Annotated in this window: 53 protein-coding genes (2 of these 53 running past the window's edge); 13 read left to right on the forward strand and 40 right to left on the reverse strand. The window is 61.9% G+C overall.

The genetic code is table 11. The features are described from left to right. The 7 genes from OKW20_RS14880 to OKW20_RS14910 form a co-directional block, all read right to left on the reverse strand. Positions 1-559 carry the beginning of a valine--tRNA ligase gene (locus OKW20_RS14880; protein WP_192446049.1) on the reverse strand. Its footprint begins 2,282 nt before the window's first position, so 559 of the gene's 2,841 nt are visible here — the first part of the coding sequence; it begins with the start codon at positions 557-559; the stop codon falls past the left edge of the window. A gap of 121 nt (positions 560-680) precedes the next feature. Further along, the gene (locus OKW20_RS14885) at positions 681-1,490 is read right to left on the reverse strand and encodes a DUF2497 domain-containing protein (RefSeq protein ID WP_429173224.1); all 810 of its coding nucleotides are present in this window, start codon (positions 1,488-1,490) and stop codon (positions 681-683) included. A gap of 207 nt (positions 1,491-1,697) precedes the next feature. Continuing rightward, positions 1,698-3,071: a TolC family outer membrane protein gene (locus OKW20_RS14890; RefSeq protein WP_043611553.1), complete on the reverse strand. Its 1,374-nt coding sequence runs from the start codon at positions 3,069-3,071 to the stop codon at positions 1,698-1,700. A 288-nt stretch (positions 3,072-3,359) separates the two neighbouring features. Next, positions 3,360-4,025 (reverse strand): protein-L-isoaspartate O-methyltransferase family protein, encoded by a 666-nt coding sequence (locus OKW20_RS14895; protein WP_043611551.1) that lies wholly within the window; start codon positions 4,023-4,025, stop codon positions 3,360-3,362. 205 nt (positions 4,026-4,230) lie between these two features. Then, positions 4,231-4,656: a TonB system transport protein ExbD gene (gene exbD, locus OKW20_RS14900; protein ID WP_034796684.1), complete on the reverse strand. Its 426-nt coding sequence runs from the start codon at positions 4,654-4,656 to the stop codon at positions 4,231-4,233. A 3-nt stretch (positions 4,657-4,659) separates the two neighbouring features. Further along, positions 4,660-5,742 (reverse strand): tonB-system energizer ExbB, encoded by a 1,083-nt coding sequence (gene exbB / locus OKW20_RS14905; protein ID WP_429173227.1) that lies wholly within the window; start codon positions 5,740-5,742, stop codon positions 4,660-4,662. A gap of 183 nt (positions 5,743-5,925) precedes the next feature. After that, positions 5,926-8,400 (reverse strand): ComEC/Rec2 family competence protein, encoded by a 2,475-nt coding sequence (locus OKW20_RS14910; RefSeq protein WP_429173230.1) that lies wholly within the window; start codon positions 8,398-8,400, stop codon positions 5,926-5,928. 313 nt (positions 8,401-8,713) lie between these two features. Between OKW20_RS14910 and gltA the strand changes: the two genes are divergently transcribed. Next, the gene (gene gltA, locus OKW20_RS14915) at positions 8,714-10,003 is read left to right on the forward strand and encodes a citrate synthase (protein WP_034796688.1); all 1,290 of its coding nucleotides are present in this window, start codon (positions 8,714-8,716) and stop codon (positions 10,001-10,003) included. A gap of 196 nt (positions 10,004-10,199) precedes the next feature. Here gltA and lpxB read toward each other — a convergent pair whose 3' ends face one another. Genes lpxB through bamA form a run of 6 tightly spaced genes read right to left on the reverse strand, consistent with a single transcriptional unit; the run spans position 10,200 to position 16,981 of the window. Further along, positions 10,200-11,375 carry a lipid-A-disaccharide synthase gene (lpxB, locus tag OKW20_RS14920; protein WP_429173233.1) on the reverse strand — a complete coding sequence of 392 codons (1,176 nt, stop codon included), beginning with the start codon at positions 11,373-11,375 and terminating at the stop codon, positions 10,200-10,202. Continuing rightward, positions 11,372-12,259 (reverse strand): LpxI family protein, encoded by an 888-nt coding sequence (locus OKW20_RS14925; protein ID WP_205239020.1) that lies wholly within the window; start codon positions 12,257-12,259, stop codon positions 11,372-11,374. Before OKW20_RS14925 ends, lpxB begins: the two co-directional genes overlap by 4 nt. Before the next feature lie 5 nt (positions 12,260-12,264). After that, positions 12,265-13,080 carry an acyl-ACP--UDP-N-acetylglucosamine O-acyltransferase gene (gene lpxA / locus OKW20_RS14930; protein WP_043622187.1) on the reverse strand — a complete coding sequence of 272 codons (816 nt, stop codon included), beginning with the start codon at positions 13,078-13,080 and terminating at the stop codon, positions 12,265-12,267. Continuing rightward, positions 13,077-13,541, reverse strand: coding sequence for a 3-hydroxyacyl-ACP dehydratase FabZ (gene fabZ, locus OKW20_RS14935; RefSeq protein WP_034796695.1), 465 nt, complete (start codon positions 13,539-13,541; stop codon positions 13,077-13,079). Before fabZ ends, lpxA begins: the two co-directional genes overlap by 4 nt. Continuing rightward, on the reverse strand, positions 13,534-14,601 hold the full coding sequence (gene lpxD / locus OKW20_RS14940; RefSeq protein WP_043622184.1) for a UDP-3-O-(3-hydroxymyristoyl)glucosamine N-acyltransferase: 1,068 nt from the start codon (positions 14,599-14,601) through the stop codon (positions 13,534-13,536). Before lpxD ends, fabZ begins: the two co-directional genes overlap by 8 nt. A 46-nt stretch (positions 14,602-14,647) precedes the next feature. Further along, positions 14,648-16,981 (reverse strand): outer membrane protein assembly factor BamA, encoded by a 2,334-nt coding sequence (gene bamA / locus OKW20_RS14945; protein ID WP_429173235.1) that lies wholly within the window; start codon positions 16,979-16,981, stop codon positions 14,648-14,650. Here bamA and OKW20_RS14950 point away from each other — a divergent pair. Then, on the forward strand, positions 16,923-17,147 hold the full coding sequence (locus OKW20_RS14950; protein ID WP_192447221.1) for a hypothetical protein: 225 nt from the start codon (positions 16,923-16,925) through the stop codon (positions 17,145-17,147). The two genes, bamA and OKW20_RS14950, sit on opposite strands and share 59 nt — an antisense overlap. Before the next feature lie 84 nt (positions 17,148-17,231). On the opposite strand, the gene rseP is transcribed toward OKW20_RS14950, so the two are convergent. The 8 genes from rseP to OKW20_RS14990 all read right to left on the reverse strand — a co-directional run bounded on the left by rseP (position 17,232) and on the right by OKW20_RS14990 (position 24,494). Continuing rightward, a complete protein-coding gene (gene rseP / locus OKW20_RS14955) occupies positions 17,232-18,365 on the reverse strand; it encodes an RIP metalloprotease RseP (RefSeq protein ID WP_429173237.1) in 1,134 nt (377 codons plus the stop codon). A 31-nt stretch (positions 18,366-18,396) separates the two neighbouring features. Then, positions 18,397-19,230: a phosphatidate cytidylyltransferase gene (locus OKW20_RS14960; protein WP_429173240.1), complete on the reverse strand. Its 834-nt coding sequence runs from the start codon at positions 19,228-19,230 to the stop codon at positions 18,397-18,399. Continuing rightward, positions 19,230-19,973, reverse strand: coding sequence for an isoprenyl transferase (locus OKW20_RS14965; RefSeq protein WP_043622175.1), 744 nt, complete (start codon positions 19,971-19,973; stop codon positions 19,230-19,232). Before OKW20_RS14965 ends, OKW20_RS14960 begins: the two co-directional genes overlap by 1 nt. A gap of 37 nt (positions 19,974-20,010) precedes the next feature. Beyond that, the gene (frr, locus tag OKW20_RS14970; RefSeq protein ID WP_034796704.1) at positions 20,011-20,571 is read right to left on the reverse strand and encodes a ribosome recycling factor; all 561 of its coding nucleotides are present in this window, start codon (positions 20,569-20,571) and stop codon (positions 20,011-20,013) included. Positions 20,572-20,624: 53 nt separating this feature from the next. Then, on the reverse strand, positions 20,625-21,347 hold the full coding sequence (gene pyrH, locus OKW20_RS14975) for a UMP kinase (protein WP_043622205.1): 723 nt from the start codon (positions 21,345-21,347) through the stop codon (positions 20,625-20,627). A 192-nt stretch (positions 21,348-21,539) separates the two neighbouring features. Beyond that, positions 21,540-22,463: a translation elongation factor Ts gene (gene tsf, locus OKW20_RS14980; protein WP_043622170.1), complete on the reverse strand. Its 924-nt coding sequence runs from the start codon at positions 22,461-22,463 to the stop codon at positions 21,540-21,542. A gap of 253 nt (positions 22,464-22,716) precedes the next feature. Continuing rightward, on the reverse strand, positions 22,717-23,484 hold the full coding sequence (rpsB, locus tag OKW20_RS14985) for a 30S ribosomal protein S2 (protein ID WP_043622167.1): 768 nt from the start codon (positions 23,482-23,484) through the stop codon (positions 22,717-22,719). A gap of 182 nt (positions 23,485-23,666) precedes the next feature. Next, a complete protein-coding gene (locus tag OKW20_RS14990) occupies positions 23,667-24,494 on the reverse strand; it encodes a cell envelope integrity EipB family protein (RefSeq protein ID WP_192446038.1) in 828 nt (275 codons plus the stop codon). A gap of 145 nt (positions 24,495-24,639) precedes the next feature. Between OKW20_RS14990 and OKW20_RS14995 the strand changes: the two genes are divergently transcribed. Genes OKW20_RS14995 through OKW20_RS15010 form a run of 4 tightly spaced genes read left to right on the forward strand, consistent with a single transcriptional unit; the run spans position 24,640 to position 27,496 of the window. Further along, positions 24,640-25,107 carry a RidA family protein gene (locus OKW20_RS14995; RefSeq protein ID WP_429173244.1) on the forward strand — a complete coding sequence of 156 codons (468 nt, stop codon included), beginning with the start codon at positions 24,640-24,642 and terminating at the stop codon, positions 25,105-25,107. Positions 25,108-25,119: 12 nt separating this feature from the next. Further along, a complete protein-coding gene (locus OKW20_RS15000) occupies positions 25,120-25,845 on the forward strand; it encodes a glycerophosphodiester phosphodiesterase (protein WP_429173246.1) in 726 nt (241 codons plus the stop codon). A 4-nt stretch (positions 25,846-25,849) separates the two neighbouring features. After that, positions 25,850-27,037 carry a GNAT family N-acetyltransferase gene (locus OKW20_RS15005; protein WP_429173248.1) on the forward strand — a complete coding sequence of 396 codons (1,188 nt, stop codon included), beginning with the start codon at positions 25,850-25,852 and terminating at the stop codon, positions 27,035-27,037. Between the two features lie 42 nt (positions 27,038-27,079). Next, positions 27,080-27,496, forward strand: a complete 417-nt coding sequence (locus OKW20_RS15010) for an HIT family protein (RefSeq protein WP_043622157.1) — start codon at positions 27,080-27,082, stop codon at positions 27,494-27,496. An 86-nt stretch (positions 27,497-27,582) separates the two neighbouring features. On the opposite strand, the gene OKW20_RS15015 is transcribed toward OKW20_RS15010, so the two are convergent. From OKW20_RS15015 to OKW20_RS15050, 8 genes are all read right to left on the reverse strand, one after another. Beyond that, positions 27,583-27,927: an AzlD domain-containing protein gene (locus OKW20_RS15015; protein WP_429173250.1), complete on the reverse strand. Its 345-nt coding sequence runs from the start codon at positions 27,925-27,927 to the stop codon at positions 27,583-27,585. Beyond that, complete coding sequence (locus OKW20_RS15020; RefSeq protein WP_043622151.1) at positions 27,924-28,661, reverse strand: AzlC family ABC transporter permease; 738 nt, start codon at positions 28,659-28,661, stop codon at positions 27,924-27,926. Before OKW20_RS15020 ends, OKW20_RS15015 begins: the two co-directional genes overlap by 4 nt. A gap of 190 nt (positions 28,662-28,851) precedes the next feature. Beyond that, positions 28,852-31,368 (reverse strand): ATP-dependent Clp protease ATP-binding subunit ClpA, encoded by a 2,517-nt coding sequence (gene clpA, locus OKW20_RS15025; RefSeq protein ID WP_429173252.1) that lies wholly within the window; start codon positions 31,366-31,368, stop codon positions 28,852-28,854. A 9-nt stretch (positions 31,369-31,377) separates the two neighbouring features. Further along, the gene (clpS, locus tag OKW20_RS15030) at positions 31,378-31,731 is read right to left on the reverse strand and encodes an ATP-dependent Clp protease adapter ClpS (RefSeq protein WP_043622145.1); all 354 of its coding nucleotides are present in this window, start codon (positions 31,729-31,731) and stop codon (positions 31,378-31,380) included. Between the two features lie 240 nt (positions 31,732-31,971). Continuing rightward, positions 31,972-32,328: a phasin family protein gene (locus tag OKW20_RS15035; protein WP_034796735.1), complete on the reverse strand. Its 357-nt coding sequence runs from the start codon at positions 32,326-32,328 to the stop codon at positions 31,972-31,974. Between the two features lie 279 nt (positions 32,329-32,607). After that, positions 32,608-32,811, reverse strand: a complete 204-nt coding sequence (locus OKW20_RS15040) for a DUF3126 family protein (protein ID WP_034796738.1) — start codon at positions 32,809-32,811, stop codon at positions 32,608-32,610. A 99-nt stretch (positions 32,812-32,910) separates the two neighbouring features. Then, positions 32,911-33,738, reverse strand: coding sequence for a serine O-acetyltransferase (cysE, locus tag OKW20_RS15045; protein WP_192446032.1), 828 nt, complete (start codon positions 33,736-33,738; stop codon positions 32,911-32,913). Positions 33,739-33,826: 88 nt separating this feature from the next. Next, positions 33,827-34,612 carry an alpha/beta fold hydrolase gene (locus OKW20_RS15050; RefSeq protein WP_429173256.1) on the reverse strand — a complete coding sequence of 262 codons (786 nt, stop codon included), beginning with the start codon at positions 34,610-34,612 and terminating at the stop codon, positions 33,827-33,829. 174 nt (positions 34,613-34,786) lie between these two features. Between OKW20_RS15050 and OKW20_RS15055 the strand changes: the two genes are divergently transcribed. Together OKW20_RS15055 and OKW20_RS15060 are read left to right on the forward strand one after the other, a co-directional pair. After that, positions 34,787-35,032 carry a zinc-finger domain-containing protein gene (locus OKW20_RS15055; RefSeq protein WP_043622135.1) on the forward strand — a complete coding sequence of 82 codons (246 nt, stop codon included), beginning with the start codon at positions 34,787-34,789 and terminating at the stop codon, positions 35,030-35,032. A gap of 9 nt (positions 35,033-35,041) precedes the next feature. Beyond that, positions 35,042-36,208, forward strand: coding sequence for an FAD-dependent monooxygenase (locus OKW20_RS15060; RefSeq protein WP_429173259.1), 1,167 nt, complete (start codon positions 35,042-35,044; stop codon positions 36,206-36,208). 101 nt (positions 36,209-36,309) lie between these two features. On the opposite strand, the gene OKW20_RS15065 is transcribed toward OKW20_RS15060, so the two are convergent. Further along, positions 36,310-37,500: a cystathionine beta-lyase gene (locus OKW20_RS15065; protein WP_043622129.1), complete on the reverse strand. Its 1,191-nt coding sequence runs from the start codon at positions 37,498-37,500 to the stop codon at positions 36,310-36,312. Between the two features lie 340 nt (positions 37,501-37,840). On the opposite strand from OKW20_RS15065, the gene OKW20_RS15070 reads away from it, so the two are divergent. The 4 genes from OKW20_RS15070 to OKW20_RS15085 all read left to right on the forward strand — a co-directional run bounded on the left by OKW20_RS15070 (position 37,841) and on the right by OKW20_RS15085 (position 42,109). Further along, the gene (locus tag OKW20_RS15070; RefSeq protein ID WP_402316972.1) at positions 37,841-38,866 is read left to right on the forward strand and encodes an amino acid ABC transporter substrate-binding protein; all 1,026 of its coding nucleotides are present in this window, start codon (positions 37,841-37,843) and stop codon (positions 38,864-38,866) included. 93 nt (positions 38,867-38,959) lie between these two features. Continuing rightward, positions 38,960-40,153 carry an amino acid ABC transporter permease gene (locus OKW20_RS15075; RefSeq protein ID WP_402316969.1) on the forward strand — a complete coding sequence of 398 codons (1,194 nt, stop codon included), beginning with the start codon at positions 38,960-38,962 and terminating at the stop codon, positions 40,151-40,153. Positions 40,154-40,157: 4 nt separating this feature from the next. After that, on the forward strand, positions 40,158-41,315 hold the full coding sequence (locus OKW20_RS15080; RefSeq protein ID WP_043622120.1) for an amino acid ABC transporter permease: 1,158 nt from the start codon (positions 40,158-40,160) through the stop codon (positions 41,313-41,315). A gap of 17 nt (positions 41,316-41,332) precedes the next feature. After that, positions 41,333-42,109: an amino acid ABC transporter ATP-binding protein gene (locus tag OKW20_RS15085; protein ID WP_043622118.1), complete on the forward strand. Its 777-nt coding sequence runs from the start codon at positions 41,333-41,335 to the stop codon at positions 42,107-42,109. Between the two features lie 72 nt (positions 42,110-42,181). On the opposite strand, the gene OKW20_RS15090 is transcribed toward OKW20_RS15085, so the two are convergent. The 5 genes from OKW20_RS15090 to OKW20_RS15110 all read right to left on the reverse strand — a co-directional run bounded on the left by OKW20_RS15090 (position 42,182) and on the right by OKW20_RS15110 (position 50,693). Beyond that, positions 42,182-43,705: a caspase family protein gene (locus tag OKW20_RS15090; RefSeq protein WP_429173263.1), complete on the reverse strand. Its 1,524-nt coding sequence runs from the start codon at positions 43,703-43,705 to the stop codon at positions 42,182-42,184. Further along, on the reverse strand, positions 43,702-45,252 hold the full coding sequence (locus tag OKW20_RS15095; protein ID WP_429173266.1) for a caspase family protein: 1,551 nt from the start codon (positions 45,250-45,252) through the stop codon (positions 43,702-43,704). The genes OKW20_RS15090 and OKW20_RS15095 overlap by 4 nt, the downstream gene beginning before the upstream one ends. Continuing rightward, positions 45,249-46,148 carry an OmpA family protein gene (locus OKW20_RS15100; protein ID WP_429173268.1) on the reverse strand — a complete coding sequence of 300 codons (900 nt, stop codon included), beginning with the start codon at positions 46,146-46,148 and terminating at the stop codon, positions 45,249-45,251. Before OKW20_RS15100 ends, OKW20_RS15095 begins: the two co-directional genes overlap by 4 nt. Before the next feature lie 10 nt (positions 46,149-46,158). After that, positions 46,159-49,323, reverse strand: a complete 3,165-nt coding sequence (locus tag OKW20_RS15105; protein ID WP_429173270.1) for a c-type cytochrome — start codon at positions 49,321-49,323, stop codon at positions 46,159-46,161. A gap of 110 nt (positions 49,324-49,433) precedes the next feature. Next, positions 49,434-50,693 (reverse strand): ferredoxin reductase family protein, encoded by a 1,260-nt coding sequence (locus OKW20_RS15110; RefSeq protein WP_429173273.1) that lies wholly within the window; start codon positions 50,691-50,693, stop codon positions 49,434-49,436. Positions 50,694-51,063: 370 nt separating this feature from the next. Between OKW20_RS15110 and OKW20_RS15115 the strand changes: the two genes are divergently transcribed. Further along, complete coding sequence (locus OKW20_RS15115) at positions 51,064-51,681, forward strand: GntR family transcriptional regulator (RefSeq protein WP_429173275.1); 618 nt, start codon at positions 51,064-51,066, stop codon at positions 51,679-51,681. Positions 51,682-51,746: 65 nt separating this feature from the next. On the opposite strand, the gene OKW20_RS15120 is transcribed toward OKW20_RS15115, so the two are convergent. The 5 genes from OKW20_RS15120 to OKW20_RS15140 all read right to left on the reverse strand — a co-directional run. Beyond that, a complete protein-coding gene (locus tag OKW20_RS15120; RefSeq protein ID WP_429173278.1) occupies positions 51,747-53,267 on the reverse strand; it encodes an acetyl-CoA hydrolase/transferase family protein in 1,521 nt (506 codons plus the stop codon). A 258-nt stretch (positions 53,268-53,525) separates the two neighbouring features. Beyond that, the gene (locus tag OKW20_RS15125; RefSeq protein ID WP_043622101.1) at positions 53,526-54,338 is read right to left on the reverse strand and encodes a ferredoxin--NADP reductase; all 813 of its coding nucleotides are present in this window, start codon (positions 54,336-54,338) and stop codon (positions 53,526-53,528) included. A gap of 147 nt (positions 54,339-54,485) precedes the next feature. After that, positions 54,486-54,986 carry a DUF934 domain-containing protein gene (locus OKW20_RS15130; protein ID WP_043622098.1) on the reverse strand — a complete coding sequence of 167 codons (501 nt, stop codon included), beginning with the start codon at positions 54,984-54,986 and terminating at the stop codon, positions 54,486-54,488. Positions 54,987-55,003: 17 nt separating this feature from the next. Next, positions 55,004-56,674 carry a nitrite/sulfite reductase gene (locus tag OKW20_RS15135; protein WP_402316940.1) on the reverse strand — a complete coding sequence of 557 codons (1,671 nt, stop codon included), beginning with the start codon at positions 56,672-56,674 and terminating at the stop codon, positions 55,004-55,006. A gap of 14 nt (positions 56,675-56,688) precedes the next feature. Further along, positions 56,689-56,937 carry the 3' portion of a DUF2849 domain-containing protein gene (locus OKW20_RS15140; protein ID WP_043622092.1) on the reverse strand. It continues 66 nt past the right edge of the window, so 249 of the gene's 315 nt are visible here — the last part of the coding sequence; its start codon lies beyond the right edge, outside the window; its stop codon occupies positions 56,689-56,691.

Genomic DNA, 56,937 nt, shown 5'->3' on the forward strand with positions numbered 1-56,937 from the left:
CCGATATCGCGGTCAGAAGCTTCGGGTCCCAGTTGACCAGGCGCTTGTCCTTGTAGATCAGGCCTTCCTTGTAGAGCGAAACGAAGACCTCAAGAACGGCCTCGGACAGCCCTTCGTCCATGGTGAAGCGTTCGCGCGACCAGTCACAGGACGCGCCGAGCCGCTTCAACTGGTTGAAGATGAGCCCGCCCGATTCGGCTTTCCATTCCCAGACCTTCTCGATGAAGGCTTCGCGGCCCATCTGCCGGCGATGCTGCTGGCTCTCCATCAGCTTGCGCTCGACGACCATCTGGGTCGCGATGCCGGCATGGTCCATGCCTGGCTGCCACAACACGTCCTTGCCGCGCATGCGTTCAAAGCGAACGAGCACGTCCTGAAGCGTGTTGTTGAGCGCGTGGCCCATGTGCAGCGAACCCGTCACGTTCGGCGGCGGGATCACGATGCAGAAACTGTCGGCGCCGGGCTTGGCACCCGCCCCTGCACGAAACGCGTTTTCTTCGTCCCACTTCTTGGCGATACGCGGGTCGACGGATGCGGAATCGTAGGTCTTATCAAGCATTTTGGAGCCAATTTACGAGATTGATGTCAGCGTCTTGTAAACAAGAACGGCCGGTGCAAGTCAACATGAACGCAAAAAGCCGCGACGATCGCGCGGCTTCCTTGATGTTCGGCTTCGGCTTTTAGCGCCGAGGGCCGCGTGCAACCCGCTCGATCTCCTCGCGAACGAGCCGCTCGACAAGCGTCGGAAGATTGTCGTCGAGCCATTCCTGCAGCATCGGCCGCAGCATCGCCTCGGCAATTTCATCAAAGGAACGTCGCGATCCCTGATCCACTGCGTGGGCAAGGTCGCCGAAGGACTGAGCGACCTTGCGGCCGACCTCCGGGGAGACGATCGCCGCAAGTGCCGTCTCCGGCGCGGGCGCATCCAGCGCGACAGCTGCCACGGGCGGAATCGCGCTTAAAACTTCCGGTAGTTCGACTGGCAGGGGCGCGGCGACCTCCGGCTCGGCCGGCGCCTCAACTTCGGCAACCGGCTCGATCACCGGCGCTTTCGGGGCAGAAACCGCGGCCATGCGCGAGGTGACGACAGGGCTGTCCTGAATGGCGACGACCTGCGGCGCAGGCTGAACCTCCCGTGCGGGAAAACCCGTGGCATGACGCTCGGAGGCGGCCCGAACCCGCGCCGCGACATCGGCCAGCGAAAGCGGCGGCTGTGCTGCCGACGACGGCTCCGTCTGTACCGCCGGGCTGTCCACGGCCGGCGCGACGGAGGCCGACTTGGGGGGCTCGTCCCGCTCATCGCGTCGGCCAAAGGCGATCGTCTCGATCTCGCTGTCGATGGTCAGCTCGATCTCGTCGCTGGCCTCGTCCTCGAACTGCTCCTGCGGCGCGAATCCGGCCTGGCCGGGTTCGTTGCTCTCAATGATCTTGCGAATGGATGCCAGGATTTCATCCATCGACGGTTCACGCGCGACATTGAGCTGTGCCATTTCCATCCTCGTTTGACGCGGCAGACATGTGTTCCAAAACTGGACATGCGCCGATTTCCGACAAACCTTAAGTGAGTTCGTGGACGAAACAAACGCCACGAATCAGTCCCCCGGATTCTTGCACAGATTTGTTTTCAGGGAAAAAATAGAAACGCCCCGGGGATACCGGGGCGCTCCTGCAATTTCTGGAAAGACGAGAGGACGCTCTTAGCGACCGTCCACGGTCCGCAGGCCGATCCACTTGTCCTTGACCGCCTCGTAGTGCTCCTCGGAGCGATATTCCGCGACCTGAAGCCCCTGGTCCTTGACCGTCAGCCGCGCGGAGGCCGCTAGCAGCGAATAGCTGGCGACAACGGCGTCGCGTTGCGCCAGAGCGAGGAGTTCCTGCGCCTGAAGCACGTCCTGCTGCGAATCGAGTACGTCGAGGGTCGTGCGCTGGCCGACCTTGCGCTCTTCGATCACACCATCGAGCGCCAGCTTGGCAGCGGAAATCTGCGCCTTGTTGGCAGAGATGCGCGCAATCGCGGCTTCCAGCTGAGCATAGGCGGAGACGATGGTCTGCTGCACCGAAGCGCGAGCGGAATCGACGAGGATGCGCTGCTGACCCAGGCGTTCCTTCGCCTGGCGGATCTGGCCGTATTCGGCACCGCCCTGGTAGATCGGAACCTCAAGGCGAGCGGTGATGCTGGAGCTGTTGGTGTCCAGACCAAGCTCGCCGGCGTTCCCGGTGGTGCGACCGACCTGACCCTGCAGCGTCACGCCCGGGAGCATCGTGCCTTCGGCCGACTTGACCTGATAACCGGCCGAATCAACGGAGTACTGTGCCGACAGAATGATCGGGCTTTCGCGCAGCCCGGTCGCGACGGCCTGATCGAGCGAACGCGGCAGGGCCTTTTGAGCCGGCGAAGCCTGCTTGATGCCCCGCGGCACATCACCGACGATCTGCACATAGGTCGCTTCGCTCTGCTTGAGCTGAGCGACGGCGACGATCAGCTGCGACTGCGCGTTGGCCAGCGACGCTTCGGCGAGGCTCACGTCCGTGCGGGTGCCTTCACCCACGTCGAGGCGGGCCTTGGCCGCGTTCACCTGCTCCTGAAGGAAGGCGATGTTCTGCTTGCGGATCGATACGAGCTGCTGGTCGCGCGCGATGTTGGAATAGATGGTCGCGGCCGAAAGGAGGATCGATATCTCGTTGGCACGCAGCGATTCGCGGGTTGCAAACACGTTCGATTCGGCGGCGCGAACATTGTTCAGTGTCTGAAAGCCGTCAAACACCATCTGGTTTACGGTGATGCCGACCTGTCCCTGGTGGATGTCTTGGCTCAGGGTCTTTTCCCTGTCGATGGTCGAAAGCGTTCCGGACGCGAAGGCCGCCACCTGGGGGCGAAAGCCAGACTTGGCGATCGGCACACTCTCATCGGTCGCCCTGAGGCCGGCCCGCGCGGCGTTCAGGTCAGGGTTGTTTGCGTAGGCTTTGGCCATTGCGCCGAAGATCGTCTCGGCCAGTACTGCTTGCGGTGCAAGCAGCAAGCTTGTCGAAACGGCGGCCATGAGGGCCGCTTTGCGGACAATCGACACCATTACTTCTCTCTCCGATCGGGGCGGCAGAGCCTGCCCTCTATTTCCGCGGCGCCGCTCTTTTTGCAAAAAGCGACCCCAACTAGACACGGCGATGAAGCGCTCACACCGCCCACTGGTGAGCAAATCACTACCACTGCACTCTTTGAAACCCGGAATCAGCATTCCGACAACTGGGCAGCCATACTCTGCGCAGCCATTTCAAAAAGAAACAAGTACCCCGTTGCGAATTGGCAACATTGTTATTTTAGCAGCGCATTTAATTGTTGATATCCCTCAATAAGTGGGACCTCAAAAAACAAATTCCTGTGCACGACGGAAGCCGGGGAGCGGCTTGACCGCGGTGTTGAAATCGGGGCGCTCGGACGTCTTTCCGTGCTCGTGCACATAGAGTTTAGCGCGAGAAGCATTGCCAAATCCTTCAACGACCACGAGCCGCCCGCCATCGCGCAGCTGACCGAACAAAGCGGTCGGCAGGACTTCGACCGAGCCGTGAACGAAGATCACGTCGTAGGGTGCCTCGGCGGCGTATCCCTTCTCGAGTTCGCCGGTTACGACGGCGATGTTGTCGTAGCCGAGGCGGGACAGCGTTTCGGTCGCGGTGGCAGCGAGGCCTTCATCGCTTTCGAGCGCGACGACCGAACCTGCAACCTGCGACAGCAATGCGGATGCATAGCCGGTGCCGCAGCCGATCTCCAGAACGACATCGGACTTGGCGATTTCGGCCAACTGGAGAAGCTTGGCGAGCGGCGACGGCTCCATCAGGAAACGCGGCGCGTTGCCGTTGGCAACCTCGAGCGCGATATCGGTGTCGATGTAGGCGAGCTCTTTCATCTTGGCAGGCACGAATTCCTCGCGCGGCACGCTCAGGAACGCGGACAGGATCGAGTGGGACGTGACATCCGTCGTGCGGATCTGGTTGTCCACCATCTTGGTGCGCGCTGCTTCGAAATTCATGGTAGTGCCCTCGTGGTCCGGATAGGCGCGGCGCCCGGTTTCGGGCAAGCACGCACGATCGTCTACTGGCTCCCGTCGGAAAGCCTTTGAGGTAAGCTCATAAATCGGCGACCGGCCGGTTTCAAGCGACAGCGGCAATTTGCGCCGGAAAAACGGGAGGGAATTGCACCGCGAACAGCGGAGGCGACACGATTGCCGGCCGGGATCAGCGTCCCGGCGCGCCTTCCAGCCCGACGAGGGCAATCTTGGTGTAGCCGGCGTTTTGGATGAGGTTCATCACCGTCATCAGCTCGCCGTAGTCGACAGCCTTGTCCGCCCGCAGCAGGACGCGTGTCTCGGTATTGCCTTCAGTCAGGCGCTTCAACTCGTCGGCAAAGCTCTCGCGTGCCGTTTCATCGTTGCCGATCGCGAGTGCCAGATCGGCTTTCAGCGTCACGAAGACCGGCTTGTCGTCCCGCGGGGCCGGCTTGGCGGCCGATTGCGGCAGGTCGACCTTCATGTCCACGGTGGCAAGCGGCGCCGCCACCATGAAGATGATCAGCAGCACCAGCATGACGTCAATGAAGGGGGTGACGTTGATCTCGGCGTTTTCGTCGAGATCGCCGCCGCCGTCGCTGATTTTTCCAGCCATGGGTCACCCGATCCTTGCGATGGTCGTCTCGGCGTGACCGAAGTCCTGGCGGCGCGGCTGCGCCTTGCGGGCCAGGCGATGGTCGAGGTCGCGGCTGACAAGCCGCTCAACGGCCGCAGCGGCATCGGCGAGAATCACCTTGTAGCCACCGACCGAGCGGGCAAAATAGTTGTAGATGACGACGGCCGGGATCGCCGCCACCAGCCCGATGGCGGTCGCCAGGAGCGCCTCCGCAATGCCCGGCGCCACGATCGCCAGATTGGTCGTCTGCGCCTTGCTGATGCCGATGAAGGAATTCATGATCCCCCAGACCGTGCCGAACAGACCGACGAACGGGCCGACGGAACCGATTGAGGCCAGGATGCCGGTGCCGCTTGTCATGCGCTTGCCGGCGCGAACCTCGATGCGGGTCAGAAGCGACGAAACACGCTCCTTAAGGCCGCCCGTCGGCGCGTGATCGATCACCGCCTCCGAGCGGGCCATCTCGTCGATCGCCGCGGCAACCATTTCGGGCGCCGGTCCCGACTTGCCGTCGAAGGCCCCCTTGACGTCTGCCAGGCCGTTGGCAGCCGACAGCAGGCGAACCGCGCGCGTCAGGCGCGCCTTGGCGCCGAAGAGTTCCAGCAGCTTGACCACAAAAATCGCCCAGGTGGCGACGGACGCCAGCGCAAGACCAATCATCACGCTCTTCACCACCACGTCGGCGGCCATGAACATGCCGATTGGAGAAAGGTCGTGCGGCAGCACCGGGCTTGCTGCGCCCTCGCCTGTTGCAGACGCGCTTTCAGCCGTCGTCGTGGCGCCTTCAACCGCGACCGGAGCCCCCTCGCCCGACGTGGCGGCTGGAGCTTGCAGCGTCGGCTGCGCCTGTGTCGCCGGGTCAACCGGCGGAACGGTTGCGGCCGTGCCCTGACCTTCCGCCACCGGCGCGGATGCGGACGGCGCGGTTGCGCCGCTCTGCGTGCCGTCAGCCGCGGGTGCGGACGTTGTCGCTTGTGCCAGGGCGGCCGTCGGAGAAGCTGCGGAGGACAGGACCAGCATTGCGGCTGCCAGCAAATTGATCGTCGATCGGGCTCGTCTCGGCATCTCGTTCCTCACGTACTGGTCCGGTTCGTCGTGTCAGGGCGAAGGGTTTGCCGTCATCCGCCGCCACCCTTGCGCGCTTCCGAGGCTGTTTACGCAAAGGAAAACCGAATGACAAGGATTTGTGGAGTTTATCAATCAAGAATAATTTCGCAACCGTCCATTGCCCAGGCTGGACCGACGTTTTCAGGGCGTCGGCTGCTCTTCGACGAAGGCGCCGCTGCGCCAATCATAGGTGCGATGCCGTTCCCAGGGACGGGCAAGCGTCGTGAAAGCCGGCCGGAATTGCATGGCGGGTGAACTGAGCCCCTCCTGCTGTTCCGCCCGGATTTCGATTGCGCCGGTGCGGCGCAGCGTACCGACATCGACGATGCGGCCTCTGTGCACTGCGCACGCTTCGGCATCGACCCGCGCAGCGACCACGATCAGGTCTGCCTGATCACACAGGGCGGGAAAGAGGCGCGGATTTTCGAGATTGACGATCGTCCAGCCGACCGCACTGCGCGCGGCGCACCATTGCTTGTCGCGGCAGACGAAACTGCCTGCCTTGCTTGCCGCGATCGCCGATGAAAAATCGGCACGGATCGCGGCAGCCTTCTCTCCCTCAATCGGCGGCGCTCTTCTGACCGCCTGTTCCATAGCCGGATAAAGACCGTCGGCCGCAGGCGGAAGCGTGGCCGGCCGCTCATGTTTCCCGACGATGAGCGCCCTTTGCCATTGCGAAAATATGAAATCCGGCGGGCGCGGCCGGTTCGTTGCGATGGCATCATCCGTGACAAAGCCGACGAGCCGGCCGTCCTCGGCGATCACAATATCGGGCCGGCTGCCGCCTTCGAATACCAGGCTGAGAAAGCCTGCGCAGATCAGCACGATGCCAGAGATTGCGAGCCAACTGCGCAGGACGCAAAGAAAGACACCGCCGATCGCGATCAGCACGAAGCCGACGGGGCCGATGCGGCCGGTCACGACCTCGCCATCGAGCGACGTCACGAACCGCGCGACGTCGAGCATCCGATCGAGACCCCACGCCATCGCCATCAAAGGCAGATGCTCGAGCCCGAACGGCATCAGCAGCATGGCGAACAGCCCGAACGGCATGATCACGATGCTGATCAGCGGCATGGTGAGAATGTTTGCGATGAGGCCATAGGCCGGCAGCCTGTGGAAGTAGGCGATCGAATAGACCGACGTTGCCAGACCGCCGATGAGGGAGGTGATCAGGATGCCTGCGGCCACGCCGGTGATGAGGCGTCCCTTATAGCGACTGCCGGACGCTTCGGTCTTTCCGGTGCGCCGTTCGCGCCAGCGCCCGTAGCCGGCAACCAGCGCCAGTGTGGCGGCGAAGGACATCTGGAAGCCTGGCCCGGCCACGGCCGAGGGCATGAGCACGACGATGACGATTGCAGCGAGTGCAACGTTGCGCAGGCTGATCGACATGCGATCGAAGAACACCGCGACCAGCATGATCGAGATCATGATCCAGGCGCGCAGTGCCGATACGGCGCCGCCCGAGATGAGAATGTAGAGGCAGACCATCAGCAGCGCACCGGCCGCAGCCACCTTCTTGATCGGCACGCGGTGCGCGAGCCCCGGCACCATGCTGAGAACGGTTCGCGCGCCGATCAGAAAGGTGCCGGCTGCCAGCGCCATATTGAGGCCGGAGATCGCCAGCACGTGCGCCAACCCAGCCTGTCGCAGCACCTCGACCGTCTCCCGGCTGATTGCCCTTTCCTCTGCGGTGACCAGTGCCGCCGCAAGCGCGCCGGTATCGCCGCCGATCGACGAGCGGATCCTCTCGCCGACCGTTTCCCGCATCGCGGCCATCGTCTTTCTCGTCGCCGAAAGCAGCGCGGCCACGGTGCCACCCTCTTCGCTCGCGGCCTTCTCGGATAACTTCGGCGCGCCGTAGAAAAACCCGACGGCGCCGATTCCCTTGAAATAACTGTCGAAGGCGAAATCGTTCAGGCCGGGCAGCGCCGGGCCTGAGGGCGGAGACAGGCGCGCCCTGCCCTCGATCAGAGCGCCGAGCGGAAACGGCTCCCCAGAGCCCCGCGTCACCAGCGTCGCCTTCAGCGGCTGACGGCGCAGCTTTGGCCGGCTCGTTTCCTCGATCTCCAGCCCGTAACGCCACCGGCCGCGATCATCCTGCTCGCGTGAAAAGACCGTGCCCCGCAGGTTCGTGGTGACCGGAGCGTCGAGAACAACCGTGTCGGTGCGCCATGTCTCGATCGCGACCAGCAGCATGCCAGCGATGAACAGCGTCACGGCAACCAGCGGAGGACCCACCGGCGCCAGTTTCCACCGACAGACCAGCGCTGCCATTCCGAAAATGCAAAGCAGCACTGCAAGATTGGCAATCCGGATATCGAAGGGCAGCGCCAGCCAGGCGAGTACACCGAAGATCAAGAACACCGGGATCAACACAAAACCGTGACCGAATGCCCGTTCCTCTTCGATCGCTGCGAGGAATGCCGGCTTGACGGCGGCAGGCCGGAAACGGGCTGTACGGCTCGCAATTGCCCGCCACGACGGCCGGAGAAACAGGGGTAGCCGCCCTGTTGCAGGCACGGTCGCCGCGATTACGGCGGCGTCGGAACCGGGCAGCCCGAAGCTGCCGCGTTCGACGTCGAGCGGCGCTTGCCGCATTTCCGTTTCGCTCATTGCGCCAACTTTAGCCCCTGACTTCGCGGCCGATCATGCAACCAACGTCTCGCAACTGCAACCGAGGCGCTATCTGCCGAAAAAAGCGGCAAACCTATATAGAATGGTACCGCACCATCATCGGACGAGCTTATTGATCTCTTTGGACTTATTGCCGTAACATGCCATTATTGCGTCGCCATATGCACATTTTCGCATCGCACAATTTGCCTTTCGTACAGCTTGGCAGTCGAAAATAAATCATATAGCAAATTCGCAACGTTCATTGTCGTGGCACGTCTGTGTGCCACGTTGCCATAAGACGGAGGGTCCGATGACTGATAAAACCGCGGTTGTAACACTCGATGGAAAGTCGGCGGATCTTCCGGTGCGATCTGGGTCCATCGGCCCTGACGTCGTGGACATCGGCTCGCTCTACAAGCAGACGAAGATGTTCACCTACGACCCGGGCTTCACGTCGACGGCGTCGTGCGAATCCAAGATCACCTATATCGACGGCGACGAAGGTGTGCTGCTCCACCGCGGCTACCCGATCGAACAGCTTGCCGAGCACGGCGACTTCCTCGAAGTCTGCTATCTGCTGCTCTACGGCGAACTGCCGACGAAGGCGCAGAAGGCTGATTTCGACTACCGCGTCACGCACCACACCATGGTGCACGAGCAGATGTCGCGCTTCTTCACTGGCTTCCGCCGCGACGCACACCCGATGGCCGTCATGTGCGGCTGCGTCGGCGCGCTCTCGGCCTTCTACCACGACTCGACCGACATCACCGATCCGCACCAGCGCATGGTTGCCTCGCTGCGTATGATCGCCAAGATGCCGACGATCGCGGCCATGGCCTACAAGTATCACATCGGCCAGCCCTTCGTTTACCCGAAGAACGACCTCGACTACGCCTCGAACTTCCTGCGCATGTGCTTCGCCGTTCCGTGCGAAGAGTATGTCGTCAACCCGGTTCTGTCGCGCGCCATGGACCGTATCTTCATCCTGCACGCCGATCACGAGCAGAACGCATCGACCTCGACGGTTCGCCTCGCCGGTTCGTCGGGCGCCAACCCGTTCGCCTGCATCGCGGCCGGCATCGCCTGCCTCTGGGGCCCGGCGCACGGCGGCGCCAACGAAGCGGCGCTCAACATGCTTGCCGAAATCGGCACGGCTGACCGCATTCCGGAATTCATCGCCCGCGCCAAGGACAAGAACGACCCGTTCCGCCTGATGGGCTTCGGTCACCGCGTCTACAAGAACTACGACCCGCGCGCCAAGATCATGCAGAAGACCACGCATGAAGTGCTCGCCGAGCTCGGCCACAAGGACGATCCGCTCCTCGAAGTGGCGATGGAACTGGAGCGCATTGCGCTGACCGACGAGTACTTCATCGAGAAGAAGCTCTACCCGAACATCGACTTCTACTCGGGCATCACGCTGAAGGCGCTGGGCTTCCCCACCACCATGTTCACCGTTCTCTTCGCGCTCGCCCGCACCGTCGGCTGGATCGCCCAGTGGAACGAGATGATCGAAGATCCGGAACAGCGCATCGGCCGCCCGCGCCAACTCTATGTCGGCGCTCCGCAGCGCGACTACGTGCCGGTCTCCAAGCGCTAAGACCGACAAAAGCACATGCAACAAGGGCCCGGTCAGCGATGACCGGGCCCTTGTTTTTGCAGCGCTGGACCGATGACGACCGGTAGTAATCGGTCGCCATGAGCGGCAACGCAATACTGCCCGAGCGCACGCCGCGCGCCAGGCGCCATCGTCAGCAAAGCGTCGAGGAAAATTGCGCCTCAGGCAGCGGTAAATCTTACGACTTGCGCTTGTCGAGATAGCCAAGAACGATCCTGGCTGCCATCTCGCCCGGCGGATGATCGGTCGCCATCCGCTGCTGCACAAGCGCGTAGCCGTCGAGCATCGAGGCCCGCTGCGCCGTTGCGCCCGAAAGCCGCTCCATCCAGCGCGTCAATGCACCGGGGCGGATCGATTCGCCGAAATATTCCGGGACGATCGGGAAATCCGCGATCAGGTTCGGCAGTGCGCCGCTCCAGATGCGGATCCGCTTGTGCAGGAACTTCACCAGGAAATCAGGCGCATAGGTGGAAACGACGGGCACGCCGGCCAAAGCCAGTTCTAGAATGACCGTACCCGAAGCTGCGATCGCCGCATCGGCCCGATCGAACGCCGCCCATTTGTCGGCCGCACCGACGGAAATCTCCGGCTGGATCGTCCAGGATGCGGTAATTTCCCGAACCAGTTTCTCCTGGCGCGGCACGGTCGGAAGCACGAAGCGGACGCCCGGATGGCGGGCAGCGAGTTCCTCGACCGTCGCGCGGAAGATCGGCAGCAGGCGACCGACTTCGCTCGAGCGCGAGCCCGGCAGCAGAAGGCAGGTCGAAACACGCCCGTCCTTGGCGCCTGCAAGGCGCGGTTGGCGGCTTGCGCGAACGGCAAGCACATTGGCGTCGCTTGCAAGCCGATGGCCGACATAGGTGGTCGGGGGGCCTTGCAACCGCTCCATCGCCTCCGGCTCGAAGGGCAAGACGGCAAGCACGTGATCGACATATCCGCGCATGCGCGGCGCTCGCTCCGGCTTCCATGCCCAGACGCTCGGGCAGACGTAGTTGATGACGGGCAGATCCGGCAGGGCGGCACGGACTTTTCGCGCCACGCGGTGGGTGAAATCCGGGCTGTCAATGATCAGAAGCGCGTCGGGTCGGGCTGCTATGATGGCCTTTGCCGTCTGGCGGATGCGCATGATCAGCTTCGGCAGACGGGCGAGCACCTGGGTGAAACCCATGATTGACAGTTCGGAATAGTCGAACAGCGAGCGCAGGCCCTCGGCCTCCAGAGCCTCGCCGCCGACACCGACGAGTTCGACGTCGCAATGGCTTTGCGCCCGAAGCGCGCGAACGAGATCGGCGCCCAGAAGATCGCCGGAAACTTCACCGGCGATCACAGCAAGCTTGTACCGTGGCGCAATCATCGTCTGTTGCCTCCGGATGCGCGCTCCACTCCGGCGACGAACAGCCCCGCTCGATCGGCGACACTGACCACGTCGTTCCGTTCCAGTACCAGCGCCCGCCCGGCTTCCACAGCAACGCCAGCAAGACCAGCTCGCTCGGCAAGAGCGATGGTGGATGGACCGATCGACGGCAGGTCGGCGCGCAGATCCTGTCCGGGTTTGCAAAGCTTGACGAGAACGCCGCGTCGGCGCGAAGAGACGCGCCCCTCCGCTTTCAACACGGCGACACGCTCCAGCATGGCGTCGGTCCCCTCGGCACCCTCGAGCGCGACGACACGCCCGCCGACGGCAACCGCCCCCTGCCCCACGTCGAGCGCGCCGAGCGCATTGGCCGCAGCAATACCCGCTTCTATGTCGCGTTGGTCGTCAGCGTCAGGGTTCACAGCACCGATGGGGCCTGAGTCGGCCAGGAGATTGGGAACCACCTCGTGCACGCCGATGACATGCGCGCCGCTTGCCTCTATCAGCTGCATCGCCATGCGCAGGACCGCATCGTCCCCGCCCGAGACCAGCGTCTTGAGAACTGAAGGTATCTTTGCGAGGGTCCGCAACGTCGGGCGGATATCGCGCCATTCCGGACGGCGCCGAACCCACCCGGACAAGACGACGCGGTCTATGCCCTCTTCCCTGAATGTCCGGCTGATATTGGCGAAATCGCCGATCGCCAGAACCGAGTGGTCGAAGTCGATCCAATCGGCTTCTTCGGCTTCACGCGTGAGTGCGATGATGTAGGGATCTTCGCCGCGCGCACGAACTGCTTCGGCGACATGGTGGGGCAGCGCGCCGCCACCAGCGATGATTGCGAGCCGGCCGCCAGTCGCCGCGCGGCTCGCAGCAGAAGACATCACGGTCAGGCCTTGCCGCGTTGCGGCGACGACAGTGCACGGTCGCTCTCGGCGCCGATGAAGTCGAGGATTTCCATGACCGGCGCGCAATCCATATAGTCTTCGCGAATCGCTGCGGCATTGGCGCGGATCGATTCCGGCCCTTCGAAAATCTGCTTGTAGGCGCGGCGAACCACATGGATCGTTGCACGATCGATGCCAGCGCGGCTCATGCCAACAACGTTCAGGCCGCTGAGCAGGCCAGGATTGCCGTTGAGCATGCCATACGGAATGACGTCGTAGCTGACAGCCGACAGACCGCCGACAAAGGCTTGGCGGCCGACGCGGGTGAACTGGTGCACTGCGCAGCCGCCGCCGAGAATGACGCGGTCCTCGACCGTGACATGGCCCGCCAACATCACATTGTTGGACAGGATAATGTTGTTGCCGAGGCGGCAATCATGCGCCACGTGCGAGTTGGCGAGAAAGAGATTGTTATCGCCAACAACCGTCTTGCCGCCATGTTCGACGGTCCCGGTGTTCATCGTCACGCCTTCGCGGATCGTGCAATTGGAACCGATCAGAAGTTCGGTATCCACAGCACTGTGATGAACACTCTGGGAATCACCACCGACCACGGCGTTCGGGAAAATCTTCGTTCCCTTGCCGACCGTCGTCCGGCCGATCACCACGGCATGGCTGAGAATCTCGATATCGTCGCCCAGAACGACTTTCGGCCCGATGTAGCAAAACGGGCCGATCTTGACGTTCTCGCCGATCACAGCCCCGCTCTCGACGACCGAGGACGGGTGGATCTTCGCAGATGCTGCAATCATGTTCAGGCGTCTTCCTTGCTGACGATCATCGCGCCGATATCAGCTTCTGCGACAAGTTGCCCGTCAACTTTTGCATCACAGTGAAATTTCCAGATATTGCCGCGCTGCTTCTGCTTCACGACATGGAATTCGACGCGATCGCCAGGCACAACCGGCTTGCGGAAACGGGCATTGTCGATGGTCATGAAATAGACCAGGTTCGTGCCGGTTCCGACCTTGCGGGCGCAGATCGCGCCAGCCGTCTGCGCCATGCCCTCGACGAGCAGGACGCCCGGCATGATCGGCTGCTCCGGGAAGTGACCGGTGAAATGCGGCTCGTTCGCCGAGACATTCTTGATACCGATCGCCGAATTGTCGCCGTCGATCTCGATGATGCGATCGACGAGCAGGAATGGGTAGCGATGGGGCAGCAGTTTCAGGATTTCCTGAATATCCGCCGTACCGAGAACCGTTGCTGCTTCACTCATTCGCGCCGCCCTTCTTCTTTTTCTGTCTTTCCTCTGCCCGCATAGCCATTTCCGCGACATCGCGCAGGAAATCACGCATCGGGCGCGCCGGAATACCACCATACCGTTCGCCGGCGGGAACATCGGCGGCCACGCCGCTCATAGCCGCGATCTGGACGCCGTCACCAACCGTGATGTGGCCATTGACGCCGCTGCCGCCGCCAATCATGACGCCATCGCCGATCTTCGTGCTGCCGGCAATGCCGACCCCACTGACGATGCCGCAATAACGACCGATGCGGACGTTGTGACCGATCTGAACGAGATTGTCGATCTTGGTGCCCTCGCCGATCACCGTGTCATCCATCGTGCCACGATCGATCGTCGTATTCGCGCCAATCTCGACGTGATCCTGGATGATCACCCGCCCGACCTGGACGATCTTGATCATCCCGCCTTTCGGACCCGGCGCATAGCCGAAACCATCCTGACCGATGCGAGCACCCGGATGGATGATGACACTGTTGCCGACGAGCGCGCAGAGCACGCTGGCGCCCGCAGAAATCGTGCAATCGCGGCCGATGCGCACGCCCGGGCCGATCACCGCGCCGGCTGCAATGCGCGTGCCGCGGCCGATTTCGGCGCCGGCGCCAACGACTGCCGTCGGTTCAACTTCGACATCGTCTTCAAGCCGCGCGGTCGGGTCTACGAACGCACCGGGCGCAATCCCGCTTAGGCTCGTATTGCGTGCCGGACGCATTGCAATCTCGTGCAACAACGTACCTGCAAGCGCAAAGGCCGTATGCGGCCGCGCTGTCAAAAGGACGGGAATATGGGCGGGGACAAGAGACGAAATCGTCTTGTCGCAAATGATCGCCGATGCCTCACAGGTCTCGAGTTCAGCGCGGCTCTTGCGAGACAACATATAGCAGACGTCACCGGGCTTTGCCCGATAGACCGGCGCTACGGAGCGGACAGCGCGGTCAGCGACCGCGACATCCACCAATTCCGCCCCAATTCGATCCGCCAGGTCGCCCAGGCGGATCCCATCGTGGGGCGGAAAAAACCAATTCTGTTCCATGTACACTCCAGAACGATCTTTTCTGGCAGTTCTGGACTGCTTCTTATCAGAACGACGAGGAAATGCCGAACTTCAGGTTCTGAACCTTGTCGAAATCTTCCTTGGCGATCGGCCATGCGTAGTCGACACGCAGCGGACCGAAGGGCGAAGCCCAGATCAGACCAACACCGACCGATGCACGCAGCGACGAGTTGTTGCCCTGCACGGTTTCGCCCGGGGCCATCTTGACCTGGTTGCTGTAAAGCGTGCCGGCATCAGCGAAGACTGCACCGCGGAAGCCGCTGTCACGCGGGATACCCGGAAGCGGGAACGTCGCCTCGGCCGAAGCCGTGAAGTAGGTCGTACCGCCGAGCGCATCGCCCGTTGCCTTGTCCCGCGGACCAACACCGTTGCGCTCGAAGCCACGGATGTCGCTGGTACCGAGCTGGAACTGGTCGAAGACCTGCAGATCGCTACCGGTCTCGAAGATATGGCCAGCGCTACCGCCGAGTGAAGCGATGATGTCGGCTTCGTCGTTGACCGTGTAGTACCACTTGGCCTTACCGGTCATCTTGTAGAAGTCGGAGTCGCCACCGAGGCCGGCGAATTCATGCGTGAAGGTCGCAAGAATGCCGTCATGCGGAAGCTGCGCATCGTCGAGCGTATTGTAGGTGATCGACTGCGAAACCGACGAACGGACCCAGTTGCCACCCTCGACCGCACGAACGTAAGGCGACGACAGCTTCGCAACGTTACCGCTATAGTCGAACTGCGTGAAGTTGTAGCGCAGCGTCGTCGACAGGTTCTCGGTGATCGGCGCGGTCACGCGCAGGCTGAAGCCCTGATCTTCGTAGCTGTAGTTGTCGTCATCGAAGTCGTTTTCGTTCTTGAAGACGTCGAAGCCTGCGGCCAGACGATAGCCAAGGAAATACGGCTCCGTGAACGAAACGTTGTACGTGCGGCTTTCGTCGCCACGACCAGCGGCAACGCGGATGTACTGGCCACGGCCGAGGAAGTTCTTTTCTTCGATCGAAGCTTCGACGAGGAAGCCACCACCGCTACCGGCGGAGTAACCTGCACCGATACCGAACGAACCGGTCGACTGATCCTGTACGTCAACGATCACGACAACACGGTCAGCGGCGCTGCCCGGAGCGGTCGAAACGTTAACACTCGAGAAGTAGCCGAGAGCCTCGAGGCGACGCTTGGCACGCGCAACCATTTCCTGGTTGAAGGCGTCGCCTTCACCCATGTCGAACTCGCGACGGATGACGTAGTCACGGGTACGGGTGTTGCCGCGGATTTCGATACGCTCGACATAAGCACGTTCGCCCTGATCGACGAGGTAGTCGACCGAGATCGTGTGGTTGCCGAGATCGCGGTTGCCGCGCGGCGTGACGCGGGCGAACGGGTAACCGGCCGAAGCGACGCGCTTCGAAATTTCGGTCATCGTCGCCTGGACGTCCTTGGCCTTGTAGACCGAACCCTCACGGCTCACGACGAGCCCCTTCAGTTCTTCGGCATTGACACCCTCAACGGTCGATTCGACGTTAACCGAACCAAAGTCGTAGCGCGGGCCTTCTTCGACGGTGATCGTCACCGTGTACTCGTTGGTCGCCTCATTCAGGGCCGCATCCGAGGAAACGACCTGGAAGTCGGCGTAGCCGCGGTTGTAGTAGAACTGACGCAGCAGCTCTTCGTCCGCACGCAGCTTGTCGGGATTGTAGACGTCCTTGCGCGTAATGAAGGAGAAAATGCCCGATTCCTTCGTCGCGATGACCGACTGCAGACGGCCGTCGCTGTAGGCTTCGTTGCCGACGAAGTTGATCTGGGAAATCTTGGTGCGCTCGCCTTCGTTGATGACGAATGCGAGATTGACGCGACCTTCGGCGACAGGAACGACCTGCGTCGTCACCGTGATATCGCTTCGACCGATCGCCGCATAGGCGTCCTTGATCGACTGGATGTCCGTCTCGACCGTCGCTTCGCTGTAAGGACCGAGCGGCTGCGTGCGCACGACGCCCTGCAACTTGTCGTCCTTGATCTTGCGGTTGCCGTTGAAGACGACCTGGTTGACGAGCTGATTCTCGCTGACGTTGACGACCAGCGTGCCGCCGGAAACGTTGATGCTGACGTCGGAGAAGTAGCCGGTCGCATACAGGCGCTTCACGGACGCGTCGATATCGGTGTTGTTGAAGCTCTTGCCCGGGACGATCGTGATGTTCGCACGAACCGTCTCAGCGCTGACGCGCGTGGCGCCGCGAACTTCGACACGATTGATGACCGCAGCTTCTGCAACGGACGTGCCTGCGAGCAACCCAACACCAGCGCCGGAAACAACAATGCTTGTTGACAGCGCAGCCGCCGACACCGCGTTCAAAAACCTTGAACCAGCTTTCATGTTCAAATCTTACCTTTTCCAAACGTCGCGCGGCAGTTTCGTGCCGACTCCGGTCACGGTTGCCGTTTTAACCGCTTTTCCCATACAAGCAAGCCAGCTCGTTAATTTCTGTTTACTTCAATTCGAACCGTGGCTTAACGGCCACTACAGCCTCGATTTATCGTAAACAAAACCTTTCGTCGCAAGCCGTTGAAAACCAATCGTTCACAGTATCCGTCGAAATCCCCCTCGCCGTTTCCCCGGCCGAACGCTAGCCGAAGAACATCGATATGTCGTTCCAGGTGGCAAAGACCATGAGCATCAGCACCATGGCAAAGCCGATCCGATAGGCGACATCCTGCGCGGCCGGGCCCACCGGCCTTCCGCGCAAGGCCTCAACCGCATAGAACATCAAGTGGCCGCCATCAAGCACCGGAACGGGCATGAGGTTAAGCAATCCTATGGAAACAGACAGGATCGCGGCAATATTCAGCAAAAACGGAATTCCAAGCGTCGCCATCTGCCCCGAAACCTTGGCGACGCGGATCGGTCCACCGATCTGATCCGCCTTCATCCGCCCGGTCACGACATTGGAGAGATAGTCGAAGGTGCCGGTGACGACATGCCAGCTTTGCAGGACGCCCTGCCCAACGGCCTCGATCGGACCGTAATTGACGGTGCGGAAATTACCGGCTTCCTGGTCGGTCAGGATACCGATGACGCCGATTTCCATCTTGTTGCCGAACTGGTCCGTGAGCTCGGTGCGCTGCGGCACCATGGACAGATCGAGCATCGCGCCGTTGCGTTCGATGCGAATCGAAATCGGCATTTCCGGACGGACGCTGACATAGCGGCGAACGTCGTCGAAGGTGACGACCGGCGTGCTGTCGATCGAAATCAGTCGGTCTCCGGGTACGACGCCGGCCTGCGCAGCCGCACTGTTCTCATTCACCCGCGCAACCACCGGATCGGCGACCTGACGCCCGTAGACGGAGAACAGAACGGCAAAGATGGCGATGGCGAGAATGAAGTTTGCGATCGGTCCGGCAGCGACCGTTGCCGCGCGCTTCCACAATTTGGCGCCAAGGAAGGTCTGGCTGCGCTCTTCCGGCGCCAGCGCCTCCAGGCGCTTGTAGTCCGGCACGCTCGCCGCATCCTCGTCGCCGTAGAACTTGACGTAGCCGCCAAGGGGAATCGCCGCCAGCTTCCATCGCGTTCCGTGCCGGTCGGTCCAGCCGACGAGCTCCGGGCCAAAGCCGATCGAAAAAGCGAGAATGCGGATACCCGACCAGCGGCCGACGAGGTAGTGGCCCATCTCGTGTACGAAGACCAGCAGCGTCAGCACCAGAAGAAATGGGATGACGTAGCCGGTCAGAATCTGAAGGGCATCAAATAGATATGTCATGAACGTTCCTCAAGCACCCATGGGCCTAAGCTCAAAGGCTATACAGGACTGATCCGAAAGCGATCTGGCGCCCTTCGCTGACGAAATACTGAACCATGACCAGAATCAACGCCGCGACGCACGCGAAAATCAATCCATCGACCCGATCCATAACGCCGCCATGCCCCGGAATGAGACGGCTGGAATCCTTCACCCCAAAACGGCGCTTGATGAAGGATTCGAACAAGTCTCCCACTTGGCTGGCGACGGAAAGCACCAGCGCAATGATCGGAATCCGGAGATCTTGCAGCGAAAAATAAGCCATAAAGACGGCAACACCGGCGAGGATGCCGCAAATTGTGCCACCGATGGCGCCCGACCACGTCTTGCCGGGCGATATGCGCGGGGCGAGCTTCGGTCCTCCGATCGCGCGGCCGGTAAAATAGGCGAAGATATCGGTCGCCCAGACGACGGCAAAGACGAACAGCGTCGCCATCAGGCCGAGATCGTCGGCGCCGCGAAGCGCGGCAAGCGAAATGCCGGTCAGCCCGGCATAGGCTATGCCACCCGGCAGCCACCAACTGGTCTTTTGCAGGGATACCCAAAGGACGGTGAGCACAACAAAGGCGGCCAGGACCGGAAGGCTGTAGCCGATGTATCCGGTCACGATCAGGCCGGCGATGATGACAATGGCCAGCCAACCAACGGCGTTGCCCTGGAAATCCCCTTCCTGGAGGCCAGTGATCGTCGACCACTCGTAATACACCAGCAGCGCAATCAGCGCCGAGAGAAGCTGGAATGCCAGGCCGCCGAACCAGGTCGCCGCCAGTGTCACCGCCGCGAGGACCACGCCCGAAGCGATACGAAGCTTGAGTTCAGTCTGCATCAGGAACCAACCGCCAGCGTGGGCTCGGTGACGCCGCCGAAGCGGCGCTCGCGGCAGGCGTATTTTTCAAGAGCCGCCAGGAACGTCTCGCGGGTAAAGTCCGGCCACAGCTCCGGAACGAAGATCAATTCCGAGTAGGCGCCCTGCCACAGAAGGAAATTCGAGAGACGCTCTTCGCCGCTGGTGCGGATGATCAGGTCCGGATCCGGGATGTCCGATGTGTCGAGCGTCGCCGAGATACGTTCGGGGGTGATGTCCTCGGGCCGCAACCGTCCTTCGGCGACTTCCGTCGCCAGGCGCCGCATGGCCCGTGTCATTTCATCCCGCGCGCCGTAGTTGAAGGCGATAACAAGCGTGATGCCGGTATTTGCCCGCGTCGTCTCCTCCGCCTCCACCAGCAACGGTAGAATGTCACCCCGGAGGTTGGAGCGGTCGCCGATGACGCGGATGCGCACATTCTCGCGGTGCAGGTCGGCAAGATCCCGGCGGATGAAGGTCTTGAGCAACCCCATGAGATCGCTGACTTCCGCCGCCGGCCTGCTCCAGTTTTCCGAGGAAAAAGCAAAAAGCGTTAGGTAGCGGATCCCCAGCTCGCCCGCCGTCTTGACGGCGGCGCGAACGGTCTCGACGCCCTTGCGGTGCCCCATCGTGCGCGGAAGCCCACGCGCGTTCGCCCAACGCCCGTTGCCATCCATGATGATGGCAACATGTTCCGGAACGGTCGTGGAAGTGAGGTTTTGCATAAGGCGTCCGCGAAAGGAGACTCAGATCACGAGCAGATCAGACCTGCATGATTTCCTTTTCCTTCTCGACGAGCAAGCGGTCGATATCGGAAATCGTTTCGTCGGTCATCTTTTGCACGCGCTCGGACTGAGAACGGCTGATATCCTGGCCGATGTCGCCATCCTTTTCGGCTTTTTTCAGGTCGTCCATGCCATCGCGACGAACGTGACGCACGGCGACCTTCGCCTTTTCGGCGTAGTCATGTGCCACTTTGACGAGCGACTTGCGGCGCTCTTCGTTGAGCTCCGGCAGCGGAATGCGCAGGTTCTGGCCGTCGATGATCGGATTGAGGCCGAGGTTCGATTCGCGAATGCCGCGATCGACGGCGCCGACCATCTGCTTGTCCCAGACCGAGACGGACAGCATGCGCGGCTCGGGAACCGTGATGTTCGCCACCTGGTTGAGGGGCACGCGCGAGCCATAGGCTTCGACGGTCACCGGATCGAGAACGTTCGCCGACGCGCGGCCGGTACGGAGCGACGCGATATCGCTCTTGAATGCGGAAATGGCGCCATCCATGCGACGCTTCAGTTCCTTCAGGTCAACACCTTCACTCATGGTCGAAACTCCCGTTCTATCATGCGCCGGCCGCAAGGCCGTTCTGCAGCTTCTTAGTTGTCTGTGACGATGGTCGCGCGACCGCCGCCGGTCAATATTTCCGCAAAGCCACCCTTCTCATGAATGGAGAAGACAACGATCGGAATGGCATTTTCGCGTGCGAGCGCGACGGCGGCAACATCCATGACGGCAAGGCCCTTCTCGAGGACTTCGCTGTGCGTCAGGCGGTCGAAGCGGGTCGCAGTCGGATCCTTCTTCGGGTCGGCGGAATAGATGCCATCGACCTGCGTGCCCTTGAAGATCGCCTGCGCGCCCATTTCGGCGGCGCGAAGGGCGGCGGCAGAATCGGTCGTGAAGAAGGGGTTGCCGGTGCCGCCGGCAAAGATCACGACGCGGCCGAGGGAAAGATGGTAGAGCGTTGCACGCTGCGAGAAGCTCTCGCAGATCTCCGGCATCGCGATTGCCGAGAGCACCACCGTGTCGATGTCGAGCTTGCGCAGCGACGTTGCGAGCGCCAGCGCGTTGATCACGGTTGCCAGCATGCCCATGTGGTCGCCGGTCACCCGGTCGCCACCCTTGGAAGCGACGGCCACGCCGCGGAAGATGTTGCCGCCACCGACAACCACGCCCACTTCGACGCCCATGGCACGGGCCTCAGCGATATCTGCGGCGATCCGGTCGGCGACCGCGACATCGATGCCGAAGCCCTGGCTGCCCATCAGGGCTTCGCCGGAGGCTTTGAGTAGAACGCGTTTGTAGAGTGGCTCGGCCGGCATCATCGCTCCTGAACAGATCGGCGCGCGTGCGCACGAAGGCGGCGCACAGCGCATAAGGACACATTGCGCTCCATGGTTTCAACCGCAACGGCGTATTTTCCGGCGGGTCCAGCGCATTGACGAAGCCGGATACACGAAGGGCACCGCGTTGTCACGCGATGCCCCAAGGTTTTCCCAATATGGGTGAAGAAATCAGCCCTTGGCGACGGCTGCAACTTCTGCAGCGAAGTCGGACTCTTCCTTCTCGACGCCTTCGCCGAGCAGCAGGCGAGCCATACCGGTGACTTCGATCGGTGCGCCAGCGAGCTTTTCAGCGTCTTTGACGGCCTGACCGACGGTGATTTCCGGGTTCATGACGAAGGCCTGCGACAGCAGAGCGACTTCTTCGAAGAACTTGCGCATGCGGCCTTCAACCATCTTTTCGATGATGTTGTCCGGCTTGCCCGAGGCGCGCGACTGTTCGATGAAGACGTTGCGCTCGCGCTCGGCGACAGCGGCGTCGACTTCGTCGGCGCGGATCGCGAGCGGGTTGGTCGCAGCGATGTGCATGGCGACCTGACGGCCGACCGAGTACAGCACTTCCTTGTCGCCGACCGACTTCAGCGCGACGAGAACGCCGAGCTTGCCGATGCCGTCGCCAGCAGCGTTGTGGATGTAGGTTGCAACAACGCCGTCTTCGACCTTGAGCAGAGCTGCGCGGCGCAGCGTCATGTTCTCGCCGATGGTGGCAATCGCATCCTTGATGGTCTCATCGACCGACTTGCCGGTTGCCGGGTAGTTTGCAGCCGCAATGGCTTCAACCGAGCCGTCGGTGGTCAGCGCTACATTGGCAACGCCGCGGACGAGTTCCTGGAACGCTTCGTTGCGGGCAACGAAGTCGGTTTCGGAGTTGATTTCGACGACGACGGCCTTGACGCCACCGCTGACAATACCGATGAGGCCTTCAGCAGCCGTGCGGCCCGACTTCTTGTCGGCCTTGGCGATGCCCTTGGCGCGCAGCCAGTCGATCGCAGCTTCCATGTCGCCGTTGGTTTCGGCGAGCGCCTTCTTGCAGTCCATCATGCCTGCGCCGGTCTTTTCGCGCAGTTCCTTCACCATTGCTGCAGTTACACTCATCTTATTGCCTCTTTGTCTGTTGGTTGGCGCGCTGCCCTTGAGGGCGCGGTACCAGGAGGTGTGGCAGGGAATGGCTTTTCATTGTGACACCGTGATGACTGCATCATCGCGGGCATTGTCCGGATCCAAGGATCCGAACGGATCGGCGCCACCCCTGGCTGAAAAGAACAAGGCCGTTTTGACTTTCATCACAAACGGCCTTGTCCCGACATTTCATTGGGGGCGGCAGAATTTATCTGCCGCCAAGGCCCGATCAGGCGTCGGAGGCCTCGTCGAGCGCCGGCTCAACCGGAGCTTCGGCGGATGCGCCGAGGTCACGGCCCGATGCGCCCTGCTGGCGTGCGATGCCGTCGATGGCAGCGCGTGCGATGAGGTCACAGTAGAGAGCGATGGCGCGCGAAGCGTCGTCGTTGCCCGGGATCGGATAGTCGATCTGGTCCGGATCGCAGTTCGAGTCGATGACTGCGACAACCGGGATGCCGAGGCGCTTGGCTTCGTCGATCGCGATCGATTCCTTGTTGGTGTCGATGATGAACATCAGGTCCGGTGTGCCGCCCATGTCGCGGATACCGCCGAGAGCGCGGTTCAGCTTTTCGCGTTCGCGCTCGAGGTTCAGGCGTTCCTTCTTGGTGAAGCCCGAAGCTTCCGAAGCGAGGATTTCGTCGAGCTTGCGCAGGCGCTGGATCGAGTTCGAAATCGTCTTCCAGTTGGTCATCATGCCGCCGAGCCAGCGAGCGTTGACGTAGTACTGGGCCGAACGCTTGGCAGCGTCAGCGATGATTTCGGACGCCTGGCGCTTGGTGCCGACGAACAGAACGCGGCCGCCGTTGGCAACGGTGTCGCTGACGATCTGCAGGGCGCGCGACAGCATCGGCACGGTCTGTGCGAGGTCGATGATGTGAACGTTGTTGCGATCGCCGAAAATGTACGGCTTCATCTTCGGGTTCCAGCGGTGCGTCTGGTGGCCGAAGTGAACGCCAGCTTCCAGAAGCTGACGCATGCTAAAATCAGGCAATGCCATGCCTTTTCTCCTTTTCCGGTTTAACCTCCGCGAAGCGTCGAGCATGTCTTTCGACCGGCCCACCGGCGGAACGATCCGGATTTCTCCCGGAACATCCCAAGCTTCACGTGTGGAATGGGCAGCCCCTTAACGGCAACCGCCCGATAAATCAAGCCGCAAACGCCGCTTTTTACCGCAATCGGCTATTTGCAGTCCTCGGATTTGAACACTTCGAGGTCCGCAAGCTTGCCGCTCAGGACGAAATCGCCGTAGTCCATCGTCAGATCGCGGGTAATCCCGTTCTCGTAGAGTTTGAACGACATGCGGTAGATCGGCAGCGCGTCGCCGCTCTTGTCGTCGTTGAAGTAGGAGATGGTCACCGGCCAGTAATTGTCGCCGCTGAGCTTGCCCGCCTTGCCGGCATCCGGTTCGTCCGCCGAGGGCTTGCGCGACTTGCCGACGAAGGTCGAGGTGATCAGGGTCTTGTCGCCCGAATCGGAGCCGTCGAAGATGCGCGCCTCAAAGAGGCTCTCGCCCTTCTTCGCCCGCGAGATCACTTCCATCATGTGCGCGGTCGGAAACCGGCTCGCCGCGAGTTCTATTTCGCGCTTGTCGGGCGCGGTCAGTTCGACCTTGACACCCGCCTTATCCTCATGCGCCGTCCCGCGCACTTCCTTGTCCAACTTCTCGTCGGTGAAGGAGCGGGTCAGGAAGCGGAAGTTGCCATTCTTCAGGTCCTCGTAGGTGGTCGTCTGCTGGTCGGTCAGACGCACTTCCTCGCCGGTATCGACCTGGGTGACGAAACGGAAGCTGACGGTATAGCCCGCGCAGGCCGAGCCATTGAACTCGTAGACCATGCGACCATACATGCCGGCGATACCGGAACGATCCGACGCATCCTTGAGTTCGAGATCATAGACGGCACGGTGCGGCACAAGGGCGTTTGCGTACGCCGCCGTGGCGCCCGATAGTGTCATGACGGCGAAACAGGCGCTGCCCAAAGTGACGAGACCGAAGCCTTTATGAAACATCCGTTTCCTCCTGTTGGACTCGCCGGCAATGCTATAAACAAGCGTTCGGCAGAAGCGAGGCGGCGTTCGCAGGAAAAAGCCGGTGCCCGCCGCGATCCGGCCTGAATGCAGGATTTTAACACAAAAGACAACAATGGAGCTTTCCATGTCGGCAGAGATCGAAGCGCGCCTCAAGGACCTCGGAGTGACCCTTCCCCAGGCTGCGACCCCGGTTGCAAACTACGTGCCCTACGTCATCAGCGGCTCGATGCTCTACATCTCGGGACAGCTTCCGATGGAAGACGGCAAGGTCGCCGTGACCGGCATCGTCGGCAAGGACGTGGACGTGGCCCGTGCGCAGCGCGCCGCCGAACTCTGCTCGATCAACATCCTCGCCCAGGCCAAGGCAGCACTTGGCGGCGATCTCGGTCGCGTCCGTCGCCTGGTGAAGATCAATGGCTTCGTCGCTTCGACGCCGGAATTCGTCGAGCAGCATCTGGTCATCAACGGCGCATCCAATCTGCTCGCCACCGTACTCGGTGAAGCCGGCAAGCACGCTCGCGCCGCCGTCGGCATGGCCTCCCTTCCCTTCAACGCCGCCGTCGAGATCGACGCCGTCATCGAAATCGCCTGACAGGGTACCCGCATGGCTGATATTTCCTGGCTGAAGGCCCAACCGATTGCCCATCGCGGCTATCACGACATGAACAAGGACGTTTGGGAGAATACGCTTTCGGCTTTCTCCCGCGCCGTCGATGCCGGCTTCGCGATCGAATGCGACCTGCAATATACCGCCGACAGCATTCCGGTCGTCTTCCACGACGACGACACGCAGCGCCTTTGCGGCATCAAGGGCGACGTTCGTTCGCGCACAGCCGGCGAGCTCGGCCTGATGGCGATCGGCGGAACGAAGGACAAGGTGCCGACACTAACCCAGATGCTGCGTCTTGTAGCCGGCAAGGTGCCGCTGGTCATCGAACTCAAGGGCCGCAAGGGCGACGACGAGGGCTTTGCCGCTGCCGTGCTGGAAACGCTCGAAGGCTACAAGGGGCATGTTGCCCTGATGAGCTTCGACCACTGGCTGCTCAAGGACCTGAAGGCGCTCGACGCGCCCTACCCGCTGGGCCTCACCGCGGAGGGCGCCAATCCGGAGACCTTCTTCGTGCACGAGGAAGCGATGCAGCTCGGGCTCGACTTCATCTCCTATCACTACGGCCACCTGCCGAACGCGTTCATCACCAAGGAACGGACGCTCGGAAGGACGATCATCACCTGGACCGTACGCGACCGGCAGGCCGAGGCGTACACTTACGCCCATGCGGACCAGATGACCTTCGAGGGATTCGACCCACGGGAGGCCCTGGTTTCCTAACGTAATGTCAGACGCCGTCACCCTCCGCATTGCGCAATCCTTCACCGATATACCGGCGGCACGCTGGAACGTGCTGTCCGGTGCATCGAAAGCTTTTCCCGGCGGTGTCTACAATCCCTTCCTCTCGCATGCCTATCTTTCGGCGCTCGAGGAGTCCGGGTCGGCGACGGCCAAGACCGGTTGGCTCGGCCAGCATCTGTTACTCGAAGGAGGCGACGGCCAATTGCGCGGCGGCCTCGTCTGCTATCTGAAGAGCCACAGCCAGGGTGAATACGTTTTCGACCACGGTTGGGCCGACGCCTTCGAGCGCGCCGGCGGCCGCTACTACCCGAAACTGCAAAGCTCCATCCCCTTTACGCCTGCGACCGGACCACGGCTGCTTACGGCACCGGATGAAAACACGAGCGCCGTTCAGGATGCGCTTGCGGCGGGCTTGAAGGAGCTCGCCCGCAGACACGATGTCTCATCGGCCCATGTAACTTTCATGCCCGAAGCCGAGATCCCTGCGCTTGAACGCGCCGGGTTCCTGCACCGCACGGACCAGCAATTCCACTTCACCAATGAAGGCTATGGCTCCCACGCCGATTTTCTGGAGACCCTTGCGTCACGCAAGCGCAAGGCGCTGAAGAAGGAGCGCAGGGCTGCGCTCGAAAACGGCATTTCGATCGACTGGCTGACCGGCAGCGACCTGACGGAAGCGATCTGGGACGAGTTCTTCGCCTTCTACATGGACACCGGCGGGCGAAAATGGGGTCGCCCCTACCTGACGCGCGCCTTCTATTCGCTGATCGGCGAACGCATGGCCGACGATATCCTGCTGGTGATGGCGCGCCGCAACGGCCGCTACATCGCCGGCGCGATCAACTTCATCGGCGGCGATGCGCTCTACGGTCGCCACTGGGGCTGCATCGAGGATCACCCATTTCTGCATTTCGAGGTCTGCTATCACCAGGCGATCGATTTCGCGATCGCCAAGGGGCTGAAGCGCGTTGAGGCCGGCGCCCAGGGTGAGCACAAGCTTGCGCGCGGCTACATGCCCGTCACCACCCATTCCGCCCATTTCATCACCCATCCGGGACTTGCCCGCGCCGTTGGCGACTATCTTCAGCGCGAGCGCAGGGATGTGGAGGAAACGGGCGAAATCCTTGCAGAGCATGGACCTTTCCGCAAAGGTGACCGGCAGGACGACTAAGCCGCTTTTCGTGAAGCCGGTTTCATTAGACGAGGAAGAACAATGAGCTACGACGACAACAACATCTTCGCCAAGATCCTGCGCGGCGAAATTCCCTCGCATCGCGTCTATGAAGACGACGCGACGATCGCCTTCATGGATGTCATGCCGCAGGCCGAGGGCCACCTGCTCGTGGTGCCGAAATCCCCCTCGCGCAACCTGCTCGACGCCGATGCCGCAACGCTGCCGGCGCTGATTGCTACCGTGCAGAAACTGGCCGTTGCCGCCAAGGAAGCTTTCGACGCCGATGGCGTGACGATCATGCAGTTCAACGAAGCGCCGGCCGGACAGTCGGTCTTCCATCTGCATTTCCACGTCATTCCGCGGCAAGCAGGCGTGCCGCTGAAGCCGCATTCCGGCACGATGGAAGACGGCGCCATCCTCGCGGCCAATGCCGAAAAGGTAAGGCAGGCGCTCTAATCGCGCTCATATCATCCACTCGGGGAACCAGGAGCCGGCGAAGCCGGCTCTTTAACAGACGGTCAGGTGAAAGACCTCGCCTCGGACTAAAAACCCAAACACCACAGGCCCAACGCCAACGCGGCAATCGATGACGCGATACCGATTGCCGGCTTTCGTCCAAACAGGAAGAAGGCGGTAGCCCCAAAGCCGACGGCACCGGCGCGCAGCCAGAGCGGGGATTGTTCGAGTACACCGGTCGGATAGAGAATGAGCTTTGCGATGACCGCTGCGACCAGCGCGGTAGCCACTGCCCTCACCCAGTTCAGCGCCTCGGAATCATCGCGCAGCTTGTTGCCGGTGATGACACCAAGCCAGCGCCAGATGTCGGTCGCCAGCCAGCCGGCAATCGCTATGAAGACATAGGCCCACCACCCATCCTGCCAGGTCATGCTCCCACCTCCTTGCGTTGGCGCCAGAGGCGTTCGACCAGCCAGGCAAGCGTGCCGCCGACAAGGCCGGCCAGCAGAATGTCGAATTCCGGAAACAGCCAGTAGAACAGCGGCCCGCCGGCAAGACCGAAGAGCAACGCCACGTAGACGACGGGGTGGCGCGCCGAATGCCAGATCGAGGCGAGGAAGTAGACCGGCGTCAGGAAGAAGAGGCAGCCGGCGACGATTGGTGGGAAATCGGCGACGAAGTGGTAGACGACGGCGACGAGCAGCATGTTTGCCGCCACCAGTGTGATACCGAAGCCCGCGAAAAAGGCGACGCGCCGCTCACGCGGCACCTGCGGCACCTTCTCCATCGCAAACACCCAGGCGGTGATCGCGACAAAATGCGAGAGGAAGAGCAGAAGCCAAGTCGGCGTGCGTGACCCGCGCAATTCCGGTATCAGCGCAGCGACCATCGGCATCAGCCGGACGGACGACAGCGAGACCGCGAGGAAGGCGGTCGCAAGTCCCGCGCCACTCATCATCGAGCTCACGAGAATGACCTTGGCCGGGAGCGCCCAGACCATGCCGACCATGAAGACCACTTGCTCGACGGGGATGCCGGCCTGCGCCGTCAGCGAACAGAAGCCGACAAAGGACAGCATCAGAATGAAGGCCGGCAGGCTGAAGATGCCGCGCATGCCTTTCCCGAACCAGGCGAGCGAAGATTGCTCGTCTTCTTCTCTCTTCATCGGCGATTCCGGATTGTTTCCAACTCGACCACGACGACCCCGGATCGAATCGTCCGGGATCAGCAAGGCCGAATATAGGCTATCGGACCGGCCCGCGGGCGAAAAACCACGCTGGGGTTCCTATTTCGTCCTCAAAGAAAAACGGCGCCGGATGGTTTGCATCCGGCGCCGTCGAACGTGTCTTGCGGGGTTACTTCTTGCGCGGCACCTTCGGCACCGTGCGGCCCTTTCTGGGAGCCACGTCGCCTGCCCCGGCTTCGTCATCCGTTGACGCTTTGGAGGCAGCCTTCTTCGGCTTGGACTTCGGCGCGGGCTCGGCGCCCACCTCTTCCTTGTCTTCGGCCTTCTTCGGCTTCGTCGCCTTCATTGCCGGGCGGGATACTTCCGCCTTCGGCTTGATCGGCGTTGTCTCCGGAACTGCATCGAGCAGCAGGCCCTTGGTGCCATCGGCCTTGGTGCCGATCGTCACCTTGACGACGCCGCCCTTCTTCAGCTTGCCGAAGAGGATTTCATCGGCGAGCGGCTTCTTGATATTTTCCTGGATGACGCGAGCGAGCGGCCGCGCGCCCATCTTCTCGTCGTAGCCCTTCTCGGCCAGCCAGGCGATCGCCTCCGGCGCGAGGTCGAAAGTGACGTTGCGCTCGGCGAGCTGGGTTTCGAGCTGCATGACGAACTTCTGCACCACCTGGTGGATGACCGGGGTCGGCAGCGAAGCAAACGGAATGACCGCGTCCAGACGGTTGCGGAATTCCGGCGTGAACAGGCGGTTCAGCGCCTCTTCATCTTCGCCCGTACGCTTGGAAGAACCGAAGCCGATGGCGGCCCGGGCCATTTCCGATGCGCCGGCATTGGTCGTCATGATCAGGATGACGTTGCGGAAGTCGATCTTCTTGCCGTTGTGGTCGGTCAGCGAACCATGGTCCATGACCTGCAACAGGATGTTGAACAGGTCCGGATGCGCCTTCTCGATCTCGTCGAGCAGAAGCACGCAATGCGGATGCTGGTCGACGCCATCGGTCAGGAGGCCGCCCTGGTCGAAGCCGACATAGCCGGGAGGTGCACCGAGCAGACGCGAAACCGTGTGCCGCTCCATGTATTCCGACATGTCGAAGCGCAGGAGTTCGACGCCAAGCGAGGTCGCAAGCTGCTTGGCGACTTCCGTCTTGCCGACGCCGGTCGGGCCGGAAAAGACGTAGCAGCCGATCGGCTTGTTCGGTTCACGCAGGCCGGCACGGGCCAGTTTGATCGACGACGCGAGCGCCTCGATCGCCAGGTCCTGGCCATAGACGACCGAGCGCAGTTCGCGCTCGAGGTTGGCAAGCACAGCTTCGTCGTCCTTGGAGACCGTCTTCGGCGGAATGCGCGCCATCGTCGCGATCGTCGCCTCGATCTCCTTCTCGGTGATCAGCTTGCGGCGCTTGCTGGCGGGAAGCAGCATCTGTGCGGCACCGGATTCGTCGATCACGTCGATCGCCTTGTCCGGCAGCTTACGGTCATTGATGTATCGCGCCGACAGTTCGACGGCCGCCTTGATCGCCTCGTTCGAGTATTTCAGGTGGTGATACTCTTCGAAGTAAGGCTTCAGGCCCTTCATGATCTCGATCGCGTCGGCAATCGTCGGCTCGTTCACGTCGATCTTCTGGAAGCGGCGGACAAGCGCCCGGTCCTTCTCGAAGAACTGACGATATTCCTTGTAGGTGGTCGAACCGATGCAGCGGATCGCGCCGGAAGACAGTGCCGGCTTCAACAGGTTCGATGCATCCATGGCGCCGCCGGAGGTGGCACCGGCGCCGATGACCGTATGGATCTCGTCGATGAACAGCACGGCGCCCGGATAGTCCTCGAGTTCCTTGACCACCTGCTTCAGGCGCTCTTCGAAATCACCACGATAGCGCGTACCGGCAAGCAGCGTGCCCATGTCGAGCGAGAAGATCGTCGCATCCTGCAACGCTTCCGGCACCTTCTTTTCGATGATGCGCTTGGCAAGGCCTTCGGCGATCGCCGTCTTGCCGACGCCGGGGTCACCGACATAGAGCGGATTGTTCTTCGAGCGGCGGCACAGCACCTGGATGGTGCGGTTCACCTCGGCGTGACGGCCGATCAGCGGATCGATCTTGCCGGACTTCGCCTTCTCATTGAGGTTGACGCAATAGGCGGTCAGCGCGTCCTGCTGCTTCTTGGCGCTTGCCTCTTCGTTGTCGCGCGCGGGCTTCTGCTCGCTCTCGTGATCGTCGGAGCCGCGCACCGGGCGGGCTTCGGAGCTGCCGGGCCGCTTGCCGATGCCGTGCGAGATGAAGTTGACCGCGTCGTAACGGGTCATCTCCTGCTCCTGCAGGAAATAGGCAGCGTGGCTTTCGCGCTCGGCGAAGATCGCGACCAGCACGTTGGCGCCGGTCACTTCCTCGCGGCCGGACGATTGGACGTGAATGACCGCCCGCTGGATCACGCGCTGGAACCCGGCCGTCGGCTTGGAATCTTCGTCGTAGCCGGTCACCAGGTTCGACAGTTCGTTGTCAACGTAATCGGTTACGGTCTTGCGCAGCGTCTCAAGATTGACGTTGCAGGCGCCCATCACGGCCGCCGCGTCGGCATCGTCGATCAATGCCAGAAGCAGATGCTCGAGCGTAGCGTATTCGTGGTGGCGCTCGTTGGCAAAAGTCAGTGCCTGGTGCAGCGCCTTTTCGAGGCTGGGCGAAAATGTTGGCACGTTAGTTCCTCATTTCTTTTCCATGACGCATTGCAACGGATGCTGATGCTGCCGGGCGAAATCCATCACTTGCGTCACCTTGGTTTCGGCGACCTCATAGGTGAAGACGCCGCACTCTCCCACGCCGTGATTGTGGACGTGAAGCATGATGCGGGTCGCCTCTTCCGGGTTCTTTTGAAAGAAGCGCTCCAGAATATGGATGACAAATTCCATCGGCGTGTAATCGTCATTCAAAAGCAGAACACGATACAAACTCGGCTTTTTGGTCTTCGGCTTGGTACGCGTGATAACGGACGTGCTGCGGTTGTTGCCGTTCCCCTCATCATCGCTACCTTGCTGCATCCGGACCGGCATGGCGATCATTCTTGTCAGTTCCTTGTCCAGCAGCGACCCATCGAACTCGGCCGCAGCCTGCTTGCCCTTTATCTAATGGTTCGTTTTCAGATTTTAAGACCGAACCAACACACTGCAATCATAATCGCACGTTGACCGGCAAGATTGATCAACTTTCTTTGGGCTGCGCACAGCTTATGCGAAAAACAAAAAGGCCGGTCGCAAGCGCTGCGACCGGCCTTTTTATTGGGAAATTGTTCTAGCCGGTGATCAGGCTGCTGCAGCGGCTGCCTTGACTGCTGCCGTAGCCTTGGCAACCGGCGCTTCGTAGGGCTTGTAGGCGTCCTTGGCGAGGTCGGCATACATTTCACCGATCTTCGTTGCTTCGGCGACGAAGCCTTCGTAGCTCGACTTCACGAAGTTGGTCTGCAGTTCGAACGCAGCCTCGACGCTCTTGACGCTGGTCAGCTTTTCGACATGCGCGACGCTGTCCTCGAACGACTTCTTCGAAAAGTCAGCGGCTTCGGTCGCGATAGCCTGAAGACCCTTGGTCCAGGCGGAATAGCTCTTCACAGCCACGTCAATGGCTTCCTTGCTCTTCTTGTTTGCATCGTCGAAGTTGAACATCCGGTGTCTCCTTGGTGACGGCCTGATCTGGAGGCTTCAGTTTATGTGCACTGCACAAAAAGTCAAGACGAGTGTGCGATGCAATAAAATACAACAGATGCAACAACTTGATGAAATATCGCGGTCCGGCATGAAATTTCTTGCCGCATTCACTACAGCCCCAAGATGAGCAATGGCGAGCAATTGCCCAGCGAGACATCAACCTCCCGCACAAAACAATAAACCCCAAAAATCCCAGGGATTTTCGGGGTTTATACTGAAAGCGTCCGACGTTGAACCTTAGAGGTCGATGTCGAGGATCGCCATGGAGAAGTTGTAGGAAAGCTCGCCGTCTTCCTCGTCGCGGAAGACCACACCGAGGAACTCGTCACCGAGATAGACTTCAGCGGACTCGTCCTTCTTCGGGCGAGCCTTGACGACCATCTGCTGATTGAAGGTGCGCTTGAAATAGGCTTCAAGCTTGCGGATTTCTTCGGGCTTCAAAACACGTCTCCGTAGCCGTTTAAACTGTGCGGCGCTTCTCGCACGCTGCATCGGCGGGTGTAAACCCCTCGAAAGAGGCTACGCACCGGTTCCCGCATGTCAGATATCGAAGCTGGCAAGGATCTGGTCCATCTGGCGCGACGGCTCGGAACAACCGGCCTCGCCCACGACCTTTGCCGGTACGCCGGCCACGGTCGATTTCGGCGGCACCGGTTTCAGCACGACCGAACCGGCAGCAACGCGCGAGCAGTGCCCAATATGGATATTGCCGAGGATCTTGGCGCCGGCGCCGATCAGCACGCCATCGGCGATCTTCGGATGGCGATCGCTGCCCTCCTTGCCCGTGCCGCCAAGCGTCACGCCGTGCAGGATCGAGACATTGTCGCCGATGACGGCCGTCTCGCCGACAACGAGGCCGGTCGCATGATCAAGGAAGATGCCGCGGCCGATGCGGGCAGCAGGGTTGATATCGGTCTGGAAGACGCTGGACGCACGGCTCTGCAGGTAGAAGGCGAAATCCTTGCGGCCGCGCTTCAACAGCCAATGGGCCAGGCGATGCGTCTGGATCGCGTGGAAGCCTTTGAAATAGAGCACCGGCTCGAGGAATCGGGTGCAGGCGGGGTCGCGATCGTAGACGGCCTGGATATCGACACGCAGGATGGTGCCCCATTCCGGCCAGTCCTCGAGCATTTCAGAAAAGGTCTGGCGCAAAAGGTTCGCTTGCAGATCCGGGTGATCGAGCCTTTCGCAGATGCGGTAGATCACGCTTTCTTCGAGGGAATGCTGGTTGACCACGGTGGAATAGAGGAAGGCCGCGAGCATGGGGTCTTGCTCGGCGGCGACCCGGGCTTCTTCGCGCAGGCTATTCCAGATCGGGTCCATAACTTTCAGCGCTTCTGCCTGGCGAAGTTCGGTCTTGGCGACCATCGTCGCTCTCCTTCCTTGTCCGTGCCTGCCATCACTATAGGGGAAATCAGGCGTGACTTAAATGGCGTCTGGCGGCGACAACGATACGCTAGGCGCGATCGATCTCCGCCAGAAATTCGAGCACCGCTTTCTTGAAAACCCGGTCGCCGACGGCGAGCATATGGTCGCGGCCGGGAATGTCGAGCGCCCGCGCATGCGGCATCAACGCGGCAAGTTCTTCGGCCGATCCGGCGATATCATCGGTCGTCCCGACGCCGATCAGCGTCGGCTGCTCGATGCGCGCCATGTCCTGCGGCGTCAGCAGATCCCGCGACGTCGAGATACATGCCGCAAGCGCCCGCCGGTCACTCTTGGTCTGGTCGGCAAAAGCGCGGAACATGCGCCCGCGCGCATGGGTCACGTCGTCGAGCGACGGCGCCACGAGAGCATCGGCAATCGGATCCCAATCCCCTACCCCCGACACCATGCCGATGCCGAGGCCGCCGAAGACCAGCGAGCGCACGCGGTCGGGATACGCGAGCGCCAAGAAGGCCGAAATGCGCGCACCCATCGAATAGCCCATGACATGGGCTTCGGCGATCCCGAGATGCCCGAGCAATGCAGCGGCGTCACCCGCCATCTGCTGCGGGCGATAGAGTTCCGGGTCGTAGGGCTTGCTGCTCTTGCCGTGGCCGCGATTGTCGAGCGCGATGACGCGGTAGCCGGCATCGCCCAGCGTCTTCAGCCAGCCCGGAAACACCCAGTTGACGTTGGCGCTTGAGGCAAAGCCATGGATGAGCAGAATGGGCGCGCCGGACGGGTCGCCTTCATCGAAGAAAGCGATCTCCAGACCGTCATGATTGAAACGGGAAAACGGCGGCGGGGTGAGATCCATCTATTCATCCTCGGGCATATCGATCCGGCGCAACCTAGTTCGTCGCTTTGGCGGGCGAAACCCCGCACCGGCAAAAACCACAACTGCGGCAGCTTTGCCGCTACACATTTCCGGCAAAGCTGACTATGGTGCCGCCAAATTTGACCTTCAGACTTGCATTCATCGGAGCATGACATGGCCGGCCACAGCATCCCGCATTTCCAGAATGACGGCGGACATCAGGCAATCGAAATCGGCGTCAAGGAATTCATGTGCACCGGCGCATCCGTTCCCTACGATCACCCGCACATCTTCATCGACATGGGTGACGACAGCGAGAAGGTCTGCTCCTACTGCTCCACGCTCTACCGCTACAATCCGAAGCTGAAGGCGACCGAAACCAATCCCCCCGGCTGCCTCTTCGCCCATAAAGCCGCCTGATAAGCGGCGATGTCGCGCCCCGTCGCGATCATCGGCGCCGGCATCGGCGGCCTCACGGCTGCCCTGTGCCTCGCCCGGCGCGGCTTCGAAGTCGACATCATCGAGCGGGCAACGGCGCTGACCGAGGTCGGCGCCGGCCTGCAGCTCTCGCCGAACGCCTCCCGCATCCTCATCGAACTCGGCCTGCTTGCGCAGCTTGAGAGCGTATGGACGGAGCCCGAACGCATCGGGCTCGTTGATGGCCGCTCCTTGCGCGCGCTTGCCAACGTGTCGGCCGGAACCTTCGCGCGCCGCCGCTGGCATGCGCCCTATGGCGTTCTCCACCGCGCCAGCCTTCAGAAAATCCTGCTGCAGGCCGTTCAATCCGAACCGCGCTGCCGGCTCCACCTCGGGTGCCAGATCGACAAGCCCGGGGAACAGGCGATCGCGGACGTGACCGGGCGCAAGCCGGACGTCGTCATCGGCGCCGACGGCATCTGGTCGCGGTTGCGCGAGAGCGTGCCCGGCGCCGGCCGCGTCCGGTTTTCCGGCAATGTCGCCTGGCGCATGACACTTGCCGGCGACATCGGCGCGGGCGTGCTGAAGCGCGACGAGGTCACCGCCTTCCTCGGCCCGCACGCCCATCTCGTCGCTTATCCTCTACGGGAAGTCGGCGGCTTCAATCTCGTCGCCATCATCGAGGGCAAGGAGACCGACGCGGTCTGGGTCGGCAAGGATTCGGACGAGCGGCGCCAGGATTGCCTGAACGCCTTTTCCGGCTGGAACCCCGGCATCCGCTCTCTTCTCGAGAAGGCGGTAGCGCCCACCTACTGGCCGCTCTGCACCGTCGACGACGGCGCCTGGCAGGATGGGCAAAGGACTGTGCTGATCGGCGATGCGGCCCATGCAATGACGCCCTTTGCGGCCCAAGGTGCGGCCATGGCCATCGAGGACGCATTCGCGCTTGCGGCCTGCCTGTCTGAAGACCTCAGCGTCCCGGATTCCTTGCGGAAATTCGAGTCGCTTCGCCGGCCGCGCATCGCGCGTGTCCGCCGCCGCGCGGCCTTCAATCATTTCGCCTATCACGCCCGTGGCCCGGTGCGCATCGGCCGCGACATAGTGCTGAAGCTCAAGGGCGCCGACGCGCTCGCAGCCGACCTCGACTGGCTCTACGGCTACGGGGCGCCGGAACGCTAAGAACCAGCCGCAGCCCGCTGCAATTTAGCCCCGCTCACCCGGCGAACCTCCCCCAGAAAAGCAGAACGCCGCGGATAACCGCGGCGCCCGTTCCTTCCTTGTCAGACTGCGTTTGCCGCAGCCAGCCCCGCTTCGATATCGCGGCGGATATCCGGCACATCCTCGAGACCGATCTGCAGGCGGAGAACCGGTCCTTCCGTCGGCGCCAGCGCCACCTTGCGATCACCGAGACCGACGTGGACTGCGAGGCTTTCGAAGCCGCCCCAGGAATAGCCAAGCCCGAAGAGCCTGAGCGCATCGAGGAAGGCGTGCGCCTTGGCCTTGAAACGGTCCGGGCTCTCCGCCTTCAGCACGAAGGAGAAGATGCCGCTTGCGCCGGTAAAGTCGCGTTTCCAGAGTTCATGACCGGGGAAGCTCGGCAGCGCCGGATGCAGCACGCGAGCCACTTCGTCGCGTGTTTCCAGCCACTTCGCCAGCGTCAGGGCGCTTTCCTGGTGCCGCTCCAGGCGGATGCCCATGGTGCGCAGGCCACGCAGGATCTGATAGCTGTCATCGGGCGAGACGCAGACTCCGAGCGTCACCATCGCCTCCGTCAGGGCCGGCCAGTGCTCGGCATTGGCAGAGACGGTGCCGAAGAGCACGTCCGAATGGCCGGACGGATATTTGGTCGCCGCATGGATCGACACGTCGACGCCATGGTCGAGCGGCTTGAAGTAGACCGGCGTCGCCCAGGTGTTGTCCATGGTGACGATGCAGCCATGGCGATGGGCGGCATCGGCGATGGCGCGGATGTCCTGCATTTCGAAGGTGTTCGAGCCCGGCGCTTCGGTGTGCACCAGGCGCGTGTTCGGGCGGATCAGGCTTTCGATCGCCGCACCGATCATCGGATCGTAGTATTCGACCGTGACGCCGAGGCGCTTCAGCATCGTGTCGCAGAAGTGGCGCGTCGGGAAATAGACCGAGTCTACGATCAGGGCATGGTCGCCGGCCGAGAGATAGGCGAGGAACGGCACCGTGACCGCCGCCAGCCCCGAGGGCACGAGGATCGTTCCGGCGGAACCTTCGAGTTCGTTGATCGCGTCGCAGAGCGCGTCGGTGGTCGGCGTTCCACGGGTGCCGTAAGTGTACTTCTGCGCCCGCGTTTCCATCGTCTTGGCATTCGGGAACAGCACCGTGGAGGCGTGCACTACCGGCGGATTGACGAAGCCGAAGTAATCGGAGGGGTTGTTGCCGCTGTGGGCGAGACGCGTGTTGATGCCTGCCTTGCCGTTCACATTGCCACTGTCTGCCATTGCTCATTCCGCTTCTTGATTTCGAATGCAAAACTCTTCGAACGAGCCACAATCGCGGTCAAGTGTCAAAAATCACGGAGTGTCGTTTTGACCGTTGCATGGCCACTTTTGGCGATTTTTCCGCCAGAGCGTGCTTCGCACCCCCAAGATCTGCCTAACTTTCTGGCTTGTTTCGAGTTTTTCACATGCAAAACCAGAAAATCGGCGGCCTCTCTTGACCCTCATGAAATTTGAGCATGAGATAGCCGACACTCGCGCCAGGAGGGTGGCGGAGGCTCACCGCGCTAGGAGACGCGACGGTGCAGACTGGAACTAACGACAACAGAAAAAGGTTCTAAAAATGGCAAAAAGAATTCTGACAGCTCTCGTTGGCGCTGCTGTCATGGGGATTGGCACACAGGCGGCTTCGGGCGCTACTCTTGATGACGTCAAGGCCAAGGGCTTTGTCCAGTGCGGCGTGAACACCGGCCTCGCCGGCTTCGCAGCGCCGGACGCTTCGGGCAACTGGAGCGGCTTCGACGTAGACTACTGCAAGGCAATCGCCGCCGCGATCTTCGCGGATGGCAGCAAGGTCAAGTACACCCCGACGTCCGCCAAGGAACGCTTCCCGGCGCTGCAGTCGGGCGAAGTCGACGTCCTTGCCCGTAACACCACCTGGACGATCAACCGCGACACCGCGCTCGGCTTCAACTTCCGCCCGGTCAACTACTATGACGGCCAGGGCTTCATGGTTCGCAAGAGCCTGAACGTCAAGTCGGCGCTGGAACTCTCGGGCGCTGCCGTCTGCGTGCAGACGGGCACCACCACCGAACTCAACCTTGCCGACTACTTCAAGGCGAACAACCTGCAGTACAACCCGGTCGTCTTCGAAAAGCTTGAAGAGGTCAACGCCGCCTATGATGCCGGCCGTTGCGACGTTTACACGACCGACCAGTCCGGCCTTTATTCGCTGCGTCTGACGCTGTCGAAGCCGGACGATCACATGATCCTGCCGGAAATCATCTCGAAGGAGCCGCTCGGCCCGGCCGTGCGCCAGGGTGACGACCAGTGGTTCGATATCGTCAGCTGGACCCATTACGCATTGATCCAGGCTGAAGAGTTCGGCATCACCCAGGCCAACGTCGAAGAAATGAAGAAGTCCACCAACCCGGACGTTCAGCGCTTCCTCGGCGTCGAGGCTGACACCAAGATCGGTACCGACCTCGGTCTCACCAACGAATGGGCCGTGAACATCATCAAGGCCGTCGGCAACTACGGCGAAGTCTTCGACCGCAACATCGGCGCCGGCAGCCCGCTCAAGATCGAGCGCGGCCTCAACGCGCTGTGGAACAAGGGCGGCATCCAGTACGCTCCGCCGGTCCGCTAAGGCGAACCGATAATAAGGGGGAAGCGGACAACCGCTTCCCCATCCCAACGATAAAAACACCCAAAAGGGTGAAAAGGGGAAAAGAGGCATTGCATGGCGATTGGCGTCACAACTACGCCTGAGAAATCGAAAGCGTCCGGGTCGTTCATCAACGACCCTCAGGTCCGCGGCATATTCTATCAGGTCATCACCGTCGTCCTAGTCGGGGCCTTCGTCTATTGGGTGGCCGACAACACGATCGAAAACCTCAAACGGGCGAATATTGCTTCCGGCTATGACTTCCTCAGGGGGCGCGCCGGCTTCGACGTCGGGCAGTCACTGATCGCCTATACCAGCGATTCGACCTATCAGCGCGCACTGGTCGTCGGCCTGCTCAACACGCTGCTGGTCGCGGTCTGCGGTATTTTCACGGCGACCATCATCGGCTTTGCAGTCGGCATCGGCCGTCTGTCGCACAACTGGCTGATCGCAAAACTGTCGCTCGCCTATGTCGAGGTGTTCCGCAACATTCCGCCGCTGCTCGTGATCTTCTTCTGGTACAGCGGCGTTCTGGCGATCCTGCCGCAGCCGCGCGAATCGGCAGCGCTACCGCTGAACATGTTCCTCAACAACCGCGGCCTCGCCTTTCCGAAGCCGGTGCTCGGTGACGGCTGGCAGTACACGTTCTTCGCCTTCGTCATCGCGATCATCCTAAGCTTCGTCGTGGCGCATTACGCCCGCAAGAAGCAGGAGGCCACGGGACAACGTTTCCCGCTGCTCTGGACGGTTCTCGGGCTCATCATCGGCCTGCCGCTCCTGACGTTCTTCGCCACGGGATCGCCGATCACCTTCGACATTCCGGTTGCCGGCAAGTTCAACCTGACGGGCGGCTCGGTCATCGGGCCGGAGTTCCTCTCCCTGTTCCTGGCGCTGTCGTTCTACACCGCGGCCTTCATCGCCGAAATCGTGCGCGCCGGCATTCGCGGCGTGTCCAAGGGACAGACGGAAGCCGCCCACGCGCTCGGCATCCGGCCAGGCCTGACCACGCGCCTCGTCGTCGTTCCGCAGGCGCTGCGCATCATCATTCCGCCGCTCACCAGCCAGTATCTGAACCTGACCAAGAACTCGTCGCTCGCCGTCGCCATCGGCTATGCCGATCTCGTGGCCGTGGGCGGAACGATCCTCAACCAGACGGGACAGTCGATCGAAGTCGTGACGATCTGGATCATCGTCTACCTGTCGCTGAGCCTCACGACATCGCTGTTCATGAACTGGTTCAATGCCCGCATGGCCCTGGTGGAGAGATAAGATCATGAACACACACCAGGGAACTTTTGTCCGCGCCTCGATGATCGAGGGCTCCGCCCCGCCGGCAGCGGAGGGGGGCGTCGTCCGTTGGTTGCGCGAGAACCTCTTCGCCACGCCGAAGGATACGGTGCTGACCATCATCAGCTTGCTGTTGCTCGCATGGCTGGTGCCACCGGCCATCCAATGGCTCTTCGTCGATGCGGCATGGACAGGCGGTGGCCGCGGCGTCTGCGCAACGGTTGCGCAAGGCGGCAGCCAGCCGGAAGGCTGGAGCGGCGCCTGCTGGGCGTTCGTCAACGCCAAGATCGATCAGTTCGCCTATGGACGTTACCCGCTCGACGAGCGCTGGCGGCCGACCTTGGTCGGCGTTCTCTTCGTGCTCTTCCTTGTGCCGATGGCGATGCCGAAGGTCCCGTACAAGGGCATCAACGCCATCCTGCTCTTCGCCGTCCTGCCGATCATCGCGTTCATCATGCTTCCGGGCGGCTGGTTCGGCCTGACCTATGTCGAGACACCGCTCTGGGGCGGCCTGATGGTGACGCTGATCCTGTCTTACGTCGGCATCACCGTGTCTCTGCCGCTCGGCATTCTGCTGGCGCTCGGGCGGCGGTCGCATATGCCCGTGATCAAGATGCTCTGCACCGCCTTCATCGAGCTTGTGCGCGGCATTCCGCTGATCGCAGTGCTGTTCATGGCCAGCGTCATGCTGCCCTTGTTCCTGCCGCAGGGCGTGACCTTCGACAAGCTCCTGCGCGCGTTGATCGGCGTGTCGCTCTTCGCTTCGGCCTATATGGCGGAAGTGGTGCGCGGCGGCCTGCAGGCGATCCCGAAGGGGCAGTACGAGGGCGCGGATTCGCTCGGCCTCAGCTACTGGCAGAAGACGAACCTGATCGTCCTGCCGCAGGCGCTGAAGCTGGTGATCCCCGGCATCGTCAACACCTTCATCGGCCTTTTCAAGGACACGTCGCTGGTGTCGATCATCGGCATGTTCGATCTGCTAGGCATCGTTCGCTTCAACTTCACGGACGCCAACTGGGCTTCTTCGGTCACGCCGATCTCAGGGCTAATTTTCGCTGGCTTCATATTCTGGCTTTTCTGCTTCGGTATGTCGCGCTATTCAGGTTTCATGGAACGCGTGCTCGACACGGCCCATAAACGATAAAATGAGGGGAGGATCGCATGGCAAACGCAGCCACTGCTTCCAAAATGACCGTATCTGCGACTGACGTCGCGATCGAAATCACCGGAATGAACAAGTGGTACGGGGACTTTCACGTCCTTCGTGACATCAACCTGAAGGTCATGCGCGGCGAGCGCATCGTCATTGCCGGCCCGTCGGGCTCGGGCAAGTCGACGATGATCCGCTGCATCAACCGGCTGGAAGAGCACCAGAAGGGCAAGATCGTCGTCGACGGCATCGAGCTCACCAACGATCTGAAGAAGATCGACGAAGTGCGCCGCGAAGTCGGCATGGTGTTCCAGCACTTCAACCTCTTCCCGCACCTGACGATCCTCGAAAACTGCACGCTTGCTCCGATCTGGGTCCGCAAGATGCCGAAGAAGCAGGCCGAAGAAATCGCGATGCACTTCCTGAAGCGCGTCAAGATCCCGGAACAGGCACACAAGTATCCGGGCCAGCTCTCCGGCGGCCAACAGCAGCGCGTGGCGATCGCCCGCTCGCTGTGCATGAAGCCGAAGATCCTGCTGTTCGATGAGCCGACCTCGGCGCTCGACCCGGAAATGGTCAAGGAAGTGCTCGACACCATGGTGTCGCTCGCCGAAGAAGGCATGACCATGCTGTGCGTGACCCACGAAATGGGCTTCGCACGCCAGGTGGCCAACCGCGTGATCTTCATGGACCAGGGCCAGATCGTCGAGCAGAACTCGCCGGCCGAGTTCTTCGACAATCCGCAGCACGAGCGCACCAAGCTTTTCCTCAGCCAGATCCTGCACTAGGATCGGCCGAGACGACACGAAAAGAAGCCCGCCTCATCGAGGCGGGTTTTTTCGTCCTAGCCGTTCTCGATCCTACTCGACGCGATAGCGCAGGGTGCCAACCGACCAGTGGATGCCGCGCGTGTCGAGATCCTCTGTCCAGTTCTTCTGCAGCCGCGCGACGATCTCGCTCAAGGTCTCGCGCGCATCGACCTCCACCTTGAGGCCCCGCGCTATCGGCGCAAGATCGCTCAGGTCGACCGCATCGCTGACGACAAGCGCGACGAAAATGCCGTCCCCCTCACCCGATGCCTCGAAATCGAAGCCGTAATATTCATCCGGCAAGATCAGCGGCACGCCCGGCGCCAGCGTCGTGATCTTTTGCGCAAACTCGTTCGGGAAGATCTGTGTTGCCTTGCCCTGGCCGCTGACATCGAAAAGCAGGAGATTGCCGGCCGTGCGGCTGTTGACCGTCAGCTTGAAGACTTCGCCGGCCTTCAAGGTGGTCGGCCTATCGATAGAGAGCATGACATCGTCGGCTTCGCTCTTTCCGATGATATCGCCGACGGCATCGATGGCACTGGCCGCCTGATAGGTCGGCACCGCTGCGTTCGGCGCAATGGTATACGCGCCCTGCCCGTTGCCATCCGCATCGCGCTTTTCCGGCACCATCGCGCTGTCGCCGAGCGCCTCGGGCTTGCCTTCCAGTTGCGGGTCGAGATTGCCACATTGTTCCTGCGAGGCGCAGTAGGACGCAGATTGCGCCTTTACATACTCGAGAAGCTCGGCGTTGCTCGTCAATCCGTTGCCATTGGCATCGGCAGCGTCGCCGGTCTGGCCGGCGACGAAGGCTGCGGTGAAGACACCGTGCCGATCCGCGGTCGGAAGCCGGACATCGTCCCATGCGACCTGATAGGGCGCCGCCGCACTCCAGGCGATCACCCCGGCTTCGACGAGCTTCGGCTTGTCGACAAGGGCAAGATCGATCCGAAGGCCGCGGGTCAGAGCCTGCTCGACCGACTTGGCATCGGGACGCGGGAGAAAGCGGGCGCCTTCGATAGGTTTCGCGATGTCCTCGGACAGCGACCGAGAGATCGTGCCGGAGTGACAGGCATCGATCACGACCGTCACCGCGCGCCCCTTCAGGCGCTCCAGCACCACATCTATCTCGTCGTCGAGGACAGCGCCTTGCCAATCCGTCTCGCCGGCAGCGATGTCGGCAGGCGCAATCGCTTCATCCAGCCCATCCGCCTCATCGCCATCCGCATCCTTCACCTGCAGTCCGTGGCCTGAAAAATAGAGATAGACGCGATCACCGGGCTTGGTCGCATCGACGAGCCAGCCGTTCATGGATGACAGGATTTCCGCTCTGGTCGCCTGCCCGTCCTTCAGCACGCGGATCGACGTACTGTCGAAGCCGAGCCGTTCCGTAAGCAGCTTTTGCATCGCGATGAGATCGTTCGCCGGTCCCGGTAGCGAAAACTCCGCCGGCAGGTTCTGATAGTTGCCGACCCCGATCAGCAAAGCCCGATCGCCGGCGACCGCAGGAGCGGCGAGCAGCGTGAAACACGCAAGGATATGGAAGAACGACACCCGCGATCTGAGGCTCGCGCTCATTGGCCCTGACCTCTCGTGTAAAGCGGTTGAACGGCAATCGTACTTTCGCTCCCCTCCAGGCGCGTTTCGAGCAAGCGCAGCAACGCCGCGGCATCGAGGTTCGAATTGGCAAAGGCAGCTGCGATCGCATCGACAGGCGCATTGGTCGCGATGGCGACCAGATGGTCCGCGCCGAAGGGTTTGACCACTTCCAGGTCACGCAGCTTGAAGGCATGGCTTTCGCTTCCGGCAATCTGCACGTCGAGCAACTGCGCTTCACCTGTGTTGGCGAGGTTGAAGACCAGCATGTTGGCATAGCCGCCCTGCGGCGCCTCCACATTCAGGCGGTCGCCGGCAAAATAGATGTCCTTGACGGGTTTTAGCGAAACGGCCCCCGGGCTCTGCGCCGCAAGCGCCTTCAGAAAATCCACCAGGATGAATTTGTCGACCACGCCCTGGAGCCTTTCGGGCGCGACATGTTCGGCAGCGACGTCCCCGTTCGGCGTATAGAAGACCCCGGATGCCGCCTCCCACCGATAGGGCATGCCATTGCCGCCGATATTGGCAAGATCAGGCATCTCACCGACGACGCGCAATGGCAGCGTACCCGTCCATCCGGTTTCGCGCGGCGACTTCAGCGTCTGCCTCGCGCCGCTCGCTGTTGGCGCCACGCCGACCTTGGCGCTGCGCGGCAGGGACAGCACGATCTCCTTGTCGGAGCGCGCCAGCTGCGGCGTGAAGTTCGGCACCTGCAGGGCTTCCGATTGCAGCTTGACGTTGGAAAAAACGTAGTCTTCGAGTTCGACCCGCGAAATCCGCCCGTCGCCATCGCGATCGGCAGCGCCTTCCAATGCACGGGCAAAGCTCCAGCTCAGGGCGCCGCGCGGCTCGCCGCCGATCACCACCTCCGGCGTCGGCTGGCTTTCCAGCGATGCGGCGAGGATCGTCACCTGCGACAGCTCCACATCCCTCACCTTGGCGCCGGTCAGCGCCTCCTTCGACGGCGGCGGCACCTTGGCGCGCACCATCGGCGCCAGCCGCGTCTTGCCGGAGATCGAGCGGTTCATGCCGCCGGAATAACAGCTGTCGGAGACGAAGAGCACGTGAATGCCCTTGGCTTCCGCCTCCGCGAACCAGGCGCTGAGTTCGTTGTCGACGATGATTTCGCTCGCCGTCTCCTCGGCACGTGCCCGGTCGAAGCCCGGCAATTCCAGAAATTCGTCGAGCCCGTCCTCCTCGCTGCCGGCGACCAGTTCCGGCATCTGCGCACCGTGCCCGGCATAGGTGAAGACGATCGTATCGCCACGCGTCGCACCCGCGACCAAATCGGTCCAGGCGGAGCGTATGGCCGCCTTCGTTGCCTGTTCATTGACGAACTGGCGGATCGGGCCGACATCTGCCGCCTTCAGCGCCTGCGCCACATCGAGCGCATCCTTGACCGCACCGTCGAGGCTCACTTCGTGCGGATAGACATCGACGCCGACAACAAGCGCCGAGGTCGCCGCGTTGGCGTATGCAGGCAAGGCGATCAAGCCTGTCGCCAACAGGATTTCGCGCAGCCCCTTCACTTGCCCACATCCACTTCCACCCGCCGGTCGAGCTGGTTCAGCATCATCTCGTCATAGGCACTTGGATCGTCCGGCTTGAACGGCTCCTCCTCGCCTTTGCCGACAACGGTCCAGGTGCCGGGATAGCCTGCATCGACAAGGTAATGCGCCAGGGCCTCGGCACGGGCGATCGACAAGACCATGTTCGCCTCGGGTGTGCCGACCGGGTCGGTGTGACCGATCAGGGTGATTGCGGGCGGCTTTGCCGACTTCAGGCACTCGAACAGATCCTTGGCCGACTCGAGACCTTCAGGCGTGAACTCGGCCGTGCCGAAGACATAGCGCACCGGCGTCGCCTTCTTCCGGATCGAGACACCGCGATAAGAGAACTTGCAGGCGCCGCGCGCGGCGAGCTTGACCGGCTTGGTTGCAGCGAGCCGCATTTCCGAGGCCAGGCGGTCCAGCCGTTCGATATAGGCCTTGTCCGGCGCCATCCAATCGGGCGTCAGCTCCTCGTTTGCCGCATCTTCCAGTGCCTGCTGATAGGCTGTCGCCGCGGCGTCGTAATCCTTGCGCTCGCGCTTGATATCGCCGAGCGCGTCGAGGATCTGCCAGGGGCCGCCGGCGTCGCGGCTTGCGGCCGTCAGCTCCGTTTCGAAGGTCTCAAGCTTGGCGCCCTGCCCCACGGCCGCTGCAATGCGGTTGAAGGTTGCGAGCGCCACAACGCGCCGGGTCAGCGCGATCTCGGTCGCCGAGCAGCCTTTCATGTTTAAGGGATCGGCCGCCACCTTGGTGCCGGCCTCGTCGGCGCGGTTCAGCGCCTCCGAAGCCAGGCGAAGGCCGTCGCAGGCCACGGCTGGCGCGGTGAAGACCGCCAAAGCGGCCGAAGCGAGGAGAAATGCCCGTAGCTGAACCATGGCTCGCCCATCAATCCTTGATCTCGAACGTCACCATCTGAACACTGCTGGCACCAGCATCGCCCTGCGCCCGCTTGGCCAGGTTGATCGCCAGCCCCCGCGTCGGCGGCAACCGCGAGGTCGCGACATATTGGCGTGCCTTTTCCACCGTCAGCCTCTGGTCGCCGAGGCCGCCGGCGCGACAGAAGGCCAGCATCGTTTCGGCCGGCGCCGGCGTGTCGAAGGTGAGCGTGCCTGTGCCCGGCTGCGGGATCAGACGCCGCTCGCCCGGCTTAAGCGTGGTGTCGCCGATCATCACGTCGGGGATGACCTCGACATTGCCGTTCTCCTCGACATAGAGGATCTGAAGCTCGCAGGCCTGGTTGGCAGTGAGTTCGAAGGAAAGCTCGTCGCCGACCTTGGCCGTCGTCGACTTCACGTTCAGCGCCAGTTCGAGCTTGTGGTCAGCCCCCGCATCCTCCTTGCGATAGTCCGGCACGGCGGCGGCGATCGACTGCGGCTTGGCGTCCGCCATCGGCTCGGACCCGGCAACACCGATCGCCGTCGTGTCGAGCGGACGGCGCTGGGTGAGCGGCGCCATCAGCAACGCATATTGCTGCTCGACCTCGTTGCGCGGAATGGTGCCGCCGGCTTCCAGCGTCGTCACCCAGTCAAGCCCGAGGCGCAGGACATCGGTGTTCGTAACCCGCTTGATCGCCTCAGAGAATTGCTTGGGCGTCATGTCGAACTCGGCCGCCAGGGCATCGAAATCGAGCTCGTCCTCGTACTTGTCGGCGAAGTAGGTGATGATCTCGGCCTCGCCCGGCGCGTGCTTGCTCTGGAGGCCGCCGTCGGGCGTCGGCTCGGTGACGCCGAGCACCTTCAGCGCGTTGACGAAGCGCTCGCGGTCCTTGCGATAGGTTTCGTCCAGTTCCTCCTGCTTCACATACATCGCCAGCAGTACGTCCTGCTGGTCCTTGCTGAAGAGCGTCGATGTCTCGATCTGCTCGCGCAACTGATCACGCTTCGAAAGGATACCGTCGGCGTGGCAATCGACGCAGGACCGCGCATTGATAATCTCGACACCCTTGCCGATCGGTCGCTTACGGAACGACACGATCGTCGTCGGCCCAACGTCGAGCTGCTTTCCGGCAGAGGTCGAGAGGTAGTAGCCCTGCAGGCCGTTCGGCAACGAGAAGATCATCTCGCCACCGTCGTGCTCGAAAGGCACGAGGCCCGCGTCGAGCGGCGCCAGTTCTCGCGGCCCGTGCGGGAAGCGCTTCAGCACCTGCTTGCCGACGTCGCCGCCAAAATCATAGGACTTCCAGTAGTAGCCGCCGAACGGCATGTCGTGCCGCTCGAGCATGCGGTTGTGGTCGGAGACCCCCGACGATCCGTCGGCAAACCCGGCCCTCAGCACGTCGCGCCTGCGAATGTTGCCGGCGACGTCGATCTTGAAGCGCTTCTCGAGTTCGGCGATCTGGGTCGGCAACTTCATCAGACGGTTGTAGATCTCCGGCCGCGCGCCGTTGCTCATGAACCAGTCGACCCGCATGATCGGCAGTTGCGTCGCCGTTTCCTTCGAGAGCGCCGAAAGCGACGCGTCGCTGTCGGGATCGACCCCATAGAAGTAGCGCTTGATTAGGAAGTCATAATCCGCCGTATCCCATTGCAGTTCGCGCAGATCGACGCGTACCAGCAAGCCGTTGGTGCCATCGACCTCTGTCGGCAGCACCAGTTTCTGCCCGTAGGAAAGCGAATTCAGAAGCTTCTTGAAGCCGCCGGCAAGCACGTCCATCCGTTTCATGAAGGTCTGGTCGTCCTCGCAGCCCATCATGCCGTTGTACTGGTCGCGATAGGAGAAGTAGCGCATGTAAGGGCGGTCGAGGGCGCTGACCGTCTCGATGTCCTTCAGCGCCGCGTCGACGAATTGATCGTAGGTTAGGATCGGGCGTGCACGGTCCGGTTTTGCCGCGGCTGTTTGCGGCAGGCTCTTCTCATTCAGCGAATTGATCCAGTCTTCCAGCACCTTGATCTCGTCGGTCGAAGGCCGCTTACCAAGCGGCATGCGGCCGCTGACGACGGTCGCATAGAGCCGCGACTTTAAGGCATCGCCGGGGATCACAAAGTTTGCGTCGGCGGCAATCGAAGCGAGGTCGCCTGCCGGGTAGCTCCCTTGCGAACTCTCGCCCGGCCCGTGGCAATTGCGGCAATATCTGCCGATGAAGGCATCAGCCTGTTGCGCCAGCGCCGCATTGCCGCCGCCCAGCGCTTCGGTCGCCGTGCTCTCCTTGCAGACGGCCGTGACCGATTGCGCCACCGGCGCCGGCGCCTTTACCTCGCGATCGGCAAGGAAGGCATAGATCGCACGGCGATCGTCGTCCGAAAGTACGCTCAGCCCCTTGGCGATACGCCGCATCACCGGATCGCTGATCGGCGCGCCCGAGAGCTTCTTGCCTTCCTCGATCAAGCCCTTGGTGAAAACGTCGGGCGAGGCAAGACCGGCCATCTTCGCCTTGCTGATGTCGGGCGCGACCGCGCCGCTCAAATCCTTTTCCCCCTCATAGGCGCGCTCCAGGTCGAGCCCATAGGTCGTGGTGCGCGGCGTGTGGCAATCGCCGCATCCGCCGACATTCTCGACCAGATAGCGGCCGCGCTCGGCTTGCGTCTCCTCACGCGGCTGGTAGGCCGGCACCGTGAAGTGGCTGCGCTTCCACAGCGTGATCGTCGTCTGCCGACTGAATGGGAAGGCGATCTCATGCTCTTTGGACGCCGCATCCGCCTGGGGCAACGTCTCGATATAGGCCTTGATGTCGAGCGCATCCTCCGGCTTCATACCGCCATAGGAGGTGTAGGGCATGACCGGATAGAGGTTGTTGCCCTCCCGGTCGAGACCGACCAGCACGGCGTTCAAAAACTGCGCATTGCTCCAACCGCCGATGCCATTGGCGTGCGGCGATATGTTCGGCGCATAGAAGGTGCCGATCGCCGTCTTCATCTCCATACCACCGGAGAGCAGTTCGGTGTTGTCGCCGGAGCCGTGGCAAGCGCCGCAGCCTGCAGCGTTGAACATGTACTTGCCGTTGTCGACATTGGCCTTGTAGGTGGAGAAGGCATCTTCCGCGAAGGCATCGCGCGCCGAGGCGCCAGCAGGACAGAGCGAGACGGCGACCAGCGCCGCGAACGAAGCGGCCAAAGATCCGCGGCCAAAACCGGACAAGAACGAGGTGCCTTCTCGCTTTCTCTGCAGACCGCGCATGAAACCCACTCCCTAAAACAATAGAATCGCTACTGAAATCTGCTGCACTATCGAAACTGAAACTGCTCGAATTCAACCCGCTTCGGCCGCTTGCCGAGATCTTTCAGGCCCTTGACGATCGCCTCCCTGAGAGGTGGCGGACCGCAAAACCAGAGATCGGCGTCCGCCGGATCGATCGCGCTGCCGCTCGCAAGCTTGGCCGCGTCCAGACGACCGTCCACGGAGCTGTCGTGCAGGACAAACGTGAAGTTGCCGAGCTTTCCTGCCTGCCCCTCGAAGGTTTCCAGGCCGATCGCCTCGCGCCGGTCGCGCACGCAATAGACCATGTGGATGTCCTGCCCCTCGTCACCCGTGAGATGCCGTGCCATCGCCAGGAACGGCGTGACGCCGATGCCGCCGGCGAGCCAGATCTGCTTGTTGCCGCCACGGCGGTGGTTGAAGCGGCCATAGCCACCCTCGAGCTTCAGCCGGTCACCGACAGCGATGCCGTCGCGCAGGGCCTGGGTATAATCGCCAAGCGGCTTGATCGCGAAGCGCACGATGCCGTCAGGTTCGATACCGGCAATCGTGAACGGATGCGGCTCACGCAGCCCCGGCTTCAGCACCCGCAGAAAACCGAATTGCCCGGGCTTGGCGCGCAGGGCACGCCGCAGCGGCCGCGCCGCAATCACCGTCGCCCCGTCCTCGCGGGCGACATCGAAGACTTCGTAGCCACGGGTTCGCAGCCACGGCAGCAACTGGGTATAGGCGTAGCTGAGGATGCCAAGTGCTGCGAACATGTTGAGATAAACAGCCAGAAGCGCGGTGCCGTCATAGGGACGCTTGATGAACATCTGGTGGAAAGCGACCATCACGAAGAGCAGGCCGATGAAGCGGTGCGTGTAGCGCCAGAGATGGTACGGAATCTCGATCTTCGTCCGCGGGATGATCTTGACGATGCTGAGAACGAGCAGAACGACGAAACCGTAGAACGCGTATTCTCCGGCGGATGCGGCAAGCTGGTTCAGCCCGCTCGTCAGCGCCAAGCCCTTGAAGTCGGGTTTCAGGAAATAGTGCACGAGGATGAGGCAGAGCACCGAAATGCCGATCCTGCGGTGAAAATGATAGACGCGGTCGAGGCCACCAAAGAGCGCTTCGACGAACGGCGGGCGCGCGGCCATGAACTGGGCGACCGCCATGCCGACGAAGGCGGCAGAGGAGGCCATCAACGAAAACGTCGTCAATGCATTGGTGTGACTGACTGCGGGTACGGCCAGCAGCGCCGCAAATGCCATCAAGGACCAGACCAGAAACGCGCCCACTTGCATCTTGCGCCCCTCAACGCCGATGGCTGACGGTTGTTGCCCAACCTTGTTCCTGTTGGCTTCGATCGCCAACGACCAAGGAAACATGCAACCAGGTTCTTGCCGCAACGGCCCTCACACCTCTTTCGTGTGCGGGCCTTGTTGGGAGAGTGGCAAGCACATTTCGGTTCGTCAACACGATTCCGATTGGAAACGTTCTATGAGGTTCGTTTATTCATGCCTTTGAAATTCGTATTTTTTAAGCATTCGCTTATTTTATTGCGCACCCCGGAAAACCACGGCTCGTGACCGGCGTAAATTAGGACAATCTGCGCGCTTGCCTGGCTGCAGGAAATCGTGCAAGCTACTGATATATCAGAACCAAAGGAACGGCATGTCACCGCAATCCCAGGCTCACCTCGCCTACCTCGCGCTCGAACGCCTGATCGTCACGTTGAAGCTCGAGCCCGGCGCCCTGGTCACCGAGAGACAGCTGATCGAACTTGCCGGACTTGGGCGAACACCGGTTCGCGAGGCGATCCAGAAGCTGGCCTGGCAGGGTCTCATGGATATCCGTCCCCGCGTCGGCTTGCAAATCACCACGATCCGGCCGGACGACCAGGTGCATGTCATGCAGACGCGCCAGAAGCTGGAGCCGCTTGCGGCCGCTCTGGTCGCAGCGCACGCAAGCGCCGAAGACAGAAGCGCGATGAAAGCCTGCGGTGCGGAGATGGCCGCCTGCCTCGAGGCAGGCGATATGGAGGGCTTTCTCGTCGCCGACAAAGTGTTCGACGAACTGATGGAAGAAGCCTGCCCGAACCGGTTCCTGACTGCAGCGCTTGCGCCGCTGCAGACACATGCCCGCCGCATCTGGTTTGCTTCGTCCTCGCCTGAAAAAATGGCCGGCTCGGTCCGCCGTCACGTCACGGTGATCGATGCGATCGAGCGGGCCGACGCGGAAAGTGCATCGGCCGCGATGGCTGAGCTGATGAACTACCTGTCAGACGCCTGAACAAGCATTCCACCAAAAGAATCCACTGCAAGCGATTGCTTTCGCACTGGTTTCGTCAAAACGCGTCAGGCCACCGGCATCATGCTGCCGGTCTTCAGCCGACGCACGTGCCAATCGAAAGCCTCTTCCAGAATGTGCGGCGTTTGTCCGCCACGGGTAGAAACGGCACGGCTGAAGTAATCCGACAAGAGCGCCCGATAGGTCGGATGGCAACAATTCTCGATGATGACCGGTGCGCGCTCGCGCGGCGCCAGGCCGCGCAGATCCGCAAGGCCGTGTTCGGTCACCAGGATATCGACGTCGTGCTCCGTGTGGTCGACATGGGAGACCATCGGCACGACAGATGAAATCGCCCCGCCCTTGGCAACCGACTTCGCGACGAAGATCGACAGGAAGGCGTTGCGGGCGAAATCGCCGGAGCCGCCGATACCGTTCATCATGTCGGTACCGCCGACATGGGTCGAGTTGACGTTGCCGTAGATATCGAATTCGAGCGCCGTGTTGATGCCGATGACACCGAGGCGCCGAATGATCTCCGGATGATTGCTCACCTCCTGCGGCCGCAGCACCAGCTTGTCCTTGTAGGCGCGGATGTTGCGGAACACGCGATCAGCCCAGGCGCTGGAAAGCGTCATCGACGAGGCCGAGGCGAAGCTCAGCTTGCCGGCCTCGAAAAGCTCGAAGGTGCTGTCCTGCAGCACCTCGCTATACATACGCAGATCATGGAACGGACTGTCGACCAGGCCGCTCAGCACCGAATTGGCGATGACGCCGATGCCGGCCTGCAGCGGATTGAGCGTCATGTCGAGCCGCCCCTTGCGCACCTCCTCCTGCAGAAAACCGATCAGATGGCCGGCGATCGCCGTCGTCTCGGCATCCGGCGGCGAAATCCGCGCGGCGCTGTCCTCCTTCTCGGTGACGACGATGGCAACGATCTTCTCGGGATCGACGGGGATATAGGGCGAACCGGCGCGGCTGTCGCAGGCGACGACCGGGATCGGCGTGCGGCTCGGGCGCTTCGCCGGAATGAAGATATCGTGCAGGCCTTCGAGTTCGGGACTATGGCTGAGATTGAGTTCGACGATCACCTTCTTCGCCAGGATCGCGAAGCTTGCGGAATTGCCGACCGATGTCGACGGAACGATGCCGCCGTCTTCGGTGATCGCCACCGCCTCGACCACCGCATAGTCGATCGGGCTGATCTGGCCGGAGCGCAACTGCTCCACGGTCTCCGACAGATGCTGGTCGATGAACATCACCTCGCCGCGGTTGATCGCAGCGCGCAGAACCGGATCCGACTGGAACGGCAGACGCCGGGCAAGAACTCCCGCCTCCGTCAGCGTCTTGTCGATGTCATGACCGAGCGAGGCGCCGGTCATCAGCGTGATGCGAAACTTCTCCCGTGCGGCCCGCTCGGCCATGGCAAGCGGCACGGCCTTCGCGTCGCCGGCCTTGGTGAAGCCGCTCATGCCGATGGTCATGCCGTCCTTGATCAGCGCGGCCGCTTCTTCCGGCGTGGCGATGCGATCACGCAGCGGTTTGCAGCGGATCCTGGCTTCCAGGTCGGTTGGTGGAACATGGCTCATCGGGCACTCCCAGAAATGGCCCACGAGGCTCATATCAGGACGGCGCGGGCTTGGTTCGTCGTGCGCCTATTTTCGCATGTCTGCGTGCGCACGCTATGAAGATTTGCAGGAGCACGATAGCCGCTGGGACCGCAGGGCGGTACGCAGAATGGGAAAGGCGGAACTACCGCCGACGCATAGCTCGATGGCATTTCGCCTCAAACGACGAGGGGCGCACCCTTGGCGCGCCCCTCGAACGATAAATTGCACAAAAAAGGGTCAGCCGACGAAGGCGCGTTCGATCACGAATTCGGCCGGCTTGTTGTTGGCACCTTCGGTGAGACCTGCGGCCTCGAGGATTTCCTTCGTGTCCTTCAGCATCGCGGTCGAGCCGCAGATCATGCCGCGATCGACAGCCGGATCGAGCGGCGGCAGGCCGAGGTCGGAGAAGAACTTGCCGTTGACCATCAGGTCGGTGATGCGGCCCTTGAACGGGAACTCCTCGCGGGTCACGGTCGCATAGTGGCGCAGCTTGTCGCCGACGATCTCGTTCAGGAATTCGTGGTTGCGGATTTCCTCGACCAGATCGAAGCCGTATTTCAACTCGGCAACGTCGCGGCAGGTGTGCGTGAGGATGACTTCCTCGAACTTTTCATAGGTCTCGGGATCACGGATCAGGCTTGCGAAGGGTGCAATGCCGGTGCCGGTCGAGAACATGTAGAGACGGCGGCCGGGAACCAGCGCATCAAGCACCAGCGTACCAGTCGGCTTCTTGCGCATCAGCACCTTGTCGCCCGGCTTGATCCCCTGCAGGTGCGAGGTCAGCGGGCCGTCCGGCACCTTGATCGAGAAGAATTCGAGTTCTTCGTCCCAGGCGGGGCTGGCGATCGAATAGGCGCGATAGACCGGCTTGTCGCCGACCATCAGGCCGATCATCGCGAATTCGCCCGAGCGGAAGCGGAATTCGGCAGGGCGGGTCATGCGGAAGCGGAAGAGCCGATCCGTGTAGTGTTCAACGCTGGTCACCGTCTCGACGTAGACGCCTGCCGGTGCCTGGATCGCGAAATCTTCCGTTTTTGCCGGAGCATTCATCTTAGCTACAAGTCCTGTAAATGATGACCCTGTCTATCAACAATAAGCCGATATTCCAAGCTACGCCTTGTTGAAAGGAAATCTCTTCCAAATATAGTCGTTTTTGGGAATTTCGGCGTGCTTCACACTGTCGCGGCCAACCCTACCCTATGATACCCGCCGCCAGCTATAGGATTTAGCGTCGGCGGAGGGTTTGGCGGTCGGCTGGTAGTGCACGGCAATGCCCGGCAGGCGTCCTTCGGACAAGCGCTTCAGAGCCGTAGCATTGCTGACAGCGAAGCTTTCGACGCCACAACGCAGCATCAACGGGATCTGGTCGATCAGCACGTCGCCGACCGCCCTCACCTCGCCGCTAAAGCCGAGACGCGCGCGCAGCAGCGACGCATGGCTGAAGGCGCGGCCATCATTGAACGCCGGGAACGCGACCGCCACCAACGCCAGGCGATCGAGGTGTGGTGCAAGCTTCGTCACGTCGTCGGCCGGCGCGATGACCACGCCGAGGCCGGTTTCGTCGCTGTCTGCAACCTTGGCGAGGAACGCGTCGAGACCGACGATCGCCTTCTCGTTCGAGCCTGCCTTGGTTTCTTCCGTCTCGATGATCCAGGGATCATCGCCCACGAAACCGGTTTCCTTCCAGATTTTCGTCATGTCTGTTCCTCGGAGCCTCAGGCAGCTTCCTGCGCGCTGCCGTAGAGCGCATCCTTGAAGGGTTGTGGGCCGACGCGGCGATAGGCTTCGAGGAAGGTCTCCTCCCTGTCGCGGCGCAGTCCCAGATAGGTGTCGACGATCGTCTCGACGGCGTCCGTCACCTTTTCTGGCTCGAAGCCGCGGCCGATGATCTCGCCGATCGAGGTGTTCTCGTCGCCGGAGCCGCCAAGCGTGATCTGATAGAGTTCCGCACCCTTCTTTTCAACGCCAAGCAGGCCGATATGGCCGACATGGTGATGACCGCAGGCATTGATGCAGCCGGAGATCTTGATCTTCAGCTCGCCGATTTCCGCCTGGCGTTCGGGCGCGCCGAAGCGGGTGGAAATCTCCTGCGCGACCGGGATGGAGCGCGCATTGGCAAGCGCGCAGTAGTCCAGCCCAGGACAGGCAATGATATCCGTAATGAGGCCGGCATTGGCGGTGGCAAGACCGGATGCGACCAGCGCGCGGTAGACCGGCTCGAGATCGGCCAGCGCCACATGCGGCAGGATCAGGTTCTGCTCGTGGCTGACGCGGATTTCGTCGAAGGCATATTCCTCGGCGATATCGGCAACGGCATCCATCTGCGCGTCACTGGCATCGCCCGGAATGCCGCCGATCGGCTTCAGCGAAATCGTCACCATGCCGTAGTCCGGGTGCTTGTGCGGCTGCACGTTCTGCTGCACCCAGCGGGAAAATTCCGGATCGGTCTTCTTCCAGCGTGCGAGGCTTTCCCAGCCTTCGGCGCGGTTTTCGAGAGCCGGCGGCGCGAAGTAGGTGGAGATCGACTGGATATCCGTCTCCGGCAGCTTCAGCTCAGTGTCCTTCAGCGCCGCGAATTCGACCTCGACCTGACGCGACAGTTCTTCGGCGCCAGTTTCATGCACGAGGATCTTGATGCGGGCCTTATACTTGTTGTCGCGACGGCCGTGCAGGTTGTACACGCGCATGATCGCTGTCGTGTAGGAGAGCAGATCCTCTTCCGGCAGGAAGTCGCGGATCTTCTTGGCGATCATCGGCGTGCGGCCCTGGCCACCGCCGACATAGACGGCAAAGCCGATGCGGCCGTTTTCGTCCTTCTTCAGGTGCAGGCCGATGTCGTGAACCTGGATCGCCGCGCGGTCGCGCTCGGCACCCGTGACGGCGATCTTGAACTTGCGCGGCAGGAACGAGAACTCCGGATGCACGCTCGACCACTGCCTCAGGATTTCGGCATAAGGCCTTGGATCGGCGACTTCATCGGCAGCCGCACCAGCGAAGTGATCGGCTGTGACGTTGCGAATGCAGTTGCCCGAGGTCTGGAGCGCGTGCATCTCGACGCTTGCGAGTTCCTGAAGGATATCCGGCGTGTCCGACAGACGCGGCCAGTTGTACTGGATGTTCTGGCGCGTGGTGAAGTGACCGTAGCCGCGGTCATACTTGCGCGCGATATGGGCGAGCATACGCATCTGGCGGCTCGACAGCGTGCCATAGGGAATGGCGACGCGCAGCATATAGGCATGAAGCTGCAGGTAGACACCGTTCATCAGCCGCAACGGCTTGAAGGCGTCCTCGGCGAGCTCACCGCTCAGGCGGCGCTCGACCTGATCGCGGAACTGTTCGACGCGGGAGGAAACGAAGGCGTGGTCGAATTCATCGTAGCGGTACATCGGGTATCGGTTCCTCAGGCAGCGTGTTTCGGGCCGGAAAGGCCATTGTAGCCGGCAGCATACGGGATCGACGGGCCCTCGGCGCGGATGCGCTCGCGCATGCGCAGCGGACGAAGCACGCCGTTGATCTCTTCGACATCGACGACGTTCGCATCAACGACTTTGTTGTCGTCGAACGCCTGCTTGCCGGTGGCTTCGAGCGCCGTGACGGCCTCGGCATGGCGGGCGATGAAGGCATCCTGAAGCTGCTCGACCCAGTTGCC

The sequence above is a fragment of the Ensifer sp. LBL genome (assembly GCF_050435225.1).
In the GTDB taxonomy this organism is placed as follows: Bacteria; Pseudomonadota; Alphaproteobacteria; order Rhizobiales; family Rhizobiaceae; genus Ensifer.

Coding starts and splice junctions, on each gene's coding strand:
- clpS (WP_043622145.1), bottom strand. CDS start 31,731: ATGATCGCCATGCCGGTCCGGATGCAGCAAGGTAGCGATGATGAGGGG.
- OKW20_RS15005 (WP_429173248.1), top strand. CDS start 25,850: ATGTCAGACGCCGTCACCCTCCGCATTGCGCAATCCTTCACCGATATA.
- OKW20_RS14965 (WP_043622175.1), bottom strand. CDS start 19,973: ATGCAAAACCTCACTTCCACGACCGTTCCGGAACATGTTGCCATCATC.
- OKW20_RS15010 (WP_043622157.1), top strand. CDS start 27,080: ATGAGCTACGACGACAACAACATCTTCGCCAAGATCCTGCGCGGCGAA.
- lpxD (WP_043622184.1), bottom strand. CDS start 14,601: ATGGAACAGAATTGGTTTTTTCCGCCCCACGATGGGATCCGCCTGGGC.
- rpsB (WP_043622167.1), bottom strand. CDS start 23,484: ATGGCATTGCCTGATTTTAGCATGCGTCAGCTTCTGGAAGCTGGCGTT.
- OKW20_RS15135 (WP_402316940.1), bottom strand. CDS start 56,674: ATGTACCGCTACGATGAATTCGACCACGCCTTCGTTTCCTCCCGCGTC.
- rseP (WP_429173237.1), bottom strand. CDS start 18,365: ATGACATATCTATTTGATGCCCTTCAGATTCTGACCGGCTACGTCATC.
- exbB (WP_429173227.1), bottom strand. CDS start 5,742: ATGCCGAGACGAGCCCGATCGACGATCAATTTGCTGGCAGCCGCAATG.
- OKW20_RS14910 (WP_429173230.1), bottom strand. CDS start 8,400: ATGAGCGAAACGGAAATGCGGCAAGCGCCGCTCGACGTCGAACGCGGC.
- OKW20_RS14890 (WP_043611553.1), bottom strand. CDS start 3,071: ATGGTGTCGATTGTCCGCAAAGCGGCCCTCATGGCCGCCGTTTCGACA.
- OKW20_RS15090 (WP_429173263.1), bottom strand. CDS start 43,705: ATGAGCGCGAGCCTCAGATCGCGGGTGTCGTTCTTCCATATCCTTGCG.
- OKW20_RS15020 (WP_043622151.1), bottom strand. CDS start 28,661: ATGAAGAGAGAAGAAGACGAGCAATCTTCGCTCGCCTGGTTCGGGAAA.
- gltA (WP_034796688.1), top strand. CDS start 8,714: ATGACTGATAAAACCGCGGTTGTAACACTCGATGGAAAGTCGGCGGAT.
- OKW20_RS15015 (WP_429173250.1), bottom strand. CDS start 27,927: ATGACCTGGCAGGATGGGTGGTGGGCCTATGTCTTCATAGCGATTGCC.
- OKW20_RS15055 (WP_043622135.1), top strand. CDS start 34,787: ATGGCCGGCCACAGCATCCCGCATTTCCAGAATGACGGCGGACATCAG.
- OKW20_RS15125 (WP_043622101.1), bottom strand. CDS start 54,338: ATGAATGCTCCGGCAAAAACGGAAGATTTCGCGATCCAGGCACCGGCA.
- OKW20_RS15120 (WP_429173278.1), bottom strand. CDS start 53,267: ATGAGCCATGTTCCACCAACCGACCTGGAAGCCAGGATCCGCTGCAAA.
- OKW20_RS14960 (WP_429173240.1), bottom strand. CDS start 19,230: ATGCAGACTGAACTCAAGCTTCGTATCGCTTCGGGCGTGGTCCTCGCG.
- OKW20_RS14885 (WP_429173224.1), bottom strand. CDS start 1,490: ATGGCACAGCTCAATGTCGCGCGTGAACCGTCGATGGATGAAATCCTG.
- OKW20_RS15000 (WP_429173246.1), top strand. CDS start 25,120: ATGGCTGATATTTCCTGGCTGAAGGCCCAACCGATTGCCCATCGCGGC.
- OKW20_RS15085 (WP_043622118.1), top strand. CDS start 41,333: ATGGCAAACGCAGCCACTGCTTCCAAAATGACCGTATCTGCGACTGAC.
- OKW20_RS15080 (WP_043622120.1), top strand. CDS start 40,158: ATGAACACACACCAGGGAACTTTTGTCCGCGCCTCGATGATCGAGGGC.
- OKW20_RS15035 (WP_034796735.1), bottom strand. CDS start 32,328: ATGTTCAACTTCGACGATGCAAACAAGAAGAGCAAGGAAGCCATTGAC.
- pyrH (WP_043622205.1), bottom strand. CDS start 21,347: ATGCCGGCCGAGCCACTCTACAAACGCGTTCTACTCAAAGCCTCCGGC.
- OKW20_RS14925 (WP_205239020.1), bottom strand. CDS start 12,259: ATGTCTTCTGCTGCGAGCCGCGCGGCGACTGGCGGCCGGCTCGCAATC.
- OKW20_RS15070 (WP_402316972.1), top strand. CDS start 37,841: ATGGCAAAAAGAATTCTGACAGCTCTCGTTGGCGCTGCTGTCATGGGG.
- fabZ (WP_034796695.1), bottom strand. CDS start 13,541: ATGAGTGAAGCAGCAACGGTTCTCGGTACGGCGGATATTCAGGAAATC.
- frr (WP_034796704.1), bottom strand. CDS start 20,571: ATGAGTGAAGGTGTTGACCTGAAGGAACTGAAGCGTCGCATGGATGGC.
- lpxB (WP_429173233.1), bottom strand. CDS start 11,375: ATGATTGCGCCACGGTACAAGCTTGCTGTGATCGCCGGTGAAGTTTCC.
- OKW20_RS14995 (WP_429173244.1), top strand. CDS start 24,640: ATGTCGGCAGAGATCGAAGCGCGCCTCAAGGACCTCGGAGTGACCCTT.
- OKW20_RS14950 (WP_192447221.1), top strand. CDS start 16,923: ATGCTTGTTGACAGCGCAGCCGCCGACACCGCGTTCAAAAACCTTGAA.
- cysE (WP_192446032.1), bottom strand. CDS start 33,738: ATGGTCGCCAAGACCGAACTTCGCCAGGCAGAAGCGCTGAAAGTTATG.
- tsf (WP_043622170.1), bottom strand. CDS start 22,463: ATGAGTGTAACTGCAGCAATGGTGAAGGAACTGCGCGAAAAGACCGGC.
- OKW20_RS15110 (WP_429173273.1), bottom strand. CDS start 50,693: ATGCAAGTGGGCGCGTTTCTGGTCTGGTCCTTGATGGCATTTGCGGCG.
- OKW20_RS15130 (WP_043622098.1), bottom strand. CDS start 54,986: ATGACGAAAATCTGGAAGGAAACCGGTTTCGTGGGCGATGATCCCTGG.
- OKW20_RS15115 (WP_429173275.1), top strand. CDS start 51,064: ATGTCACCGCAATCCCAGGCTCACCTCGCCTACCTCGCGCTCGAACGC.
- bamA (WP_429173235.1), bottom strand. CDS start 16,981: ATGAAAGCTGGTTCAAGGTTTTTGAACGCGGTGTCGGCGGCTGCGCTG.
- exbD (WP_034796684.1), bottom strand. CDS start 4,656: ATGGCTGGAAAAATCAGCGACGGCGGCGGCGATCTCGACGAAAACGCC.
- OKW20_RS15100 (WP_429173268.1), bottom strand. CDS start 46,148: ATGGTTCAGCTACGGGCATTTCTCCTCGCTTCGGCCGCTTTGGCGGTC.
- OKW20_RS15075 (WP_402316969.1), top strand. CDS start 38,960: ATGGCGATTGGCGTCACAACTACGCCTGAGAAATCGAAAGCGTCCGGG.
- OKW20_RS15060 (WP_429173259.1), top strand. CDS start 35,042: ATGTCGCGCCCCGTCGCGATCATCGGCGCCGGCATCGGCGGCCTCACG.
- OKW20_RS14895 (WP_043611551.1), bottom strand. CDS start 4,025: ATGAATTTCGAAGCAGCGCGCACCAAGATGGTGGACAACCAGATCCGC.
- OKW20_RS15050 (WP_429173256.1), bottom strand. CDS start 34,612: ATGGATCTCACCCCGCCGCCGTTTTCCCGTTTCAATCATGACGGTCTG.
- OKW20_RS15065 (WP_043622129.1), bottom strand. CDS start 37,500: ATGGCAGACAGTGGCAATGTGAACGGCAAGGCAGGCATCAACACGCGT.
- OKW20_RS14990 (WP_192446038.1), bottom strand. CDS start 24,494: ATGTTTCATAAAGGCTTCGGTCTCGTCACTTTGGGCAGCGCCTGTTTC.